Source organism: Burkholderia sp. MSMB1072, assembly GCF_001524725.1.
Taxonomy (GTDB): Bacteria; Pseudomonadota; Gammaproteobacteria; order Burkholderiales; family Burkholderiaceae; genus Burkholderia.
Map to the genome: position 1 here is coordinate 1 of NZ_LOYC01000044.1, position 57671 is coordinate 57671.

The window sequence follows — 57671 nt, forward strand, 5'->3', positions numbered from 1 at the left end:
GCACCGGTTACCGTACCGACCACACCACCAAGCCCGCCGGTCGGATCGCCCACTCCACCCAAGGCACCCGTCACCGTACCGACAGCGCCGCTTGCCGCATTGCCCACCGTGCCGACAACGCCACCGAGACCACCGGTCCCACCGCCGACACCACCCAGCGCGCCAGTCAACGTTCCGACCGCACCCGTCGCCGTGTTCGCTACCGTGCCGACAACACCGCCGAGACCACCGGTCCCGCCGCCACCGATGCCACCCAGGGCACCGGTTACCGTACCGACCACACCACCAAGCCCGCCAGTCGGATCGCCGACACCACCCAACGCACCCGTCACCGTACCGACTGCGCCGCTTGCCGCGTTGCCCACCGTTCCAACGACGCCACCGAGACCACCAGTTCCGCCACCACCGATGCCGCCCAGCGCACCCGTCACCGTTCCAACCACACCACCGAGACCACCGGTCCCGCCGCCACCACCGCCGCCGACGCCACCCAAAGCCCCCGTCACCGTACCGGCCACGCCTGCGACCGGCTCGAGCAATCCGCTACCGATATCGATGGTCGCGCTTCCCGTCCCCGTCCCTGCCAGCCCGATCGAGATACCGCCTGCATTCGGGCTGCCGACTGTCACCACCCCGTTCCCCCATCCCGTCACGGTGCCGACGAGTTCCCCGGGCGCGGGGGATCCGCCTGCGACGATGAGGCCGTCGGATTTGCTGACACTTCCCTGCGGGGAAGCCAGTACCCCCGCCTGGGACGCCGTGGCGGCCAGGCTGAACAAAGCCGCGACCGACAAGGCGATGCCTGTCAATTTCACGTTCGCTTTCGTTTTCGTTTTCATGAATACCTCATTTCAGTTGGACAACCGCGGAACGGCTCGAGCGATAACGCGTGGACCCCGCCGCCGCGAAGGCGGCGCGAATCGTTCGCGGACTGCCCGATACGGCAAAGCGTTGAAACAGGTTCAAACAGGCCGATGCAACGAGACACCAGACATCAAGCGACGCACTTCATGAAAATTGATTCGCATCACGAAACTCATGCAATGCGAATCCGATAACCGACCATCATCCAACCCTCGATCGACGATTGACCGCTCACGACGATACCCTCCGTCGCGAGCGGCCCCCGCCTCCCTTTAGAACTTCCACAACAGATTGCCGTACAGCGCGTGGTCGCTGATGCTGCCGCCGATCTGGCCGCTGTAGGACAACCCGAGCGACAGGTTCTTTGTGACGGCCGCGTCGACACCGACCTCGAGCACCGCGGCGTCACGCGCGACCGGCACACCGACCACGCTGAACGGCGAACCGCCGCTCGCGAACGACAGCTTCGACGCCGGCTGCGTATTGCCGAACGCGTGCCGCCAGCCGACCGTGCCGAACGCCGTGACCTTGCCCTTCGTCGTGACCGCGACGTCGGTCGAGGCCCGCACGCCGAGGGTCGAGAAGCCGAGGCCCGTCGTGTCGGAATCGCCCTGCAAGGCAGCCGCGCCGCCGTTCTCCTTGAAGCCGCCGGTGTGCAGGCTCGCGAACGCGAGCCCGACGAACGGCTCGAGCGCGACGTTGCGAATGGCCGTCGAGTAGCCGATCTCCGTGAACACCTGCGTCGCGTTCGCGTCGTAGCTCGCGGTGTCGTGATCGGAGAAGCTGCCGAACGACGGATTGCGCTCGCTATGCACGCGGTACCACGACTGCGACACGCCACCGCGCACGTTCCACGCGTTGTATCGGCCGCTGGCGTACAGCGCGATCGTCTCGCCGTTGACCTTCGCCGACTCGTTCTGGTCGGTATTGAGCTGGCTGCGCGACGCGCCGCCCGCGATACCGACGCGCCAGTGGCTGCTGACTTCCGCATCCGTACCGACGACGAAGCCGTACAGGTTGCGATCGATCGAAGCGACGCCGTCGCCGTCGAACCGGCTATGCGAACCGTACAGCCGGCCCCACACCGCGGGCTTGAACGACTTGGCCGGCGTGCAGCCGTTCTCCGCGGCCATGCGCCGGTCGAGCGCCGCCGAGTGATCGTCCGCCGACACCGGCGCCTCGCATCCGCAGAGCGCCCCGCCCGGCTGCGAACCGAGCCGCGCACGATCGAGCACCGCGTCGCGCACGTAGCGGCTATCCGACAGCAGCACGCTGCGCGTGCTCGGATACAGGTCGCCGGCCAGTTGCGTGAACGCACGGTTGGCGGTCGGCGCATCCGTCGTCAGCACCGTATCGAACAGCGGGTTGCCGGCGCCGAGCGTGCCGACCGCACCCGCCACCGCTTGCCCGTCGGGCGTCGTCGCAACCGACGAGAACGGCGTGCCGTTCGGCGCCAGCGACATCAGCACCTGCGCCGGGTTGTACGTGAGCGTCGGCGTGAGGAACGCATACGTCGAGTTCACCGCGCTGAACTGCCCTTGCACGCCCGCGCCGGCATTCACGATCGTGTAGAGCTTGCCCGGCTGGTATTGCCCGGTCGCCGCGACGACCTGCACCGACCCGCCGTTGAGCGTGGCGGAGCCGGTCACGTCGAGGCCGCCGCTCTGTTGCGGCGTGGCGCCGACCTGCAGCGTCGAGCCCGGCTGGAAGGTCGCGTTGCCCGCGACCTTCAGCGGCTGCCCGAGCTGGAGGACCGATGCGGTACCGCCGCCCGACACGACCAGGCCGCCGATCGTGCCCGTCCCGGTGACGGTCGCGCCGTTGCCGACGGTCACCGGCGAGTTGGCCAGCGAACCGGTGACCGCGAGCGTGCCGCCCGCCACGGTGGTCGGCCCGGACAGCGTGTTGGTCCCGCTCAGCACCTGCGCACCCGTGCCGGCCAGCGTCAGCGGGCCGGTACCCGACAGCGTGCCCGCGAACGAGCTGGTGCCGGCGGTATTGACCGTCAGCGGCGTCGCGCCGAGGTTCACGTTCGAACCCGTCGTGCCGGACAGCGTGCCGATCGACTGCGGTGCGGCCGAACCCGTGAGGTCCAGCGTCGCGCCGCTGCCGGCGAGAGTCACCGGGCTCGTCGGCGCAAGGCTGCCTGCGCCGGCAAGCGCGAGCATGCTGCCGCTGCCGATCGTCGTGCCGCCGGTGTACGTGTTGGCGCCGGTCAGCGTCTGCGTGCCGCCGCCCTGCACCGCGAAGCCGCCGGTACCCGCGATCGTGCCGCCGAACGAACCGCCCGTCGGGCCGGCCACGGTCAGCGTGTTGCCGCCGAGATTCACGGTCGAACCCGCCGCGCCCGACAGCGCGCTCGCCGTCTGCGGCGTCGTCGTGCCGCTGACGTCGAGCGTCGCGCCGTTGCCGGCCAGCGTCAGTGCGCTGCCGGCCGACAGGCCGCCGTTGCCGCCGACCGCCAGCGTGCTGCCGCTGCCGATCGTCGTGCCGCCCGTGTACGAGTTCGCGCCGCTCAGCGTCGTCGTCGACGGGCCGCTCACCGCCAGATTGCCGCCGCCCGAGATCGGGCCGCTCAGGCCGAGGTTGTTGGCGCCGCCCACCGTCAGCGTCGAACCCGTGCCGAGATTCACGGCGTTGCCGAGCGTCGTGCCGGGCACGCTGGTCCCGAGCGTGCCGCCGTTGCCGCCGACACTCAGCGTGCCGCTGCCGAGTGCGGTCGGCGTGCCGGCGACCAGCGTGCCGCCGCCCGTGACGCTGGTGCCGCCGGTGTACGTGTTGGCGCCGGAAAGCGTCGTCGTCGCCGGGCCGCTGAGCGCGAGCGTGCCGCTGCCGGAGATCGGGCCGCTCAGACCGAGGCTGTTCGCACCGCCCACCGTCAGCGTCGAGCCCGTACCGAGGTTCACCGCGTTGGTCAGCGTCGTACCCGGCGTGCCCGCGGCCAGCGTGCCGCCTGCGCCGCCGGTGTTCAGCGCGCCGGTGCCGAGCGCCGTGTTGCTGCCCGCGACCAGCGTGCCGCCGCCCGTCAGGCTCGTACCGCCCGTGTACGTGTTGTTGCCGGTCAGCGTTTCGGTGCCCAGGCCCGACAGCGTCAGGCTGCCGCCCGCGCCGGCGATCGTGCCGCCGTACGTGCTGCTGCCTGTACCGCCGAGCGTCAGGTTGTTGCCGCCGAGGTTCACCGTCGAACCCGCGACGCCCGACAGCGCGTTCGTCGTTTGCGGCGTCGTCGCCGCGCTCACGTCGAACGTTGCGCCCGCACCGGCCAGATTGATCGGGCTGCTGCCGGACAGGCTGCCGCCCGCGCCGATCGCCAGCGTGCCGCTGTTGATCGTCGTCGCGCCGGTGTACGTGTTGGTGCCCGTCAGCGTTTCCGTACCGGTACCCGACAGCGTCAACCCGCCCGTGCCGCCAACCGTACCGCCGAACGTGCCGCTGCCCGACCCGCCGAGCGTCAGCGTATTGCCACCGAGGTTCACCGCCGAACCCGCTGCGCCGGACAGCGCGCCCGTGGTCTGCGGCGTCGTCGCGGCACTCAGGTCGAGCGTGGCCCCTGTACCCGACAGATCGACCGCGCTGCCCGCCGAGAGGCTGCCGCCCGCACCGACTGCGAGCGTGCTGCCGCCGCCGATCGTCGTGTTGCCGGTGTACGTGCCGATGCCGCTGAGGGTCGTCGTCGACGGGCCGCTCACCGCGAGGTTGCCGCTGCCCGAGATCGCACCGCCGAGGCCCAGGTTGTTCGCGCCGCCGACCGTCAGCGTCGAGCCCGAACCCAGGTTGATCGCGTTGGTCAGCGTCGTGCCGGCCGTGCTCGTGCCGAGCGTACCGCCTGCGCCGCTGGTGTTCAGCGCGCCCGTGCCGAGCGCCGAGCCGTTGCCGGCGAGCAGCGTGCCGCCGCCGCTCAACGTCGTGCCGCCCGTGTACGTGTTGTTGCCGGTGAGCGTTTCGGTACCGGTGCCCGCCAGCGTCAGGCTGCCGCCGGCCCCCGCGATCGTGCCGTCATACGTGCCGCTGCCCGACCCGCCGAGCGTCAGGTTGTTGCCGCCGAGGTTCACCGTCGAACCCGATACGCCCGACAACGCGCCCGTCGACTGCGGCGAGGTGGCCGCGCTCAGATCGAGCGTGGCCCCGGCGCCTGCCAGATCGACCGCACTGCCCGACGACAGGCTGCCGCCCGCGCCGACTGCGAGCGTGCTGCCGTTGCCGATCGTCGTGCCGCCGGTGTACGAGCTGGCGCCGGTGAGCGTCGTCGTCGACGGGCCGCTCACCGCGAGGTTGCCGCTGCCCGAGATCGCACCGCCGAGGCCCAGGTTGTTTGCGCCGCCGACCGTCAGCGTCGAGCCTGCACCGAGGTTCACCGCGTTGCCGAGCGTCGTGCCGGCCACGCTCGTGCCGAGCGTGCCGCCTGCGCCGCTGGTGTTCAGCGCGCCCGTGCCCAGCGCCGAACCGTTGCCCGCGATCAACGTGCCGCCACCGGTCAGGCTCGTGCCGCCCGTGTACGTGTTCGTGCCGTTCAACGTTTCGGTGCCCGTGCCGCCCAGCGTCAGGCTACCGCCTGCACCGGCAATCGTGCCGTCATACGTGCCGCTGCCCGTGCCGCCGAGCGTCAGGTTGTTGCCGCCGAGATTCACCGTCGAACCGGCGACGCCTGACAGCGTACCCGTCGTCTGCGGCGTGGTCGCGCCGCTCAGGTCGAAGGTTGCGCCCGCACCCGTCAGGCTCACCGGCGTCGTCCCCGACAGGCTGCCGCCCGCGCCGATCGCCAGCGTGCCGCTGTTGATCGTCGTCGCGCCGGTGTACGTATTGCTGCCGGTCAGCGTTTCGGTGCCGGTGCCCGACATCGTCACGCCGCCCGTGCCGGCGATGTTGCCCGCGTAGGTGCCGCTGGCCGAGCCGCCGAGCGTCAGGTTGTTGTTGCCCAGGTTCACGGTCGAGCCCGCCACGCCCGAAATCGCGCCCGTCGATTGCGGCGACGACGCGCCGCTCAGGTCGAGCGTCGCGCCGGACGCCGTCAGGCTGACCGGGCTGCTCGACGAGAGGCTGCCGTTGCCGCTGATCGCGAGCGTGCCGCTGTTGATCGTCGTCGCACCGGTGTACGTGTTGGTGCCCGTCAGCGTTTCGGTGCCGGTGCCCGACAGCGTCAACCCGCCCGTGCCTCCGATCACACCCGCGTACGTGCCGCTGCCCGCGCCGCCGAGCGTGAGCGTATTGCCGCCCAGGTTGACGTTCGTGCCCGTGCCGCCGGACAGCGCGCCGCTCGTCTGCGGCGACGTGGCCGCGCTCAGGTCGAGCGTGGCGCCGGTGCCGGACAGGTCGATCGCGCTGCCCGACGACAGGCTGCCGCCCGCGCCTACCGCGAGCGTGCTGCCGCCACCGATCGTCGTGCTGCCGGTGTAGGTGTTCGCGCCCGACAGCGTCGTCGTCGACGGGCCGGTCACCGCCAGGTTGCCGCTGCCCGAGATCGCGCCGCCAAGGCCGAGATCGTTCGTACCCCCGACCGTCAGCGTCGAGCCGCTGCCGAGATTCACCGCGTTGCCGAGCGTCGTGCCCGGCGTGCTCGCGGCCAGCGTGCCGCCTGCGCCGCTCGTGTTCAGCGCGCCCGTGCCGAGCGCCGAGCCGCTGCCCGCGATCAACGTGCCGCCGCCGCTCAGGGTCGTGCCGCCCGTGTACGTGTTGTTGCCGGTCAGCGTTTCGGTACCCGTGCCCGACAGCGTCAGGCTGCCGCCCGCGCCGGCGATCGTGCCGCCGTACGTGCCGTTGCCCGTGCCGCCGAGCGTCAGGTTGTTGCCGCCGAGGTTCACCGTCGAACCGGCCACGCCCGACAGCGTGCCCGTCGTCTGCGGCGTGGTCGCGCCGCTGACGTCGAACGTTGCGCTCGCGCCGGCGAGGTTCACCGGGCTGCTCGCCGACAGGCTGCCGCCCGCGCCGATCGCCAGCGTGCCGCTGTTGATCGTCGTCGCGCCCGTGTACGTGTTCGCGCCGGTCAGCGTTTCCGTGCCCGTGCCCGACAGCGTCAACCCGCCCGTGCCGCCGACCGTGCCGCCGAACGTGCCGCTGCCCGACCCGCCGAGCGTCAGCGTGTTGCCGCCGAGGTTCACTGCCGAACCCGCTGCGCCCGACAACACGCCAGTCGTCTGCGGCGACGTGGCCGCGCTCACGTCCAGCGTCGAGCCCGCACCGGCCAGATCGATCGCACTGCCCGACGACAGGCTGCCGCCCGCGCCGACTGCGAGCGTGCTGCCGCCGCCGATCGTCGTGTTGCCGGTGTACGTGCCGGCGCCGGTAAGCGTCGTCGTCGACGGGCCGGTCACCGCCAGGTTCCCGCTGCCCGAGATCGCGCCGCCGAGGCCGAGATTGTTCGCACCGCCAACCGTCAGCGTCGAGCCCGAACCGAGGTTGATCGCATTGGTCAGCGTCGTGCCCGCGACGCTCGTGCCGAGCGTGCCGCCTGCGCCGCTCGTGTTCAGCGCGCCCGTGCCGAGCGCCGAGCCGCTACCCGCGATCAACGTGCCGCCGCCCGTCAGGTTCGTGCCGCCCGTGTACGTGTTGTTGCCGGTGAGCGTTTCGGTGCCCGTGCCCGACAGCGTGAGACTGCCGCCGGCCCCCGCGATCGTGCCGTCGTACGTGCCGCTGCCCGACCCGCCGAGCGTCAGGTTGTTGCCGCCGAGGTTCACCGTCGAACCTGCCACGCCCGAGAGCGTGCCCGTCGTCTGCGGCGTGGTCGCGCCGCTGACGTCGAAGGTCGCGCCCGCGCCGGCGAGATTCACCGGGCTGCTCGCGGACAGGCTGCCGCCCGCGCCGATCGCCAGCGTGCCGCTGTTGATCGTCGTCGCCCCCGTGTACGTGTTGGTGCCGGTCAGCGTTTCCGTCCCCGTGCCGGCCATCGTCAGCCCGCCGGTGCCGCCGATCGTCCCCGCATAGCTGCCGTTGCCGGTACCGGCCAGCGTCAACGTGTTGCCGCCGAGGTTCACGTTCGTGCCCGCGACGCCGGACAGCATCCCGCTCGTCTGCGGCGTGGTTGCCGCGCTGATGTCGAGCGTCGCGCCCGTGCCGGCGAGATCGAGCGCGCTGCCCGACGACAGGCTGCCGCCCGCGCCGACCGCCAGCGTGCTGCCGCCGCCGATCGTCGTGTTGCCGGTATAGGTGTTCACGCCCGTGAGCGTGGTCGTCGACGGGCCGCTGACCGACAGACCGCCGCTGCCCGAGATCCCGCCGCCCAGCCCGAGATCGTTCGCACCGCCAACCGTCAGCGTCGACCCTGCGCCGAGATTGACCGCATTGCCGAGCGTGGTGCCGCCAACGCTCGTGCCGAGCGAGCCGCCCGCACCCGCCACGTTCAGCGCGCCGGAACCCAGTGCGCTGCCGTTGCCGGCAATGAGCCCGCCGCCGGCGAGCGTGGTGCCGCCCGTGTACGTGTTCGTGCCGGTGAGCGTCGTGGTGCCCGCGCCGGTCTGCGCAAGGCCGCCGCTGCCGGAAATCGTGCCGCTCAGGCCGAGATCGTTCGCGCCGTTCAGGCCGAGCGTCGCGCCCGAGCCGAGCGTGACCGCGTTGCCGAGCGTCGTGCCGCTCACGCTCGCGTTCAGCGTGCCGTTGCCGGTCACGTTCAATGCGCCGGAACCGAGCGCCGTGTTGCTGCCAACGCTCAGTCCGCCGCTGCTCAACGTCGTCCCGCCGCTGTAGGTGTTCGCGCCGCCGAGCGTGGTCGTGCCCGAGCCGGACTGCACCACGCCGCCCGCGCCGGAAATCATGCCGTTCAGGCCGAAGTCGAACGCACCGCCGAGATTCAGCGTCGAACCGGCGCCCAGATCGACGGCGTTCGCCAGCAGCAGGTTCGCCGTGCTCGCGCTGAGCGTGCCGCCGCTGCCGGTGACGCCGAGTGCGCCCGTGCCGAGCGCCGTGTTGCTGCCGACCGACAGGCCGCCGGCGCTCAGCGTCGTGCCGCCCGTGTAGGTGTTCGCGCCGGACAGCGTCGTCGTGCCGCTGCCGGTTTGCGCGAGACTGCCGCCGCCCGACACGATCCCGGCCAGGCCGAGGTCGTTCGTGCCGCCGAGCGTCAGCGCCGAACCCGTGCCGAGGTTCACCGCGTTGGCGAGCGTCGTCCCCGCGACGCTCGCGGCCAGCGTGCCGCCCGCGCCGCTCGTGTTCAATGCGCCGGTGCCGAGCGCCGAGCCGTTGCCCGCGATCAGCGTGCCGCCGCCGGTCAGGCTCGTGCCGCCCGTGTACGTGTTCGTGCCGTTCAACGTTTCGGTGCCCGTGCCGCCCAGTGTCAGGCTACCGCCCGTGCCGCCGATCGTGCCGTCATACGTGCCGCTGCCCGTCCCGCCCAACGTCAGGTTGTTGCCGCCCAGGTTCACCGTCGAACCGGCCACGCCCGACAGCGTGCCGGTCGTCTGCGGCGTCGTCGCGCCGCTGAGGTCGAACGTCGCGCCGGCCCCGCCCAGATTCACGGCGCCGCCCGCCGACAGGCTGCCGCCCGCGCCGATCGCCAGCGTGCCGCTGTTGATCGTCGTGCCGCCCGTGTACGTGTTCGCGCCGGTCAGCGTCTCGGTCCCGGTGCCGGACAGCGTCAGCCCGCCAGCGCCGCCGATCGTGCCGCCGAAGGTGTTGTTGCCGGCTCCGCCGAGCGTCAGCGTGTTGCCGCCGAGGTTCACCGTCGCGCCCGCGACGCCGGCCAACCCGCCCGTCGCCTGCGGCGACGTGGCCGCGCTCAGGTCGAGCGTCGCGCCCGCGCCGGCCAGGTCGAACAAACTGCCGCCGGACAGGCTGCCGCCCGCGCCCACCGCGAGCGTGCTGCCGTTGCCGATCGTCGTGTTGCCGGTGTAGCTGCCCGCCCCCGTGAGCGTCGTGATCGACGGGCCGTTCACCGCGAGGTTGCCGCCGCCCGAAATCGCGCCGCCCAGGCCCAGGTTGTTCGCGCCGCCGACCGTCAGCGTCGCGCCCGCACCCAGGTTCACCGCATTGCCGAGTACCGTGCCGCCGACGCTCGTGCCGAGCGAGCCGCCCGTGCCCGTCACGTTCAGCGCGCCGGTGCCGAGTGCGCTGCCGTTGCCCGCGATCAGGCCGCCGCCGCTCAGCGTCGTGCCGCCCGTGAACGTGTTCGCACCGAGCAGCGTCGTCGTGCCGGTGCCGGTTTGCGCAAGACTGCCGTCGCCGGCAATCACGCCGCCGAGGCTCAGATCGGCCGCGCCGTTCAGGCCGAGCGTCGCGCCCGCGCCCAGGTTCACTGCGTTGCCGAGCACGGTGCCGGCGACGTTCGTCGCGAGCGTGCCGCCCGCACCGCTGACATTCAGCGCACCGGTGCCGAGCGCCGCGCCGTTGCCGGCGATCAGTCCGCCGCCGCTCAACGTCGTGCCGCCCGAGAACGTGTTCGCGCCGAGCAGCGTCGTCGTGCCGGTACCGGTTTGCGCGAGGCTGCCGCTGCCGGCGATCGTGCCGCTCAGGCCGAGATCGTTCGCGCCGTTCAGCCCCAGCGTGACGCCGGTACCGAGATTGACCGCGTTGCCGAGCGTCACGCCCGGCACGCTTGCGCCGAGCGACGCCGAGCCGTTGACGTCGAGCGCGCCGACGCCGAGCGCCGCGCCGCTGCCGACGATCAGGCTGCCGCCCGTCAGCGCCGTGCCGCCCGCGTACGTGTTGTTGCCGGTCAGCGCCTGCGAGCCGGTGCCGGACAGCGTCAGCCCGCCCGCACCGCCGATGTTGCCGGCGAAGACGCCGCTGCCGCTGCCTGCCAGCGTCAGGTTGTTCGAACCGAGATCGATCGTCGAACCCGCGACACCCGACAGCGTGCCGATCGACTGCGGCGTGGTCGCACCGGCGATGTTGAACTGCGCGCCGGCGCCCGTCAGGTTGACGGGGCTCGATGCGGCGAGGCTGCCGCCCGCGCCGATCGCGAGCGTGCCGCTGCCGATCGTGGTGCCGCCGGTAAACGTCTCGGCCGCGGTGAGCGTCGTCGTGCCCGGGCCGCTCACGGTCAGGCCGCCCGCGCCGGAAATGATCCCGCCCAGCCCGAGATCGTTCGCACCGCCAACCGTCAGTGCCGCGCCCGCGCCGAGCTGGATCGCATTGCCGAGCACCGTGCCGCCGACGGTCGTGCCGAGCGAGCCGCCCGCGCCGGTCACGTTCAGCGCCCCCGTGCCCAGCGCGGCGGCGTTGCCGGCGAGGATTCCGCCGCCGGCGAGCGTCGTGCCGCCGGTGAACGTGTTCGCGCCGGTCAGCGTCGTGATGCCCGAACCGATTTGCGCGAGACCGCCGGTACCGGCGATCACGCCGTTCAGGCCGAGATCGTTCGCGCCGGTCAACGAGAGCGTCGCGCCCGCGCCGAGGTTCACCGCATTGCCCAGCGTCGTGCCGCTCACGCTCGCGCCGAGCGCGCCGCCCGTGCCGGCGACGTTCAGCGCGCCGCTGCCCAGCGCCGTATTGCTGCCGGCGAGCAGCGTGCCGGCGCTCAGCGTCGTGCCGCCGCCGAAGGTGTTCGCGCCGGACAGCGTCGTCGTCCCCGTGCCGCTCAGCACGAGACCGCCGGTACCGCCGATCGCGCCGCTCAGGCCGAGGTCGTTCGCGCCGTTCAGCGTCAGCGATGCGCCGTTCAGGTTGATGCCGTTCGCGAGCGCCGCGCCGGCGGCCAGATCGGCGCTCAGCGAACCGCCGAGACCGCTCACGTTCAACGCGCCGCCCACGCCGAGCGCCGAGTTGCCGCCGACGATCAGGCTGCCGCCGCCCGTCAGGCTCGCGCCGCCCGTGAACGTGTTCGCACCGGACAGCGTCGTGGCGCCGGTGCCGCCGAGCGCCAGGCCGCCCGCGCCCGAGATCGCGCCGCTCAGGCCGAGATCGGCCGCGCCGTTCAGGCCGAGCGTGGCGCCCGCGCCCAGGTTGACCGCATTGCCGAGCAGCGTGCCGCCGACGTTCGTCGCGAGCGTGCCGCCCGTGCCGGATACGTTCAGCGCCCCCGTGCCGAGCGCCGCGCCGTTGCCGGCGATCAGCCCGCCGCCGCTCAGCGTGGTGCCGCCCGAGAACGTGTTCGCGCCGAGCAGCGTCGTCGTGCCGGCACCGGATTGCGCGAGGCTGCCGCTCCCGCCGATCGCCCCGCCCAGGCTCAGGTCGGCCGCGCCGTTCAGGCCCAGCGTGGCGCCCGCGCCCAGGTTGACCGCATTGCCGAGCACGGTGCCGCCGACGTTCGTCGCGAGCGTGCCGCCCGTGCCGGATACGTTCAGCGCCCCCGTGCCGAGCGCCGCGCCGTTGCCGGCGATCAGCCCGCCGCCGCTCAACGCCGTGCCGCCCGAGAACGTGTTCGCGCCGAGCAGCGTCGTCGTGCCGGCACCGGATTGCGCCAGGCTGCCGCTTCCGCCGATCGCACCGCCCAGGCTCAGGTCGGCCGCGCCGTTCAGGCCCAGCGTGGCCCCTGCATCGAGATTCACCGCATTGCCGAGCAGCGTGCCGCCCACGTTCGTCGCCAGCGAGCCGCCCGTGCCGCTCACGTGCAGCGCCCCCGTCCCGAGTGCCGCGCCCGTGCCGGCGACGAGCCCGCCGCCGCTCAACGTCGTGCCGCCCGTAAACGTGTTCAGGCCGAGCAGCGTGGTCGTGCCCGAGCCGGTTTGCGCCAGCCCGCCGTTGCCGGCGATCACGCCGCCCAGCCCGAGATTGGCCGAGCCGTTCAGACCCAGGGTGACGCCGGTGTCGATGTTCACCGCGTTGCCGAGCACCGTGCCGCCGACGCTCGTGCCGAGCGTGCCGCCCGTGCCCGTCACGTTCAGCGCGCCGCCGCCGAGCGCCGTCGCGGTGCCGACGAGGAGCCCGCCGCCGCCCGTCAGATTCGTTCCGCCCGTGAATGAATTGGCGCCGTTCAGCGCCAGCGTGCCGGTGCCGCTCACGTTCAGCGCACCGGCGCCGCCGATCGCACCCGACAACCCGAGCCCGTTCGCGCCGTCCACCGTCAGGCCGCCCGTCAGCGTCACGTTGTTGAGCAGGTTCACGCCGGCCGCGCCGGCCTCGAGCGTGCCGCCACCGCCGATGATCGTGCCTGTGCCCAGCGCGCCGGCGCCGTGGACGATCGCGGTGCCGCCGGTCAGCGACGCGTTCGTCGCGGTCGATGCGCCGGTGATGTCCCACGTGCCGCCCTGCACGGCGAGGTTGTTGAAATTGCCGTACGTATCGACCGCGATGGCGCCGTTCGTCGCGCCGCCGGCGGCCGTGTTCAGCTGCAGGTTGAGCGTGTTGTTGCCGCCCAGCCCGGCGTCGACGCCGAGCCCGACCGACGATCCGGTCAGCGCGTTGAACGTGTTCGACGTGCCGAGGGCCGCACCCAGCGACACGTTGCCCGTGACGGTGCCGGCGTTCGTGAACGTGTTCCCTGCGCCCGGCGTGCCGCTGGGCGCGAGCGCCACCGACCCGTTGATCGTGCCGCCGCTCGCGTTGGTGAAGTTGGTCTGCGCGCCGCCCGACGTGGTCACGACCTGCGCGGTCGGCCCCGCGCCGAAGCCGAGCAGGCCGGTCGTACCGATCATGCCGGCGTTCGTGATGTTCGTCGTGCCGCCGATGCCGTTGTTGACCGTCAAAGCCGGCCCGTTGACCAGCGAGCTCGTCGATCCCATCATCACGCCCGTGCTGGTGTTCGTGACGTTGACGGTGCTCGCCGACCCGCTATTGCCGACCACCGTGCCGTTCGACACGACGCTCAGCCCGGACAACGCGGGGTCGATCCTGCCGTTGTTGGTCAGCGTGACGCCGCTGCCCGTCAGCGACAGCGCGGTGCCGCCGAACAACGGCACCACGGAAATGGTCGCGCCGGACTGGACGGTCAGGTTCAGATTGTTCGTGCCGTTCGAATAGGACGTGCTGGCTCCGGTACAACTGACGGTCGTCGTTCCGGTGCAGGCAGCCAGGGCGTCGGCGGGGACGATCCCGGCGCCGACCAGCGCGACCAGCATGCCGGTCGGGACGAGGAGTTTCGGACGTGCTTCCGCGCGCTTTTTGTTCGAGCCCATGCGCATACGCATAATCACACCTTCCCATAAGAGAATCGACGACACCGGGCATTCATTCGGCGCATTCAAAATGCCGGGGATAAATACCGGAATGCGTTATTCGATGTTTTTTGGAAAAACACCGCCCCTTCACCAATCCGAATTGGTTGAATGGATTAAAAACAAACAAGAACGAATCGACGAGAATTATTGAATCGGCATATTTTACTTTTAACCCCCTTCGTCACCCGGTAAATTTTCCGCTAATTAATAACAGTTGTTTTCACGACCCTGGAAATGTTGCTTCGACGAGCACAGCTCATCGAACGTCCGTCCATACAGGCCAACAACGCATCCATGCCGAACTCCTGCCCGTACGGGGCTTCCCGCCCCACAATCAAACGCTGCCCGCTCCCGTCGGATAACCGCGCGCCTGTTGCCCCGCATACCGGTTCGTCAGTGCCTGCCGCCCGATCCGCCTGTCTCCCGGCGTGATCGCGAGTCAAATATAGGCCCGAGCAGCAAACGTTTTCCATCAAACGGGTATTTTTTTGGCAAAACTCAATATTCTTTCATTTGCATTAATTCATCGGCGCGCGAGATGAAAACGATTCTCTTTAAATAAACCAGGGAAATCATTAAGAAAGGCAAAAAACTGGAATTCCCCGGTGCAGACTTTTTAGCAAATCTGCTTTAATTGGTTCAGATCCGCCGCATTGCTTTCCTGTTTCGCGGACGACAACGAGGTGTCCAAGGGAGAACTTCACGATGGTGACGTTGAACATCAACAACCGGCCGGCCGAGATCGACGCCGATCCGTCGACACCGGTGCTCTGGGTGCTGCGCGACAACCTCGGGCTGACCGGCACCAAGTTCGGATGCGGCACCGGCGACTGCGGCGCCTGCACCGTTCACGTCGACGGCCGGCCGGCCCGAAGCTGCACGCTGGCGCTGTCGGCGGTCGGCAGCGCGCGCATCACGACGTCCGAACATCTCGCCGACGATGCGGTCGGCAAGGCCGTCCTCGACGCATGGATCCGGCACGACGTCGCGCAATGCGGCTACTGCCAGAGCGGCCAGATGATGAGTGCGGCCGGCCTGCTGCGCAGCAGCAAGGCGCCGACCGATGCCGACATCGATCGCGCGATGGCCGGCAACCTGTGCCGTTGCGCGACCTACCAGCGCATCCGCGCCGCGATTCACGATGCGGCTCACGCGCTTGCCTGAGCCTGCCCGGAGACTGTGACCATGCGTATCCGCACTTTCGGGCGCCCGGCAAGCGCCGACGCCTCCCGCCGCGACGCGCCGCCCGCCACCGGAGCCGATGCTCCGATGCTCGGCCGGCGCGGCTTCCTGAAGCTGACGATGGCGGCGAGCGGCTGCCTCGCGCTCGGCATCGCGCCGACGCGCGCCGCGGCGCAAGCGGGCAAGACCGCGCCGGCTTCGCCTCCGCAAGCATTCCTGATCATCGCGCCGGACAACACCGTGACCGTCGCCGTCAACCGGACGGAATCCGGCCAGGGCGTCAGCACCGCGCTGCCGATGGCGCTGGCCGACGAGCTCGACGCCGACTGGCGCAACGTGCGCACCGTGCTCGCGCCGGCCGGCGAGCCGTACAAGGATCCGGTGACGGGCATCCAGATGACGGCCGGCTCGACGTCGGTCAATCACTCGTTCGCGCAATACCGCGAACTCGGCGCGTCTGCCCGCGCGATGCTCGTCGCCGCGGCCGCGCAGCGCTGGAACGTCGATCCCTCCACATGCCGGACCGCGAATGGCGTCGTGACGTCGGGCAATTACCGCGCGACCTATGGCGAGCTCGCACCGGCCGCGATGGCGATGCCGGTCCCGCAGCGGGTGCCGTTGAAGTCGCCGGATCAGTTCCGCCTGATCGGCAAGCCGACACCGCGCGTCGACGCGCGCGCGATGCTCGACGGCACGCTCAAGTATGGAATGGACTGGAGCCTGCCGGACACGATGGTGGCCGTGGTCGCGCGCCCGCCGCGCTTCGGCGGCAAGGTCGCGAGCTACGACGCGGCGGCGGCCCGGGCCGTCAAGGGCGTGATCGAGGTCGTCGAGATCCCGACCGATCGCGGCGGCACCGGCGTGGCCGTGATCGCGAACGGCTACTGGCCGGCCAAGCTCGGCCGCGATGCGCTGAAGATCACGTGGAAGGATGCCGGCTCGACCGTCACGTCCGCCGAACAGATGCAGGCGTACAAGCAGCTCGCCGGCACGCCGGGGACCGTGGTGCGCACGGCCGACGCCGGCAGCGCGCCGCCGGCGGCGACGCGGATCCAGAAGGACTACGAATTTCCGTATCTCGCGCACGCGGCGATGGAGCCGCTCAGCTGCACGGTCGACGTCGGGCCGGCGAGCTGCGCGTGCGGGATCAAGATCTGGGGCGGCTCGTCGCTGCAGACCGCCGACCGCGCGGCCGTTGCGAAAGCGCTCGGCGTCGCGCCGGAGAAAGTCCAGATATTCACGCTGACGACGGGCGGCGACTACGGCCGCCGCTCGACGCCCACGTCGGACTACGTGGTCGAAGCCGCCCGCGTGTCGTCCGCGTACCTCGCCGCCGGCCATCTCGGCCCGGTCAAGACGATCTGGTCGCGCGAGGACGATCTGCGCGGCGGCTATTACCGCCCGATGGTGCTGCATCGCGTCGACATCGGCGTCGACGGCAGCGGCGCCGTGCGCGACTGGCAGCACGTCGTCGTCGGCCAGTCGGTGCTGAAGGGCTCGCCGCTCGAGCGCACGGCGATGCTCAGGCGCGGCACCGATCCCAGCCTGACCGACGGCGTCGCGAACAGCCCGTACGGCTTCCCGATGCAGGTGTCGGTCCATCAGACCGACGCCGACGTGCCGGTCCAGTCGTGGCGTTCGGGCGGCCATACGCATACGGCGTTCGTGATGGAAACGCTGGTCGACGAGCTCGCGCACTCGGCGCGCCAGGACCCGGTCGCGTACCGGATGGCGCGGCTGACCGGCCCCGAGCACGCGCCGCATCGCCAGGCGCTCGCGCTGGCCGTCGACAAGTCCGGCTACGGCACGCGCACGCTGCCGGCCGGGCACGCATGGGGCGTCGCGATGCACGAAACCGCCGGCTCGGTCGTCGCGTACGTGACGGAGGTGTCGATCCAGGCGCAGCAGCCGCGCGTGCATCGCGTGACGGCAGGCGTGTATGCGGGCCGCATCGTCAACCCGACCGGTGCGGAAGCGCAGATCCAGGGCGGCGCGCTGTTCGGCCTCTCGACGACGAAGCCGGGCTTCGCGATCGACGTCGACCATGGCGCGGTACGCAACGCCGGTTTCGCCGACTATCCGCCCGTGCGCATGCAGGAAGCGCCGCCGGTGGACGTCTTCTTCGTGCCGTCGGACGCCCAGCCGACCGGGTTGAGCGACGCCGGCGTGCCGCCGATCGCGCCGGCGGTGGCCAACGGTGCGTTCGTGCTGACCGGCGAACGGATGCGTGCGTTGCCGTTCGCGCCGATGCTGGTCGCATCGGCCGCCCCCGCGATGCCGGAGGCCCCTGCTGCGGCCGTCGAAGAGGATCCGTACGGCGACCTGCCGGCCGGCGGCTGCCGGATGCCGCACAAGGCCAAGCGGGCCGCGTTGAAGCCCAAGGCCGACCAAAGCCATGCAGGCGTCGGCCAGGCACCCGCCGTGCCGAAATTCCTGCGGCCGAAACGGCGCGCCGGGATTCCGTGCATCGAGGATCTGAAGAAAGGCACGGTGTGACGTAGACGATCCGGCGCGCGGTCGATCCCGGCAGTCGTTTTCAGTGATGCACCGTGCGCCGGCCGCCCCGATACGGGGCGCCGCCGCTTCAACCGGTTAGCAGTAGGGGGCAGCCGCGAAGGCGGTGGACTACGGCTTGTTCCATGGCCGACCATGGGTCCGGGATGCATCGACGCCGCTATGGTCGACCTGTCTCGCGGCACCGCCCGGGGAGGAAGCCTCCATGAAGCCTGTTGCCGTGCCGGCCGCCGGATCGCCCGGGGCCGGCACGCACGATCGCGATCGATGCAGGTGAAGCCGTCGCGCCCCGCCGCTCACTGCGCGATGCCGACGAACGTCGGCAGCAGCACGCGATAGACGTGAATCATCGCCGGGCCGAGCAGCACCACCATCAGCGCGGGGAAAATGCAGAAGATCAGCGGGAACAGCAGCTTCAGCGCGATCTTCGCCGCGCGTTCCTCCGCGCGCATCCGGCGCCGCGTGCGCAGCATGTCCGACAGCACGCGCAGCGATTCGCCGATGCTCGTGCCGAACCGATCGGCCTGGATCAGCATCGCGCAGAACGATTCGATATCCTCCACGCCGGTGCGCAGCGCGAGATTGCGCAGCGCCGTCTCCTTCGTGAAGCCGGAGCGCATCTCGAGCAGCAGCAGGTCGAGCTCGCTCGCGACCGCCTCGCTGCGAAACCGCAGCTCCCCGCTCACCTTCATCAGCGCCGCGTCGAGCCCGAGCCCCGCCTCGACGCACACCGTCAGCAGGTCGAGCGCGTCCGGGAAATCCTCGAAGATCTTCTGCTGACGCACCTTGACCCGTTGCGACAGCACGACGTTCGGGATGTAGTAGCCGATGCCGGCGAGCGCCACGAGGATCACCGACAGCAGCGCACGCTCGTCGCCGAGCGGCGTCGTGATCAGCACCAGCAGCGCCGCGCACGGCAGGCCGAGCGCGAGCATCGTCTTCGCGGTGAAATACAGCGCGGCCGCGCTCTGGTTGCGCCAGCCGGCGTTCATCAGCCGGATGCGCAGCGGCGAATTCTCCCAGCCCTCCTTCGGCACCGACAGTTTCGAGATCGGGGTGGACAGCTCGACCAGCTTCGCGACCCAGCGCGACGCCATGTCGTCGCCGTCGCCCGGGCCGGCGACGGCGCCCGCCCCGGCCCCGCCGGCCTGCTGGATCCGGCGCTGGATGCCGCGCGGCGCGAACAGCAGCATCGCGACGAGCACGCCGCCGGCCACGAAGATGAACAAGCCGCCCAGCATCACGGCCTGGACCACGCTCAGGTTTTGCATGACAGCCTCGCAACGGTTCGTTATTCGGCTCGCGCGTCAGACGCGAATGCGCACGATTCGGCGGATCCAGAACAGGCCGAACAGCATCGACACCAGCATCGTGCCGACCATCCGGATCCCGGCCGGATCCTCCCAGAGCACCGACAGGAACTCGCGGTTCAGCAGTGCCATCACCGCCGCGGTGCCGAACGGCAAGAGCCCGAGAATCCACGCCGACAGCCGCCCTTCCGCCGACAGCACGCGCACCTTGTCGAACAGCTTGAAGCGCTCGCGGATCAGCCCGGCGATGCTGTCCAGCAGCTCGGCCAGGTTGCCGCCCGTCTCGCGCTGGATCAGCACCGCGATCACGAAGTAGCGCAGGTCCTGCACCGGTACGCGCGTCGCGAGATTCATCAGCGCGTCGTGCAGCGACACGCCGTAGTTGACCTCGTCGAACGTGACGCGGAATTCGCCGCCCATCGGCTCGGAAAACTCGTCGCCGACCATCCCGAGCGTGCTCGTGAAGGAATGACCGGAACGCAGCGCGCGCGCGATCATGTCGCAGATGTCCGGCAACTGCCGCTCGAGCTTGCGCATCCGACGGGCGCGACAGCGCAGCACGTACATCATCGGCACCCACCCGGCGAACAGCGCGATCGGCACTGCGGCGAGTTGCGGCAACCTTGCGAAGCTCGCCGCGAACCACGTGAGCGCCGCGAACGTTGCGCCGAGCGCGATCAGCTTCGGCAGCGTCCAGTCGAGGCCCGACTGCTGGATCACGAGATCGAGCGCGTGCACGCGCGGCAGGCGCAGCAGCAGCCGGTCGAACGGTTTCGACTCGTCGAGCATCCGCTTCTTCAGGATCGACAGCCGCTCCTGCTGGACGTTGCCGCCGGCCGACATCGCGCGGATGCGCGATTCGATCCGGCGGGCGGCGGCGCCGTGCCGCGCGTTCCACCATTGATAGATGCCTTCGATCGACAGCACGACCGCGACGAAGGTGAGAATCACGAAACCGTAAAAGATCGCATTCATGAGGCCTCCCCGGCAGCACACGGCGCCCTGGCGTCAGTCCGTCTCGTAACGCACGGACGGGTCGTACAGCGAATCCGGCAGGTCGATGCCGAACGCCAGCAGCCGCTCGACGAACTTCGGCCGCACGCCGGTCGCGCAGAAGTGGCCGCGCACCGCCCCGTCGCGGTCCACGCCCGTGCGCTTGAACGTGAAGATCTCCTGCATGTTGATGATGTCGCCTTCCATCCCGGTCAGTTCCTGGATGCTGACGATCTTGCGCTTGCCGTCCGTGAGCCGCGCCGCCTGCACGACCACCGAGATCGCCGACGCGATCTGCTGGCGCATCGTCTTCGGCGGCAGCGTCAGGCCGGATACGCTGACCATGTTCTCGAGCCGCGTCAGCGCATCGCGCGGCGTGTTCGCGTGGATCGTCGCGAGCGAGCCTTCGTGGCCGGTGTTCATCGCGTTGAGCATGTCGAGCGCTTCGGCGCCGCGCACTTCGCCGAGGATGATCCGGTCCGGGCGCATCCGCAGCGCATTGCGCACCAGCGTGCGCTGCGTGATCTCGCCCTTGCCTTCGATGTTCGGCGGCCGTGTTTCGAGCCGCAGCACGTGCGGCTGCTGCAGTTGCAGCTCGGCGGCGTCCTCGATCGTCACGATCCGCTCGTTGCGCGGAATGAAGCCGGACAGGATGTTGAGCAGCGTCGTCTTGCCGCTGCCGGTGCCGCCCGACACCAGCACGTTCACCTTCGCACGCGCCAGCGCGTCGAGCAGTTCGGCCATCGGCGGCGTCAGGCTGTGGAAGCGCACCAGGTCGTCCATCTTCAGCGGGTTGACCGCGAAGCGCCGGATCGACATCAGCGGCCCGTCGATCGCGGACGGCGGGATGATCGCGTTCACGCGCGAACCGTCCGGCAGCCGCGCGTCGACCATCGGGCTCGATTCGTCGATACGGCGGCCGACGCGCGACACGATCTTCTCGATCACCTTCATCAGGTGCGCGTCGTCGTAGAACGTCACGTCGGTCAGTTCGAGCTGCCCGCAGCGCTCGACGTAGACCTGCCGGCAGGTGTTCACGAGGATGTCGGAAATGCCGGGGTCGCGCAGCAGCGCTTCGAGCGGGCCGAAGCCGAACATCTCGTCGTACACGTCGATCGCGAGCTGCCGCCGCTCGATGTCGTTCGCGGGCAGCCGTTCCTCGTCGAGGATGCGCGCGATCAGCGCGCCGATTTCCATGCGGACCTGGTCCTGATGCAGCCGCGACAGGCGCTCGAGCTCCACGCGCTCGAGCACGGCCAGGTGAATTTGGCGGCGCAGCTTCTGGTATGCGTCGCGCACCGACGAATGGGCCGGGCCGGCCGGTTCGCTGCCCGCCGCCATCGGCTGGGCCCGGTGCAAGGACATCTGTTCGCGCAATGACATGGCGGTTCCCCGAAAGAATTACATCGACTTGAGCTTCGGCGTGGCCTTGCGGCCGAACAACCGGGACATCAACGGTTCGGTGTGCGTCGCGCTGCGTCCCGCGCGCACTTCTCCGTCGACGAGTTGCTTCGCGCACCCCTGCAATGCACGCGTGATCGCCGAGCCGCGCGCGAGCCGCGACACCGGATGGCCCTGGTTGATCGCTTCGAGCACGGTGTCGGCGTCGTCGGGAATCGTGCAGGCCGCCTGCAGGCCGAGCACTTCCTCGAGCGCGGTGCGGGTCCGCTCGCTCGCGCGCGTCGCGCGGTTCACGATCAGCCGCAACCGGTCGGTCGAATAGCCGAGCGACACGAGCATCTCCAGCAGCCGGCGGCCGGCGCGCACGTGCGGCATCGCAGGCTGCAGCACGATCTGGATCTGGTCGCTGCGATCGAGCGCGACCATCGACAGCGGGTTGATGCCGACGCCGACGTCGAAGATCACGAAGTCGTAGCGCGGCGCGGCGACGCCGAGTATCCATTCGAGCGCGTCCTCGCGCACCTCGGCGGCCTTGAACGGGTCGCCGGCGCCGGCCAGCACGTGGAAATTCTCCGTCACGTGCGCGACGCTCGCGTCGAGAAACGCGCTGTCGAGCCGCTCGATCTGCGCGCACAGCTGCGGCAGCGTCGATGGCGGGGTTTCGTCGCTGACGAGGAATGCCGCGTCGGCGAACTGCTGGTTCACGTCGATCAGCAGCACGCGGCGCTTGAAGCCCTCGGCGATCTCGAACGCGACGTTGCCGGCCGCGAAGCTCGTACCGGCCCCACCCTTGCACGACATGAACGACACGATCCGCGTGTCGTCGGTATCGCGCCGCGTGCTTTGCGCGGCCGCCCGTTCGAGCGCGTTGCCGAGCGCCTGCAAATCGAGCGGCCACTGCAGCACGTCGCGCGCGCCGGCGCGCATCGCGTCGAGCAGCACGTGCGGCGATGCGTCGGCCGTCACGAGGATGCAGGTCAGGCTCGCGTGCGCGCGGCAGATGCGCTCGATCGCCGACAGCTCGAACGGATCGAGCGACGTGCCGTCGATCAGCAGAACGTCGAACGCGTCGAGCCCGTCGGTGCGATGTTCGATCTGCGACGGGCGGCCGGTGGCGCGCGTCGTGCGATAGCGTCCGCTGTCGGCCACGAGACGCGCGAGCTGCGAAAGCCGCACGGTATCGTCGGAAGCTACGAGGATATTGATCATGTCGTGTGCCTCGTGTGTTCGATCAGTTGCAGGCGGAGCCGCCCGTCGCGGAGCTCAGGCTTTCGCGCGGCAGCGTCGTCGTGAACGGCGGCATCCTGACCGTGACGTTCACGAACGGAATCATGGTCTTGACGGTGACGTTCGTGACGCTCACCGTGACGAACGAGCACGTGTTGATGTCGCAACTCGAAGGCGTGTAGTTGACCGACACGTTCGCGTCCGACAGCAGCGGCAGCAGCGATCGCACGCGCTTCACGATGCCCGCGGCGTTCACGTCGCAGACCACCGCCGTGCGTGCGCCGAGGCGCACGGCTTCGCTCGCGGTGTTCCAGTAGAACAGCACGCGGCCGAATTCGAAGATGCCGATCAGCAGCATGATCAGCACCATCGCGATGAGGGCGAATTCGACGATCGCCGCGCCGCGCTGCGCGCGCCGGCGTGACCGCGGAAACCGGCGCGCGTTCATGACACTTGCCTCATCACGGTGACGATGTTGCCGAAGGTGATCGACGGCAGCGCCGGATACGCGGGAATCGGCTGATACTTGTAGCCGCTGATCTTCACTTCGACGACGTTGATCGCGCCCGCCGCCGCGCCGCTCGACGAATTGTTGTTGTCCGCGTCGTAGGTCGGCAGGTTCGCGAACTGCGACGGGTCGGACCCGTCGCTGCAGCCGGTCGTGCGCTGGGCGTCGCAGATCGTGACCATCGACGTCGTGAGTCCCGGCACCAGCTCGGTGCCCGACGAGCCGCACGTCGTGCTGCCGTACACGACCAGGCACTGCGCCTGCGACACCGGATACGCGCTGTCTGTCGGCAACCAGACCGACAGGTAGCGCGCCGCGTCGCGGGTCGCCTTGGTCAGCGTCTCGTACTGGTAGATCGCCCGGCCGAACTCGGCCACGCCGGTCGCCAGCAGGATCATCGGCATCAGCACGAGCGCGAACTCGACGGCGACGGCGCCGCGGGTGCGCGAACGACGAATCGGCAGCTTCTTCATGATCGTCTCTCCGCTATTGAACGAGCATCGGCACCTGGGTGCCCGACGCGCTGCCGCTGCCCGGCAAGCCGTGCGTCGCGCACGGGTTGTTGCCGGAAACCGACGAGCCGAGGTATTCGAGGTGCGCGACGACCGGGCCGCTGCCGGCGCTGAACGGGAGCGGATCGAGCATCAGCACGCAATCCCATTGCGTGACGTGGACCTTGCCGCTGCTGCCCTTCAGCGTCGAACAGTCGCCTTCCGGTGCGAGCGCGAGGCGCCGGTCGCTGCCGTACGTCGTGTAGTTGCTCGCCGTCGCCGTGCCGTTGGTCGCGATGCCGCTGCCCGACGGCGGTGCACCGTCGCCCTGGTAAGGCTTGAAGCTCGCGCGGTCGGCCACGAACTGCGTGTACGCGTCACCCTTGATGCCTGCCGTTCCGGGCGGCCCATAGTTCGGCCCGACATACGCGTAGCCGGTGAAGTCGGGCTGGCCGCTCGAGCCGTTCGCGCCGTTCGTATAGATGCCGAAGCGCGTATTCCACGCACGCTGCGCCGCCGACTTCAGGCCGGTGGTGCTCAGGTCCGGCGGGCTTGTGATGTTGCAGGTATTGCCCGACAGCTCGCTCGCGAGCGTCGTCTCGTTCGTCGAACCGTCGAGCGCCGCCCAGCCGAAATTGCCGGGCCCGTAGGTCGACGACGACCCGGACGGCGACGAGATCCAGTCGCCGACCTTGTAGGCCGGATCGGACGGGCCACGGCAGACGAACACGGGAATCGCACAGGTCGTCTGCCCGCCGCCGACGGTCGCGATCGCGCTCGCCGACACTTCCGCCGCATTCGCGAGCTTCGTGCCCGGCAACACGTTCAGCACTTCGATGAACCAGTGCGCGATGTTGCTCAGCGTCGCGGTGCACTTCACATACTTGATGTTCGACGGCGTCGTGACCGCATTCTTGGCCAGGAACGGGTTGCTCAGCGTATCGCTGAACGTGACGTTCGCGTTCGTCGACATCTGCACCGGCTTCTTCTGGAAAAACACGAAATTCAGGTGGCCGGCTGCGATGCCGTCGGCTTCGGCCACCGACAGGCTGATCGCCGAAGTCAGGTCGCGCGCAGCCGACAGCGCGCACGCATCGGCGCTGTTCTGCAGTTCGCTGCGCGTGACGTACAGCTTGCCGAGATCCAGCGCGAGCCCGACGAATCCGATCATCACCGCCAGCGAAAGGCCGACGATGATCGCGACGGCACCGCGCTGGCGGTGCAGGCTGCGACGCGTGACTTTCGGATGGCGGGCTGCGCTGTTCATGGCGTTCTCCCTGAGCGTGCCGTCGTTACTGGGTGGCCTTGCCGATGCCGATCACGAACGCATTGGCGGGCGGCACGGTCTGCTTGAACGACTTGTCGTAGTTGTCGAGCGCGGCCGCGGCGGCGCGGCCGTCGACCCCCGACGCCGATGCCGGATGTTCGCCGGCATGCGGATCGATGATCTGGGCCTGCATCACGGTGCGGACCGAGTCGCCGAAGCGGCTGTCCCACACCGGGGTCGACGACATGCAGCCGGCAAGCGCGAACGCGAGCGGGACGGCAAGCGCCGCACGGCGCGCGAATACGAGGTAGGCGGATTTCATGAGCTTCCCCTTGGATGGCTTCAACGATCGGTGGACTGGGGTTCCGTGGCCGCACGCGCAATCTGCGCGTTGGGCGCCGCCGCGATCCGACGTTTCGGTCGCGCCGCCGGCTGAGCCGACGGCTCGGGGCCGGCGGCCGCGAGGCGCGCGGCGGCGGCTTCGATGCGCGCGACACGCGCCGCGGTGGCCGGGTCGGACTGCGGGGCGGCGGCCGCGACCGGCGCCGGCGCCTTCGGCGGCTCGGCCGGTACCGGCGGCTGCACGTCGGCGTCTTGCGGCACGCGCGGCGCGGGCAGCGCGGCCGGTGCGACCGGCGCTTCCGATTGCGGTGCCGGAGTGGGCGCGGGCGCCTGGGCCGGCGTCTGCGGGGCGGCGGCCGCGCCGTTCGCGGGTTGCTTCGGCTGCGCGCCTGCCTTGCGCACGCCGCCGCGGCCTTCCATGTTGCCGGTCGCATACACGTCGGCTTCGTTCGGCTTCGAGAAGCTGTCGGTCGGCAGCGCGACATCCGCCGTCTGCAGCGGCTTCACCAGGTGCGGCGTGATCAGGAAGATCAGCTCGGTGCGATCCTGCTGGAACGACGTGCTGCGGAACAGCGCGCCGAGCACCGGCACTTCGCCGACGCCCGGGATCGCCTTCAGCGCGCCGGTCGCGTTGTCCTTGATCAGCCCGCCGATCGCGAACGATTCGCCGTCGCTCATCTGCACCGTCGTCGACGCGCGCCGCGTCGTGATCAGCGGCAGGATCGACGTGCCGCCGATGTTGGTCGCGCTCAGCGTGACGCCCGTCTGCGACAGCTCCGACACTTCCGGCGCGACCTTCAGGCTGATCCGGCCGTTGGCCAGCACCGTCGGCGTGAACTTCAGCGCGACGCCGAATTCCTCTTCCTGCAGCGTGATCGACGACGTGCCGTTGCCGCTGCTCTGCGGGATCGGGATGAAGATCTTGCCGCCCGCGAGGAACGTCGCTTCCTGGCCGCTGATCGTCACGAGGTTCGGCTCCGCGAGGATCTTGACGAGGTTGTCGGTATTCTGCGCGTCGGCCGCGATGCTGAACGGCCTGTTGTTCGCCTTGTTGAACACGGCGCCGCTCGCGACGCCCGCGAGCAGGTTGCTGACCAGCGCGCCGCTCCACGAACCGAACCCGCCCTGGATGTTGAACGCGCTGCCCATCTGGTTGATCAGCGTCTTCGACACCTCGGCCACCTTCACCTCCAGCATCACCTGCTGCGGCGACGTGACGTTCAGCATGTTGAGCACGCCGCCGCCCTGCTTGCCGCCACCCGCGGCATCGCCCGCGCTGTCGCCGTACGCATGGGCGATCTGCACGGCCTGCTGCGCGGCCTGCGAGCTCGACACCGTGCCGGCCAGCACGATCGTGCCGGCCGCGGTCGACACGTGGATGTCTCGCTCGTTCGGCATCAGTTGCAGCAGCGACGCCTGCAGGCCGCCGGCGTCCGCGCCGACCGCGACGTCGATCACGCGACATGCGCCGCTCCTGCCCTGCACGATCATGTTGGTCGTGCCGACCGCGAGCCCGAGGATGTACAGCGTCTGCGGCGACACCATCGTCGCCTGCGCGACGGCCGGATTGCCGATCGTCCGGTTGCGGACCGGCTCGGGCATCGGCACCAGCAGCGACTTGCCGAGCGGCACGGCGACGCTGGTCGATTCGCGCACCGCGCCGACGCAGTTCGGCCCGCGCAGCGGCCCTGCCGACGCGGCTGGCGCGGCGGCCGGCATCGGCGCCATGCTGATCGTCATCTGCATCGGCCCCTTGCCGGCCGCGGCCGGCGCGCTGGCGCCGCCCTTCGTCAGCACCGCCGATTCGACGCCTTCCTGCGCGAGTGCGCCATACACGGTCAGCCATCCCGAACAAAGGATCGCGGCCATCGTCGTGCCCCGTGCGACGCGTGTGCGTAGCGGGCCGGTACCTGTGCGTTGCGGTTTGATCTTCATTTCGTCTGATCCCCCGAGAGACCGGCGCCGTGCCGGTTATCGACTTCCAGGGCCGCCGCGCGTTGCCGGTGGCCGGTTTGTTGGTGTGGCTGATTCGATCTGCTTCAGAAACACTCGACGCTGCCCTTCACGCCGGTCAGCACGCCGACGCAATCGCGCCGCGCTTCCGGCGCCGCATGCGACGCGACGTGCACGCGAACCGGCCGCGCGCGGACGGGCGCGGGCTGCGCTTCGGGTGCGGGCGCCTTGCCGAGCAGCGTCAGCTTGGTCGCGCCGTCCGTGTTCAGCGTCTTCTGGTCGACCTGATTGCGCAGCACGAGCGACAGCGTGCCGACGCTGCGTGCGACGTCGAGCCGTTCGGCCTGCTCGGGCGTGACTTCCAGCGTCACCGCGTTGACCACCTTCGGCGCCGTGTCGTCGCGGCTCACCTGCTGCGCGACGGCGAGCACGAGGATGTGCTCGAGCACGATCTTGGAGATGCTCTGCCCGTCGGTCTTGCCCTGCTGTTCCTGCGTGTTGACGATCACGTCGACGTAGTTGCCCGGCAGCGCGAAGCCGGCGACGCCGACCACGTCGTTCACGCGCACCGTGATCGCGCGGCTGCCATCGGCGATCACCGCGGACAGCCCGCCCTTCGTGCCGACCGGTGCGAGCTTCGATTCGATCACCGGCTCGCCGCGTGCGAGGCTGGTGCGCACGACGCGCCCTTCGAGCGCCTTCGTATCGGTGAACGCGCCGGTCGGCACGCTGCCCGACGGCCAGCTCACCATGTGGATCTGGTTCGGCCCGAGCGGCTCGCCCAGGTTCAGGTCGGTGCTGGCGACCGCAACGGACGTGACCGAGCTCGTGGACGTCTGTACCAGCCAGTGGGACGCGAACACGACCGCGGCAAGACCCGCGATCATCGCGACGACCAGCATCATGAGCGCTCGACTGTTTTTCATGGCAATGCTCCTCGACGAATCGTGAAAGAAACCGCTCAACCGGTGACGAACGTACGGCCTGCGCGCTCGACGGGCGGCGGATGGCTGCCGTCCCGCTCGGGCGCCGCACCGAAGTAACTCGCCCACGCGTCGTACAGCGCGTCGTGCGTCACCTCGGGCGGATCGCCGCGATAACGCGCGCCGGCGGCCACGAGGCGCAGCAGGTCCGCCGGGAAGCACGCGAGAAACGCCTTGCCGGTCGGCAGGTGCAGCCGATGCAGCAGGAAGTCGAACGCATCGCTCGCCGACACGAGCCCGAGCGATGCGCAAGCCGCGTCGTACACCGCGCGGTAGTCGTCGATCGACATCGCGCCGACGTGCAGCTTCGAGCCGAGGCGGCGCATGAATGCGTCGTCGCAGAACTGCTCCGGCGCGAGGTTGCTCGAAAACACCGGCCATACGTCGAACGGCAGCACGAAGCGGTTGCCGGATTCGAGCGTCATGAAATCGTCGCCGCGATCGAGCGGACGCAGCCAGCGATTGAGCAGGTCGCGCGGCTCGACACGCTGGCGGCCGAGATCGTCGACGACGTACATGCCCATGTTCGCCTTCATGTGCGGCGGTGCCTGGTAGAAGCCGGCCGCTTCGTCGCGACGCAGATCGAGCTCGTCGAGCGTCAGCTCGCCGCCGGACATCACGACCGGCCGCCGGCACAGGCGCCAGCGGCGATCGACCGACTGGCCGCCGCTCGCGGTTTCCGCGTCGACATGCACGAGCGGGTCGTAGACCTGGATCACTTCGCCGGCCGCACAGATCGCGTGCGGCACCGGCACGCGGCCGTGCATCAACGCGCCGAGCCGCTCGGCGAGAAAGGTCTTGCCGCTGCCGGCCGGGCCGTAGATCAGCAGCGGCCGGCCCGCGTTCAGCGCGGCGGCGGCCGCATCGAGCACCGCCGTGTCGATCACGACGCCTTCGAACGCCGCCCACACGTCGCTCTGGCCGATGTGCAGCTTGCGCACCGAATGCGCGGCCACGCTCGCGAGATACGCGTCGAGCGTCACCGGCGCGGGCCCGCTGTAGCCGCTGCGCTCCCGTTCCTCGAGCGCGAGCACGCGGCCCGCATCGGTCAGCCGAAACGTCACGTCGAGATCGGTCGCGCCGCGATGGGTCAGCTCGACGAGATGCTCGCGCACCAGGAATGCAAACACCTCGTCGAGCACCGCGAGCGGCAGGCAGTGCCGCTCGACCAGGTCGCCGTACGACGGACGGCCGAGCACCAGCGTCGACTTCAGCACGAGGCCGGCGACGAACGCCATGCTGAGCCCCGTTTCAGCGAGCGAGCGCGGCGCCGACGGCAGCTGCGCGCCCAGCTTCGTATGGACCTCGCGCGACGGCGGCGGATCGGGCAGGCGTGCCACCTGCGCGTCGCGTCTCGGCTCGGTGTGGTTCGTGTTCATGATCGTTGCGTCCTCGTTGCGGATTCGCCGCGCTATGCGCACGACGCGAACAGCATGCCCAGCGTGCCGGCCGCGATCGCCACGCCGTACGGCAGCGTGCCGACCGATGCGATCTCGACGGGGCCGCCGTCGGCCTCGGCACGCGCCGCTTGCGAACGCCGCACGATCAGCGTGCGCACGTTCGCCCACATCCGGCGCGTCCGCCCGCGCAGCAGCGCGTAGGCGACGGCGCCGATCCCGCCGGCCAGGAACGTGGCCAGCACGATGTAAAACGTCATTTCCGCGCCGACCCATGCGCCGATCGCGAGCATCAGCTTCACGTCGCCCGCCGCCATCCCGCGCAACAGGTAGAACGGCAGCAGCAGGCCGAAGCCCGTTGCGGCTCCCCCGAGCCAGCCGAGCACGCCCGCCGGCGCGCCGTGCAACAGGCACTGCGCAATCAGCGCGCCGGCCAGGCCGAGCAACACGAGACGGTTCGGGATGCGACGGGTCGCGATGTCGGTGCCGGCCGCGGCGACCGCGAGCAGCGTCACGCACAACGGAACCGGATAAGGCGGCGCAACGGGAAGCATGGCGAACCTCGCGGGTCGAATCGGTGGATCAGGAAACCATGGACAACGCTGTGGTCACGGCGGTGGCCACGGCAGCCGTCACGGCCGCTGCGATCGCCTCGTACGCGTCGCCGAGCGAGCCCTTCAGCGTGACGACGCTGCCCAGTACCGCGATGGCGAACATCGATGCGAGCAACGCATATTCGATCGACGTCACACCCCGTTCGTCGGCGATCCAGCGACGTGCGACACGCGCGATGGCTTGCATGATGGTCTCCGGTTTCCGGTTGATCGGATGGCCAGGGACGGCTCGAGCGCTGCACCGGCCGAGCCGTCCGCGGCATCGTGCATCAGATGCCTGCCACCGCCGAATCGAGGTCGGCCGCGATCGTGCTGAACACGGTCTTGAGGTCCTTCCCGATGGTCGACAGCGCGAGGATGATGCCGACCGCGATCAGTGCGGCGATCAGGCCGTATTCGATGGCGGTCACGCCGTCTTCGTCGCGAATGAAACGGCCGGCTTGTTGAATGAGCTTGGACATGGTGATCTCCTTGCGTGGTGACTTTCAAAACCCTCGCGCACCGGCTGATCGGACGACCGTGCATCGATACGTCGAGGAATGTCGTTGATGCCGTATGGCGCCGACGAACGATTTGGACGATTCGCGCGAACCGTTCGTCGTACCGCCCGTCAGATGCCTGCTACCGCCGAGTCCAGATCCGCGGCGATCGTGCTGAACACGGTCTTCAGATCCGTACCGATCGTCGTCAATGCGACGACGATGCCGATCGCGATCAGCGCGGCGATCAGGCCGTATTCGATGGCCGTCACGCCGTCCTGATCCCGGACGAACCACGCGATCTTTTCGATGATTCTTGACATGAGCACTCTCCTTTCGGACTGCTATGAAATACCCTTCGTCGGTCATGACTTCGGGGGTGGGCACCACCGGCACTACTCGAAAAATCGGAACCCGACGCTCAGTCGCGGAAACGGGGAGGCACACCCCTGTCCGTGCGAACGGGTATTGGCGAGGCGGAGCATGAGAGACGCGCATCCGGGTCGGCCGGCCGGATGAACCGGGCAGGTCGATCGACCGGAACGGCACGGCGGCCGTTCGACGCATGGAATCCAGTTGAACGGGAGATGAACTCCCGGCAAAGCTGCAATGTGTCTTTGACGCGGCTTGCGATCCGCGCCGTGCTGTGGTCTTTCATTTTTATTCCCCATGTACTGCCATGCCGATTTCTTATTGCCCGGAAGCAATCGGGTCTCGTTGGTCGTTCGACGGCGGTTCCCGCGGTCGATCGATCTGAAGTTGCGTATTCCCCGACGCGCTCCGGATCACTTTTCCGCAGGCGATTCGCGGGCCGGTTCCTCTGCTTGTTGCCTGACCTGCCCGGTCGCCGCATCGTCGACTGCCGTGCCAACGCTTACGCAAAGAGCGGACCATCCCGGGCGAAATCGAGGCGCGGCAAGGGTTCCGGCGATCCGCGCGCCCCCTCGCCGAACGTCCGGCTGCCGAAATGTTTCAACTTTGATATATGCGGTTCGCGCGCATGCGGGCGGCATGAAACCCCGTCGTCGCGCTGCACAAGGATCCAAAAAATTTTCTCGGGATTTTCCCGAACGCGGCGAGTCGCTCGTGCGTCGCGGGTTCGGCGGCATGGCCAGCCGGCAAAAATCGTCGAATGTTTCAGGCCAGAAACACGAATGCCGGCGGCGACGTTTTCTCATACCAGAAATAACCGTTTTCGCCCGAATCGCTGAACACATTCAATGTCGGCCGGCCGTGCGCGGTTTGCATCGAGCGATTTTTTCTTCAACAATGAATTCACCGGACAACGCCGTTTCAGAGCGATCGATCCGCAGAGCACGACAACATCAAACGGCCGCGACAGACCACGCGGCCACACGACAGACGGGGCATCATGTACACAGCCAATCGTGGAACGCGCGATCGCGCAATACGCTGTGCTCAATGGCTGACGGCCGACCGGATCATTCCGTACAGCTGCATCATGCTGATGCTCTTCGCTGCGCTGCTGATCGTCTGGGGCGTCGTGACCGACGGCTTCACGTCGACGGCCACCGCCCGCCCCGGCACCGACTTCTCCGTCTTCTGGACTGCATCGCATCTCGTGTTGCAAGGCCATGCCGCGGCGGCCTACGACACGTCGTCATTTCTGCAGGCCGAGTTCGCGCACTTCGGTGCGTATCTGCAAAACCGGCCGCTTCCCTGGCTCTATCCGCCGACGATGTTGCTGTTCGTCGCGCCGGTTGCCCTCGTGCCTTTCCTGCCCGCTTACTTCCTCTTTTTCGCGGGCAGTCTTTTATGCTACGCGCTCGCCGTCTCGCGTTTGTCGGGGCTGCGCGCGCATCTTCCCGTGCCGCGCGCAGCGACGCTCGTCGTCGTCGCGTATTCGGCGGTGTGCATGTCCGCGCTGTTCGGCCAGAACAGCATCCTGACCGCCGGCCTCGCCGCACTCGCGCTGCATCTGCTCGGCAAGCGCCCGATCGTGGCGGGCGTGCTGATCGGGCTGCTCGCGATCAAGCCGCAACTCGCCGTCGCGTTCCCGTTCGTGCTGATCGCGACGCGTGCGTGGCGCACCTTCGCGGCGGCGGCGCTCAGCGCGGCGCTGTTCGCGGCGGCCGGCGTTGCGCTGGCCGGCCCCGCCGCGCTGCACGGGTTGAGTCACGCATTGTCGACGGTACGCGCGCAGCACTTCATGCTCGCGTCGTACTGGCTCGCGTCGCCGACGCCGTTCGCCGCGTTGCGGCTCGCGGGCGCGCCGGTGGCGGCCGCGCTGGCCGGCCAGGCGGCGGTCGCGCTCGTCGCGCTCGCCGCGGCCGTCGACGTCTGGCGCCGCACGCGCGACATGCGGCTGCGCGGCGCGGTGCTGGCGGTCGCCACGCTGCTGACGACGCCGTACCTGTGGAACTACGAGCTGACGTGGCTCGGCATCGCGCTCTTCTGCCTGATCGCGCACGGCCTCGACGATGGCTGGCTACCCGGCGACCAGGGCATCGTCGTGCTGGCGTGGCTGCTGCCGATCTTCGAAATGCTGAACCGGCTGATGAAGCTGCCGCAAATCGGGCCGGTCGTGCTGCTCGCGGTGCTGTTCGTCGTCGTGCGCCGCACGGCGCTCGCATCCCGGAGCGCATGATGAAAACGCCGTCGTTCGCCCGCCACGCGCACCCGGCAGCCGACGTGCATCCGGAACTCCCGATCGCCGGCCCGCGACGCTATCCGCACTGGCTCAATCGCGATCGCGTGCGCCTCTACGCGGCCGCCGTGCTGCTGACGGAGCTGCTGTTCGTCGTCATTTACCTGGTCCGTTTGCACTTGTCGCACGACGGCGCGCTGCAGCCGCTGTCGCAGGACTTCTCGCCGGTCTGGAGCGCCGCATGGCTCGCCGCGCACGGGCACGGCGCCGACGCGTGGCATTACTCCACGTTGTTCGCGGTCCAGAAGCTCGCGCTCCCGACGATGACGCTCGCGGACGGCACGCTGCCGTGGCTCTATCCGCCGACGATGCTGCTGCTCGTGCTGCCGCTCGGCTGGCTGCCGTACACGCTGGCGCTCGTACTGTGGCTCGGCGTCACGATCGCGCTGTTCGCGGCGGCGATGCACGCGACCGTGCAGCGCGATGCCGCGTGGCTGTGCGCACTGGCGTTCCCCGGCGCGTTCCTCACGGTGATCGTCGGACAGACGAGCCTCTTCACCGCGACGCTCGCCGCCCTCGGCCTGCTCGCGCTGAACCGTCGCCCCATCTGCGCCGGAATCTGCTTCGGGCTGCTGACGATGAAGCCGCAGCTCGCGGTGCTGTTCCCGCTCGCGCTGCTGTGTGCCGGCCAATGGCGCGCACTGGCCGCGTGGGCCGCGACGATCGCCGTCGGCGCCCTGCTCGCGACGATTGCGTTCGGCATCGGCCCGTGGCTCGCGTTCATGCACGTGATCACCCACGTCTACACGCTCGTCGGCACCGGTCATGCGAAGCTCGCGCGCATGCCGACCGCATTCGCGCTCGCGACGCTGGCCGGCTGGCCCGCGCCCGTCGCGCGCGGCCTGCAGTTGCTGTCGGCCGCGGCTGCCGCGATCGCCGTCGTCTACGCGTGGCGCGGCGCCTGTTCGTACGCGCTGCGCGCCGCGACCCTCGCGTGCGCATGCCTGCTCGTCAGCCCCTATCTGTACGACTACGACCTGACGTGGTACGGCATCGTGATCGCGTGGTACGCGCGCTATGCGTGGACGCACGGCTGGCGGCACTTCGATCGCGAATGGCTGATGCTGCTGTGGCCGATGCCGCTCGCGGGCCTCGCGATCGTGCCGCACCTGTCGTTCCAGTTCATGCCGCTCGTGACGCTCGCGTCGCTCGCGCTGCTCGTCGGCCGGATCGCCCGGGAAAGACGCGACGTGCCGTCGATGCCCGATGCGCGCGACACCTCGACCGAGACCGCATTCGCGCACCCGATCCGACCGCACCACCGCTCGGCGCACGGCATGCGCCGCACCGGCCGCCCGATGTTCGGCGCCCACCGGTAAAGCGACATCACAAGGGGAATCATCATGCGGGAATCCATCTACACGCCGCTCGTCTCGCTGGTCGTGCCGTTCTACAACGAAGGCGAAGCCGTCGAGCGTTTCTTCGACGTCGTGATTCCGTTGTTGAGCGCGATCGACGCGATCCGCTTCGAGATCGTCTGCGTGAACGACGGCAGTCGCGACGACACGCTGGAGCGCCTGGTGCGGATCGGCGCCGCCGAGCGGCGCGTGCGCGTCATCGATCTCACCCGCAATTTCGGCAAGGAGGCCGCGCTGACGGCCGGCCTCGACGAAGCCGCCGGCGATGCGGTGATCCCGCTCGACGCCGACCTGCAGGACCCGCCGAGCCTGATTCCGGTGCTGATCGACCACTGGCGCGACGGCGCGGAGGTCGTCGCGGCCAAGCGCAGCAATCGCGCGTGCGATTCGTTCGCGAAGCGCACCGCCGCCGCGATCTACTACCGCGTTCACAACCTGCTGTCTGACGTGAAGCTGCCGGAGAACGTCGGCGATTTCCGGTTGATGGATCGCAAGGTCGTGAACGCGCTGCGCAACCTTCCCGAGCGGCACCGCTTCATGAAAGGGCTGTTCGCGTGGGTCGGCTACAAGACCGTGATCGTCGAGTACCAGCGCGATCCGCGCAGCGCCGGGCACTCGAAATTCTCCGGCTGGAAGCTGTGGAATTTCGCGCTGGAAGGCATCACCAGCTTCAGCACCGTGCCGCTGCGAAGCTGGACCTACATCGGCGTCGGCATCGCGGCGCTCGCGTTCCTGTACGGCACGTTCATCATCCTGCGCACGCTGCTGTTCGGCAATCCGGTGCTTGGCTACGCATCGCTGATCTCGGTCACGCTGTTCATCGGCGGCATCGAACTGATCGGGATCGGCGTCGTCGGCGAATACGTCGGACGGATCTACGACGAATCGAAGCAACGGCCCGTCTACCTGATCCGCCGCCGCTATCAGGCGCACGGCAAGGTGATCGAACTGCCGGTCGCGCGCGACGCCCGCCGCCAGCCGCCCCGCCGGCGCACGCAGCCGGCCAGGGCGCGCATCGGCGCACGCTGACGTGCAAGCGTCATGATCGGCCTGCTCCAGGCCGAGCGCACGCGGCTCGTGCGCTTCGGCGTGTCCGGTCTCTGCTCGACCGCGATCCACACGCTGGTCGCGACGGCGCTGTTCGCGCTGCTCGACGCGACGCCGGTGACCGCGAATGCGGTCGCGTTCCTCTGCGCGACCGCGTTCTCGTATCTGGCGAATACGCTGTGGAGCTTCTCGTCGACGGTGCGCGCCCGCAACGCGCTACGCTTTCTCGCGGTCACGCTCGCCGGCTTCGTCGAAACGATGCTGCTCGCGCGCGCCGCCGAGGCGCTGGGTGCGTCGCGCGCGATGGGCGTCGTCGCGATCGCGCTGCTGATCCCGCCGACGACGTTCGTGCTGCACCGGCTGTGGACGTACCGGTAAGCGGCGCCCGCCGAATACCGACTTCGACGTGATCGAGCGGTGGGCGGCGCCGACAACGGCCATGACGACGGGATGGCGAACCTGCCGTGGCCGATCGCCCGAGCGGCGCCGCATGCCGGATTCAGGTGCGCGGCAACCCCGGCGGATTGGTCTGCGACCGGTCGATCGCCTCGGCGTCCAACCGCCATCGGTCGAGCGCCTTCCGGTAGCTGCCGTTGGCGATCAGCGCATTGATCGCGAGCGTCAGCGGCTCCGCGAGGCCGCTGCCCTTGCGGGTCGTGATCGCGATGTCCGCGGTGCGCGGCCAGCCGCCGCTGACGGTGCCGATCAGCTTCGCATCGCCACGCAGCGACGCCTGGTACGCGAGCATCGAGTTCACGCTGAAGATCGTGTCGACGCGGCCCGACTGCAGCGCGACCCAGCGCTCGGCCGCATCCGCGTAATACTGGATCTCGACCGGCGCGAGACCGCGCGCGACGTTCTGCCGGTTCCATTCGAGCAGGATCTTTTCCTGGTTCGTGCCCGAATCGGTCACGACACGCAGCCCGGCGACATCCTTCGGCTCGCGGATCGCCGCCAGCTTGCTGCCTATCTTCACGTAGAAGCCGAGCTGGTCCTTCCGGTAGGTCGAGAAATCGAATTTCTCCTTGCGCTGCTCGGTGACCGTCACGTTCGAGATCACCGCGTCGACCTTGCCGGACTGCAACGCGAGCGGCCAATCGGCCCACGCGAGCGGCACGATCTTCAGCTTGCGGCCGATACTGTCCGCGATCAGTTGCGCGAGATCGGGATCGAAGCCGACCACCGTGCGCGCGTCGGTCGCATAGGTGCTGAGCGGCGGCAGATTCGGCGCGATGCCGATCGTCAGCGTGTTCGCTTCGGCAAACCGGAAGCCGGCCGGCAGCGCCTGCTCGACCGCCGGGTTCACGGCGCCGCGCTGCCGGGCCGGCTGCTCGGGACTCAGGTCGAACGACGTCGCCTGCGCGGCGACGGCGCTCCCGGCAATCAGCGCGACGGCCAGCACGCGGGCGATGCGCGCAACGGGAAAAGCGGTTCTTCTCATGTCTTGTGGAATCCTGTTTTTATTCGGCGATGCCGGAAACGAGTCGCGCGGGCAGCGAGCCGGCAACGTTCGGCGCCGGTCGCCGCCACACCGGGCCGCTCACGCAGGCGTCGCGTCGAGTTCGACCGCAGCCGCGCGCGGCGGCACCGGTTGCACGACGGGCGACGGCTGCCTCGCCTGCACCGATTCGCCCGCATAGAGCGCCTTCGGGTCGAACACGCGCGCCTGCAGCGGCGTGAACGCGCGGAAATTCCACAGGCTGCGCGCGACGAACACGCGCTGCACCCAGCGGAACGCGCGATCGTTCTCGTCGTACTGCGGATCGAAGCGGTCGCGCGAGTGCAGCGTGAAGTGGTTGTTGATCAGCACCAGCTTGCCAGGCGACACCTGCACGCCGAACGACACTTCGCGCACCGCGCGATACAGGTTGGCCAGCGCTTCCTGCGCGCGCGCATTGACCGCCAGCACCATGTCCGGATAGAACGCGACCGTCACGCGCGGCGCATCGAGCGGCCCCGACAGCACGGCACTCAGGTCGGTGTTGTCGCGCGGCGTCGGCGCCGCGCCGCGCCACCGGTACGGCACGCGAATGATGTAGTGCTCGCCGTAGAGTTGCGTAATATCGTCCGGCGACAGCAGTCGCAGCGCGCGGCGCGCATCGGCGAGCCGCGTGTACGGTCCGCCGCCGGCCTCGCTGCGCACGCCGAGCAGCAGCAGCGCGAATGGCGACGTGTCGCCTTCCGGCATGTGCGCCTGCGCGGCGTTCTCGATATGGAAATCGAGTTCGACCTCGGAGCCGAGGCCCGTATAGTCGCGCGCGGTCGCCTTGTGCGGCGTCAGGTTGTTCACCAGCTCGCGGCCTTCGTGCGCGATCGAGTACGGCTCGCCGGCCAGCGTGCTCAATGCGACCAGCACGTTCTCGCTCAACACGCCGGCCTTGAACGAGCGGCCGGTTTCCTCGAATCGCGGGCTGCCGTTCACGCCGTCGTCGATCGGAAGGTTGTCGATCTCGATCGAGCCGTGTGCGTCCGCAGTCGGCGCCTTCGCCCGATCGAATGCGTCGACGATCCGGTCGGGAAACGCGTTGTAGGCCAGCTTGCGGACCGCGCTGATATAGCCTGCGCCGCCGGCCGGGTCGTAATCCAGCGCGCCGAGCGTCGTGCGGATGTGAGCGGATTCCGCTGCCGTCAGAGCGATGCGTTCATCTGCGAGATAGGTCATAAGTCTCTCGTATAAAGATCTGGTTCGAAGAGCGGCGTGGCATCGCCGCCGCGCTCCGCCGTCCTCGGGGCGAAGCGCTCGACAAGACTAGGAGACCGGCATTGCATTGCGAAATGATATTAATTCGATTGCAAACGAACATTATCGATATAAGTTCAGCAATCCGGCCGGAACCGGTTCACCTCGCTCAAGCCGTCCCTTAACACGAATACTTGTTAAAAAATCGCTGCTTATTATTTGTATTCGCTAACGGGTCGATGCTATTTTTCCGTCGAATTCGACGCCGCGGCCGGCGCCCGACGGGCAGCCGGCTTTCCTCGTCCGCCTTACGGAAACCCGCCCGATGAATCGATACCGCCAGCCGTCCCACACGCCCTATACGCCCTACACACCCCATACGCGTCGGGAGTCGCGATGAGCGATCGTGCCCCGGCGCTCGACCGCGTCGAGCGCGCGCCGATCGCCGCCGCGGATGCGCCCCGCGCGTCGCTGCGCGCCATCTTCCCGACCGTCGCCGCCGCGAGCCTCGGCTTCGCGATCGTCCAGCTCGACGTGACCGTCGTCAACGTCGCGATCCCGAGCCTCGGCCACGCGTTCGGATCGAGCGTCCACGGGCTGCAGTGGATCGTCGATGCCTATACGCTGTCGTTCGCCGCGCTGCTGCTGACGTCCGGCACACTGGCCGACCGCTTCGGCAGCCGCCGATTGTTCGCGTACGGCCTTGCGCTGTTCCTGCTCGCGTCGCTCGGCTGCGCGCTCGCGCCGTCGCTGGCGACGCTGGTTGCCGCGCGGATCGCGCAAGGCATCGGCGCCGCGATGATCCTGCCCACGTCGCTCGCGCTCATCACGCACGCCTGCGCCAGCGATGCCGCCGCACGCGTGAAAGCCGTCGCGTGGTGGAGCGCGACGGGCGGCGCGATCAGCGCGGCCGGGCCGACGCTCGGCGGCCTGCTGATCGATTCGCTCGGCTGGCGCGCGATCTTCTTCATCAACCTGCCGATCTGCGCGCTCGGGCTGTGGCTCACGCTGCGCCACGTGCAGGATTCGGCCGCCGCTCGCACGCGGCTGTTCGATCCGGCCGGCCAGATCGTCGCGGTGCTCGTGCTCGGACTGCTGACAGGCGGCATCATCCAGGCCGGGGCGCACGGGATGGGCGACCCGTATGCGGCCGGCGCGCTGATCGCGTCGGTCGCGCTCGGTGCGTTGTTCGTCGCGATCGAGCGGCGGGCGAGCGCGCCGATGCTGCCGCTCGCGTTCTTCCGGATCGCGCGCGTGCCGGGCGTGCTCGCGATCGGCGCGGTCACGAATGCGGCGTTCTACGGGTTGATCTTCTCGCTCAGCCTCTATTTCCAGAACGCGCGCGGCTTCACGGCAACCGAATCGGGGCTCGCGCTCGCGCCGCTCACGATCATCATGCTCGCCAACATCGCGAGCGCGCGGCTCGCGGTCCGCTACGGATTTCGCGCGACCGTCATCGTCGGCCTCGCCGTATCGCTCGCCGGCTACGTGTGGCTGTGGCGGACGCTCGCCGCGCACGCGCCGTACGCGTTGCTGGCGCCGGGACTTGCGGCGATGGCGATCGGCGGCGGCATCGCGATTCCCGCGCTGACGTCGACGATGCTCGGCAGTGTCGAGGCCGGCCGCTCGGCCACTGCGTCCGCGATCCTCAATACCGCGCGCCAGGTGGGTGCCGCGATCGGCGTCGCGACGCTCGGCGCGCTGGTCGCCGGCCAGGGCGCAGCCATCGCGACCGGCGCGGCGCGCGCGTTCGCCGTGGCGGCCGTGCTCGTCGCGGCCTGTGTCGTGCTGGCGGTGCGCTGGCCCGGCGACCCGGCCGATACCGGTACGCGGGCCTGAGCACGCCGACGCCCCGCATCCTTCACCCGATCCCCCATCCGAGCGAGGAATCCATGCAGCATCGCTTCATCGATACCGTCCTGATCGTCGACGGCGCGTCGACCGCCGCTTACCTGGCCCCCGCGTTTCGCGCATACGGCATCCGTTGCGTGCATGTGATCAGCGACCCCGATCTGCCGGCAATCTACCGAAACCAGTTCGTGCCGTCCGACTACATCCGGCAGGTCCAGCATCGCGGCGACATCGACGCGACGCTCGCGCAACTGAGCGACCTGCGCATCGGCGCGGTACTGCACGGCCTCGACGCGGCGCTCGAGCTGGCCGATACGCTGGCCGAACGGCTCGACGTGCCGTTTCGCAACCCGCTCGCGACCTCCGCCGCGCGACGCGACAAGTTCGCGATGAACGAACGCATTCGTCAGGCCGGACTGCGCGCGCCCGCGCACTTTCACAGCACGTCGGTCGACGAAGCGCTCGACTGGGCGCGCGCCCACGGCACGTTGCCGCTCGTGGTGAAGCCGGCGCGCAGCGCGGGCGTGGCCGGCGTGAAGATCTGCCGGACGCTCGCGCAGGTCGAGGCCGCCGCGCGCGACGTGCTGGCCACCCGTTCGCTGTACAACCAGCCGAACGACGACATCGTGATCCAGAGCTATTCCGAGGGGCAGGAATACATCGTCGACTCGGTGTCGTTCGAGGGCCGCCATCGCGTGGTCAGCCTGTGGGAGGTGCATCGCGACCGCACGCACGCGCCGCGGCTCGACAAGATGCTGGTGCTGAACCACACCGACCCGCGCTACGCCCCGCTGCTCGACTATGCGGCCGATGTGCTCGACGCACTGGACGTGCGCTTCGGGCCGACCCATCTGGAGCTGTTCGATACGGCCGACGGCCCGACGATCGTCGAGCTGAACGCCCGGCTGCACGGCAGCCTCGATCCGCGGCTGACGAGCGCGGTCAGCGGCGAAAATCACGTGTCGGCCGCCGTCGAAGCCGTGCTGCATCCGGAGCGGCTGTTCGGCGACGTCGCCGCGCCGACGGATTTTCGCGGGTACTGCGGGCACGTGCTGTTGCTGTCGTCGCGCAACGGCGTGCTGCGGCAGGATTTCACGTGGCAGGCGATCCAGGCGCTGCCGTCGTTCGTCGGGCTCAAGCAATGGATCAAGGTTGGCGACACGCTGCGCGTGACCACCGATCTGCAGACGGCGCTCGGCACGGTCGGCCTCTACAGCCCGACCTTCGAGCGGCTGCTCGAGGATTGCCGGCGGATTCGCGAAATCGAGGCCGACTTCTTCGCGGACGAAGGCGCGGTCGCGCCGGCCTAGTGCGTGTTCACGCCAGGGCCGCGCAGTCTCGTATCAGCGCGCGAGCAGCGCACCGGCCTGCCGGCCGAGCACCGCGCGCAATGCGTCGAGTTCGGGCAGCGCAGGCGCTTCGTCTGGCGTGACGAGGTAGGTCGTCACGCTGCCGAGATCGTCGAACGCATGCGTGCGCAGCTCCTTGCGCGCCACGTGCTCGGCCGTGATCCGCTTCGGCAGGATCGCGACGCCCATTCCGGCCGCGACGCAGCCGAGGATCGCGCCGAACGTGCCGAACGACGACACCGATTCGATCGCGACGCCGCGCGCCTTCAGCCAGTGCTCCGCGACCGCGCGATACGGGCAGCCGTCGTGAAACGCGAGCAAGCGCACCGTGTTGCCGGCCAACAGTTGCCGGCGCGTGACGGTCGCCGCGCTCGCCAGCACCATGTCTTCCGCGAACGCGGGTTCGTAACGCAGCCCGGGCCGCACGACCGCGCGCGCGGTGAGCGCCGCGTCGATCCGGCCGCGCAACAGCGCGTCGGCCAGGTCCGGCTCGCTGCCGATCTGCACCGCGAGGCCGAGCGCCGGATCGCGTTCCTTCAGCGCGGCGGCCAGCGCCGGCAGCCGCGTGGCGGCCGTGCTTTCCATCGACCCCAGCCGCAAGCCGCGGGCCACCGGCGTTTCGCGCACCACCTGCGTCGCTTCGTCGACGAGACGCAGGATGCGGTCGCAATACGGAATCAGGCGGCGCCCGGCATCGTTCAGCACCAGCCGCTTGCCGTGTCGATCGAACAGCGGCGCGTCGAGCGACTCTTCGAGCTGGCGCAGCCGCGCCGTGACGTTCGATTGCGTGCAGCCGAGCCGTTCGGCCGCGCGCAACGCGCTGCCTTCCTGCACGACGGCCCGGAAAGTTTCGAGGAGCGGGATGTTCATATCACTTTCTCTTGTTACAGATTCAGTTTATATCATTTTACTTCGCTCATCATCCGGATTAGCCTAGGCTGTCCGCTTCCAGGGAATCCGCATGCCATCCGCCGCCCGATTCGGCTTCACTCCGGCTCGCCGCCGCCCCGAGGTTCGCCCGTGCGCGCACTGATCGCCGCGCTGGTGCGGCGCGGCCCGACCGTGCTCGCGTGCGGCGTCGGCCTCGGGCTGCTGGCGCCGCCGCTGGCCGACCTCGCGCGGCCGCTGATGCCCGCGACCGTGTTCCTGTTCGTGCTCGGCACGCTGCTGCGCGTCGAGCCGAGCGCCGTGCGCGCGGTGGCGCGGCGTCCCGCCGTGTCGCTGCTGCTGCCCGCCATGACGATGATCGCGTGCCCGGTCGCGCTCGGCATCGCCGCACGGCTCGCCGGCCTGCCGTACGACTGGGTCGTGGCGCTGGTGATCGCGTACTGCGCGCCGCCGTCGAGCGGCACGTCGACGATCGCGCGCATGCTGTCGCTCGACGCCAGCGTCGCGCTCGTCGCGACCCTCGCGTCGATGGTGTTCGTGCCGCTGACCGCCCCGTTGCTGACGGCCTGGTTCAGCCACGACGCGGCGGTGTCGATCTCGCCGTCGAGCCTCGCGCTGCGGCTCGCGCTGCTGATCGGCAGCGCCGAAGGCGTCGCGTTGCTCGTGCGGCGCTTTGCCGGCGCTCGGCTCGCGCGCCACGCAGCGCCGATCGACGCGATCGTCGTCGCCGCGCTGCTGATATTCGCGCTCGGCACGATGGCCGGCATGCAGCAGTCGATCATCGACGCACCGCACCGCGCACTGACCGCGATCGCCCTCGCATTCGCCGTCAACGCGGGTTTCCAGATCGTCGCGTACGGGCTCACGCCCGGCGACGTCCGCACGCGCCTGAACGTCGCGCTGATCGTCGCCAATCGCAACGTCGGGCTGATGTGGGCTGCGCTCGGGCTGGCCGCGACGCCGACCATGGCGCTCGTGTTCGCGTGCGCGCAGTTGCCGATCTATACGCTGCCGCGCGTCGTCCAGCATCTGCTGCCGCGCCTCGAAGCGCAGCGGCTGCGCAGGCGCGCACGCTAACCGGCTTCCCTCTTCCGCCCTCGATCAAGGATTCGTCATGAAGCGACTCATCGTGATCGGCGCACGCGCCACCGGCAGCAGCGTCGCGCTGGTGCGCGCCGCCCTCGCACGCCAGGCGGCCGTGACCGTCATCACCGCGCCCGGCCATCGTCTCGACGGCGTGTTTCCCGACGGCGTCGAGACGGTCAATCTCGCGCCCGACGCCAGCCAGCTCGCCGGCTGGCTGCGCGCGCGCTTTGCGGGCGAGCTCGACACGCTGCGCGTGACGACCGCGCACGACACCTATGCACGCACCGCCGCATGGGTCGCCGATGCGCTCGGGCTGCCCGGCCCCGATGCACGGCACATCGCGCACGCAGTGTCGAAGTCGAACCAGAAGACATTGCTCGCCACGCACGGGATCCCGGCCGCGCAGTTCGTCGCGGGCACGCTGGCCGCGCCAGCGGCGCTCGTGGCCGCGGCTGCCGCGTTGCGCTTTCCGGTCGTCGTCAAGCCGTCGGAAGGCTCCGCGAGCGACGGCGTGCGCCGCTGCGAGGCCATCGCCGCCGTGCGCGCGCAACTGGACGCGCTCGCCGCCATGCAAGCCGATGCGGCTTCGCTTGCGACCGAACGCGTCGTCATCGAGGAATTCCTGGAGGGCAGCGAATACTGCGTCGAGTATTTCGACGGCCGATACGTCGGCGCGCTGCGCAAGCTGAAGCGGCATGGCGCCGGTTTTCTCGAGCGCGGGTATACGTCCGAACTCGATCTCGACGCCGACACGCTGCATGCGCTGATCGACGTCGGCACGCGCGCGACGGCCGCCGCCGGGCTCACGTGGGGGCCCGTGCATCTCGACTGCATCGTGCACGACGGCGTGCCGCACGTGATCGAACTGAATCCGCGCATCGCGGGCAGCTTCATCTGCGACATCGTGCGCGACGGCTACGGCTTCAACGTGGTCGAAGCGTTGCTCGACAAGCTCGATGGACGGACGGTGACGATTCCCGAGCTGTTCGAGCCGCACGCGTATGCGCGCGCCGAATTCCTGCTCGACAGCGATCCCCGTGCGTGGCGGTTCGCGCAGGCCGGCGAGATCGACGACGGGGCGGTCAGGATCAGCTACGGGCCGCAAGTGCTGCCCGATCGCGAACGGCGTGCATTTCTTTACGTGCGCGTTGCGTTGCCGGCTGCGCATGGTTCGTCGGACGACGCGGGCATTCAATGCAACGGCGACCACGCCTCCGGCAAGCCGATCGTCGACGTCGCCCTTTCGATCTGCTCCGGACCGCCCGTCGGAGGCCAAAGCCCCTCCGCATAGTGTTGCTTTCTCAACGCCATGCGTTCTTCCAGGCTCGAGAATCCCCAAATGTGCGTGATGCGTGGCGGTCCGTCGAGCGCGTACAGGTTGCAAACGAGATGCGACGTATAGGCTTGGGCCGGACCTATCGCACGCTCCCACGCGGCAATGGTCGGCGCAATACCGCCGGCTTTCAGCCAGTAGCGGCGAATCTCGTAGAAGCCGCCCAATACCGCCGGTTCGACGTCGGGTAGAAAAGGAAAAAGCGCATAGCTTTCCATGGCCAACCGAACGGACGTGCTTTCAATTCCGAAAGGTCGCGCGGCGCACAATGCCCGATTGCGTTCATGCTGCAATTCATCCATCGTCTCGAAGCCACGCAGCACGACCACCCGCGACAGCTCGCCAATTTCCGTGCGCCATGCGCCCAGCAGCCGCCCTCGCGCGTCGGCATCCGACACCCAGCGACGCGCACGGCGGGACACCCTGTCCTGGTCCGGAAGCGGACACGACAACGTCGTGAGTTCATACGGCATTTCAGCTCTCCTTTCGTTCGGATATCGCAATCTATTTCCAAACCGGTGGCTGATAAACGCGCGTCACCTTGAAACAGAATCCAGTACCATTGCGCAATGGATCTCCTCAAGGCGATGGCCGTATTCGTCCGTATCGTGGAAACGGGTAGCCTGACGGCAGCGGCGCAAGCGTCCAATCTGTCGCCGACCATGGTCGGCAACTACCTTCAGGCTTTGGAAAGTCGGCTAGGTGCTGTTCTCGTTCACCGCACGACTCGTAAGCAGAAAGTCAGCGCGTTCGGCCACGCTTATTACGAGCGATGCGTCGAAGTCCTCGGCCTGGTCGACGATACGAAACAGCTTGCGCTCGCTCATCTCAAGCAGCCGCGAGGGCGTTTGCGCGTGACCGCGCCTGTCGTGTTTACGAACGAGTGCCTGATTCCCGTGCTCGCCGACTATTACCAACGCTACCCCGAGATCCAGCTCGATATCGTCGCAACCGACTCGCTCGCCGATCTGTTCGACGACGGTTTCGAGGCAGCCATTCGCATCGGCGCGCTCGCCAACCCGGATGTGGTGGCGCGTCCGCTGACGCCATATCGGCTGGTGCTGTGTGCGTCGCCCGCTTACGTTCGCGAACATGGTGCGCCCACCACGCCGCACGCGCTTGCCGAGCATCAATGCCTGACGTATGCGTATCCGCCCCGATCGGAATGGCACGCGGCGCAACCTCGATGGATGCTGGGAGGTCCGGATGGGCCGATGCGCATCGCCGTGGACGGCAGGCTGAAAATCGACAGTGCGGACGCGTTGCGCCGGGCGGCATTGAGAGGACTGGGTATCGCGATGCTTCCGTCCATGTTGATACACGAGGACATTCGCGACGCGCGCCTCGTCGAGATCATGCCGGACTTTGCCGCGCCGGAACGGTCGATGAATCTGCTTTATCTGCAGGAGAGGCGGAAATCGCCGAAGCTTCGTAGCTTTGCTGAATTCGTGGTCGAACGGTTCGGCGCCGAATAGTTGCCCCAATCGCTGTTGCCGCCAAAGAAGAACGAACGGACGTCGATCGTCTTGCCCCAAAACGGGCGCAACTCGGCGTTCGGATCGGGAGTCCGGCCGCTACGGAAAAGAGCCGGCAATCAGCTAACAAAAACCTGTCGACGCAAACACGACTCACAAATCAATGCCGAATTCGAGCCGCGGACCGTAGCGACATCCTCCTCGTCGTGGTAGTTTCTTGCGTGCTCCTCGCCGGAGGAAAACAAGAATTCGAGAGGGCTATCCACATGCTGATTACGCGAGACCGTCCATCCATTTCAATCGGCCGCATGATTCGGGCATACGTCACCGTGGCGGCAATCGTCATGCATGCAACAGTCGCGTATTCCGCCGATTTCTCTCCTGCCGTCACCGTCCTGTCCGACGACAGTGTCTACACCGTGAATCGCGACGGCTCGTCGACCCACGATCAAGCAAGGTCGATCCGCATGGAGACGGAACAGGGCGTCAGATCATATGGTCAGGTTTCCTATCGATATAGCCGCGAGTTGCAGAAATTCGAAGTGATCGAGGCCTACACCACTACGCGCGACGGCGTGCGGATCGACGTTCCGGCCAATGCAATCTTCACGCGTCAAAGTGCGTCGAGCGTCCACGCCCCCAGCTTCGACGACAATCTCGTCAAGACGATCGTCTTTCCCGGCGTCGAGCCAGGCGCCACCGTGACCATGCGCACGCGCGAGACGCAGGTCACGCCGCTGTTCCCCGGGCATTTCTCCGCCGACGTCACGTTTCCGAACAATAAGCCGATCCAGAGTGCCAGCGTCACGATCAACGCGCCCGCCTCGATGGCGCTGCACGCGGATGTCGTCGACATGCAGGGCGGACGGGTTGCCGCCGACGTCGATGGCCGGCAAACCTGGCACTGGACGATCAAGGATGCGCGTGCGCAGCCACTCGAAGCGAATGCGCCGAGTATCGACGATCGCAGCCCGCGGCTCTCGGTCACGACGTTTCCGGACTACGCAGCGCTCGGACAGGTATACGCCGCCCGTGCGCAGGCACAGGCGACCGTTACGCCCGACGTACAAGCGCTGGCCGATCTCGTCACGAACGGAATCGTCGACCGCCGCGATCAAGCAGATGCCCTCTATCGATGGGTGAGCCGAAACATCCGTTATGTCGCCGTGTTCCTCGGTTTCGGCGGAGTCGTTCCGCACACCGCACAAGACGTCTTGCAGGCGCGCTACGGCGACTGCAAGGACCATACGACGCTGCTGCAGGCGCTGCTGGCAGCAAAAGGTATCCCGAGCGGCACGGTACTCGTGAATGCGGACAGTCGCTATTGGCTGCCTTCGGTGGCGAGCCCGCTGGCCGTATTCAATCACGCGATCACCTACATTCCCGAATTCGACGTCTACCTTGACTCGACGGCGGGTACGGCCCGATTCGGCACGCTACCTTTCAACGAGGAAGGAAAGCAGGCGTTGCTGACGGGCATCGGCAACGCACCGTCTCGCTTGATCGTCCTTCCCGTTGCACGCGCCGACGCCGACACGGTGACGGTCACCACGCGCACCACGCTCGACCAATTCGGCACCGTTCGTGGCAACAGCAAAATCGAGAACCGAGGCGAATACGACTGGATCGCCCGCTCCCTGTTCGCCCGGTTGCCGGCAGGTTCCGAACCGGTGTTTGCGCAGGCATTCCTTACCGCGAACGGATCGGAAGGTACCGGCCGCTACCATCATGGCGACATCGGCGATCTCCGAACCGCGTTTTCGTTTTCCAGCGTATTCGAACTGACGGACTACACCCCTCTCCCCGGCCCCGGCGCGATGCGTGTCCCAAGAGGACTGGGCGGCTTCGACACGATCGCCAGTGCCTTTGACTGGGCGGGATCGATCAAACGCAACACCCCATTCCTGTTCAAAGCCGGGCGCTTCAGCGAAATCACAAAACTAGAGTTGCCGACCTCGATGAAGGTGTTGAGCCTTCCGAAGCCCGTCACGGTAACTTCGCCTTTCGGCACTTATACGTCGTCCTATGCAATGGAAGGCAACACCATCAGCGTGATCCGGACGCTCGAGCTGAATTCGCCGCGGCCGTATCTGCAGCCGGACGAGTACCCCGAATTCCGAAGCATGGCCAGGTCGATCAAGCACGACCTCGCCGCGCAGATCGTCTATCGATGATCGGCTTTCGGGCGCGGCCGAATCGGAAACGCCCGAAAGCCGCGGCCCCCCGGCCGCCATCGCGAACGCCGAAGCCTCACGTCAATGCGAAGCACCGAACAATCGAATCACGACCCCGCGCAGCCACCGGTTGCCGGCCTCGTGGTGATAGCGCGCGTGCCAATGCTGCCGCACCGCAAACCCGTCGACCGGGATCGGGCATGCATGAACCGCCAGATCGCTGGCCTGAGCCAGCGTCTCGCCGATATGACGCGGTAGCGTCGTGATCAGGTCGGTCGTCTGCACGATCGCCCCCAAGCCCAGAAAACCCGGCAATTCCAGCACCACGTCTCGCTCGATGCGCGCCTGCCGCAGCGCCTGTTCGAGGAGTTGCGCGCCGGTTCCGGCCGTAATCGCGACATGCCCTTCCGAACGATACTGCTTCGCCCCGAGCCGGCCGCGAATCCTCGGGTGATGTCGATTCACCAGACAAATCCAGTCCTGGTCATACAGCTTCTGCTGATAAATGCCACCGCCGAGCCACGGCACGTAGCCGATCGCGAGATCGGCTTCGCCCGATTCGAGCGCCCGCTCCGTATTGCCGTCGATCCGTGCGGCTTCCAGCCGGACGCCGGGCGCCTGCGCGCGAACATGGGCCAGCAGCCGCGGCAGCAGCGTGACGTGGCTCGCATCGGTCATGCAGATACGAAAGCGTCGCTGGGCGGTCGCGGGATCGATCGGCTGGCCGTGCCGTTCGACTGAACGTCGGGATCGTTGCGCGGCCAGCCGGCGATCGACGCGGCGGCGTGTTCCGCGCCGCAGTGGCCAGGCATTGTTTCCGCTGGCCACTGCGGTGCGCGCCCACCGAATTCGATCAGACCGTACGCGACACGAGTTCGCCCAGCACCGTGTCCAGCGTGACGTGGCCGCGCAAGATTTCGTCAGGATCGCTTGCGAAATTGATCCAGCCTTCGTTGAAGCCGTCCAGCATGCGCATGCGCGGCAGCGGATGCTTCATGCCCTGCGCGCGAAACAGCGCGTCCCACGTTCGCCTGTCGACAGCTTCCGCGCGCACATCCCGGCCCAAAACGCGAGCGAAGGCCAGCGCGAGATCGTCGGGGCTCACCCGGCGCGGGCCTTCGAGCTCGACGACACGCACACCGCGCCACGTCTGCTGCAGCAGTTCCGCCGCAACACGGCCCACGTCCGCGGTGGCGACCATCGGCACGGGCTTGTCGAGCGGCTGCAGGTAACTGGCGACGACGCCATCGTCGCGCGCGGACGCGACATCCCATGCGGCGTTCTCCATGAACCAGCTGGGCCGCAGGAACGTCACCGGCATCGGCATCTCGCGCAGCGCCTGCTCCATCAGCGTGAGTTGCGTGAGCAGATTGGTTTCGTGGGCCTGCGCGCCGATCGTCGACAGGCAAACGACCTTTTCCGGACGCGCCGTCAGAAGCGCGGCGAATACGGCTTCGATCACCTTCCGCGCCTCGGGAAACCCGGGCGCCGGATCGAACACCGGCGGCAGCAGGATGAAAACGCCCGACGCGCCGGCGAACGCGGCGGCAAGCGACGAAGGGTCTTCCATGACCGCGGTCGCCATCTCGCACCCGCGCTCCGCCCATGCCCTTGCCCGCGTCGTGTCGCGTACGACCGCGCGCACCGGCCGCCCCGCGGCCAGCAGCTCGCGAGCCAGTGCGCCGCCGACCTGGCCGGTGATTCCCGTGATTGCATACATTGCTCATTCTCCATGTGTGAATACGTGGGTCGCATTCTGGACAAACGCCGAGCGAAACAAAACGACATGGATGGCATCAGATAAGTGACAACGCGTCATCAATTCGGCATGATCGACACGGACGCCCGGCGGCACCGCACCGCGCAGCGTTCGCGCGTCGGCCTTCCGTGGGCCGCTCGCCATCCGCTCCCCGTATTCACTCGAACGACGATGAGATCCAGTAGCGAAAAACTGTCCGGCAGCATCAGCGTGTTCGCCGCCGTGGTCGACGCCGGGACATTCGCGGCTGCCGCCGACGTGATCGGCATGACGCCGCCGGGCGTCAGTCGAGCGATTGCCCGGCTGGAAAGAAGGCTGAACATCCGGCTGTTCAACCGAACGACGCGATCCGTGTCGCTCACCGAAGAGGGTCGCCGCTTTTACGAGCAGGTCATGCCCCATCTCGCCGGGCTGGAGGAAGCCGCCGCGGCGGCCGCCGGCGGCGCCTCCACCGTGCGCGGAAAGCTGCGAATCAATCTGGATCCCGTCGTCTACCGGGCCATTCTCGGGCCACGGCTCGATGCATTCATGGACGCACATCCCGAGCTCGAAATCGAGCTCATCGCGCGAGACAGCCTGGGCGACCTCGTCACGGACGGCTTCGACCTCGCCGTGCGATTCGGCGAACCGCGGGCCTCCAGCCTGATCGCGAGAAAGCTGCTCGATACCGGCGTCGTGACGGTCGCGGCGCCCTCGTACATCGCGCGCCGGGGACGGCCGGCAAAACCCCAGGACCTCGAGGACGGGAGCCACCGCTGCCTGGAGTTTCGCAACCCCGAGACAGGCAAGCCTTTCGCGTGGGAATTCCATCGCAAGCGCAAACGCATCGTGGTCGACACCCGCGGACGCCTCACGGTCAACGATCCGGGCGCGCTGCTCAACGCGTGCCTCGCCGGTTCCGGAATCGCGCAGATGCTGCTGCTCGGCGCCGAGCCGCTGATCGCCGACGGCCGATTGATCAATCTCTTTCCCGAATGGGCCGACGAGCGGTATCCGTTGTACGCGTACTACCCATCCCGGCATCACGTGCCGGCAAAGACTCGCGCGTTCCTGGATTTCATGATCGAACTGACGGGCGTTCACGCGGGCGTCGCCACGCGCTAGTGCGATTCCGGTGGAGCGCACGGAACCTCGCCTCGGCATTCCCTGCGTACGACAGCGCCGCCGCCGACGCAGCGACGGTGTTCGAGCCCGGTCGCTCGCGTCGGCGAAGCAATGCCGGCCGTGCCGAGGACGCTACCGATTGTCGGCACACATTCCCGCACCTCACGGCCGCGAAGTGCATGTCGGCGCGGCACAGACGCACGTCACGTCGCCCTCGCTCTTCCCACCCTTTGCGAGGGACACTTGCCAAGGAGTTCGACCAGCCGTGTCTCGCATCCGGAAAACGCGTACCCGCGCCGCTGCGAGATCATGAACGTCAGCGGGCGCATGTGCCATGCGCGCCGGCGGAGCTCCACCAGTGCTCCCTTCGCGAGGTCTTCCTCGACCATATGGCGCGGCATGTGCCCCCAGCACAAACTTCCTCTGAGCAGGTCGTGCTTCGCGCCGAGATCATTCACCCACCACTGGCGCTCACTGGCGACCCCTTGCTGGGTCTTTTCCGCATCGGGCTGATTGTCGGTAACGACGAGCTGGATGTGCCGGCCGAACTCCTCTCGCGGGATCGGCTTCGCCATTGCGGCCAGCGGATGCGATGGCCCACATACGGTCACCATTTGCGTATCGCATAGATGATGCCGTTCGACGGTGTCCGGGCTCAGTTCGGGCACGTCCGTGATCGTCACCGCCAACGCGCACGTGCCCTGGAGAACCAGACGCTCGCCGCCCTGCATGGTCGTCATGCGCAGATTGATTGCAACCGTCGGGAATTCCGCCTGCAGCGTGCGCAGGCATTCGATCAGATGCGCACGCGAAAAATAGGTGTCCACGGCGATCGACACCTGCGGGACGCCGGCTTCGGCAATCGCAACCGCACGCATCTTCATTTCCTCGGTGCGCGAGATCACGCCGCGCGCGTCGGGCAGGAGGCTGCGGCCAGCGGCCGTGAGCGTCGCCTTGCGCGTGTTGCGCTCGAACAGCATCACGTCGAAGGCACTCTCGAGCGCGCCGATCGCGTGGCTGATCGCCGACTGTGCACGCCTCAGTTCCCTTGCCGCGCCGGAAAAGCTTCCCTGGTCGCACACGGCGACGAACGCGCGAAGTTGATTGATGGTGACGTTGTCCAGCATAGGTATCTAAAAAGTAGATGGTACTTATAGATATTCAGTCAATTGGCTTCATGAATCAAGCACGCCAGAATCGAGCTTGTCGCTTTTGCTTCCAAGGATGCATGACATGAACAGACTGAATGGAAAGACCGCCGTGATCACCGGCGGCGCAACCGGCATCGGCCGCGCTGCGGCAAAGCGCTTCATCGACGAAGGCGCTTTCGTCTTCCTCTTCGGCCGCCGGCAGGCGGCGCTCGACGCGGCGGTGGCCGACCTGGGGCCCAATGCCCGCGCGGTGAAGGGCTCGGTCTCCGATCCGACCGACCTCGACCGGCTCTACGCGGCGGTCAAGGCGGAGCGCGGAACCCTCGACATCGTCTTCGCCAATGCGGGAACCGGCAGCCCGCTTCCGCTCGGCCAGATCACCGCCGAGCACCTCGACGCCACCTTCGACACCAATGTGAAGGGGACGATCTTCACGGTCCAGAAGGCGCTGCCGCTGATGGGCCCGGGCGGGTCGATCATCCTCACCGGCTCGAGCGCCGGCACCACGGGCGCCCCGGGGTTCACGGCCTACAGCGCGAGCAAGGCCGCGGTGCGCAATCTCGCCCGGACTTGGGCGGAGGACCTGAAAGGCACCGGCATCCGGGTCAACGTGCTGTCGCCCGGAGCGACGGCGACCGAACTGGCCAAGGAGGCGCTGGGCGAAGAAGGCCAGAAGACCTACGGCGCGATGACGCCGCTCCAGCGCATGGCCGAACCGTCGGAGATCGGGGCGGTGGCCGCCTTTCTTGCGTCGCCGGACAGCAGCTTCATGACCGCCAGCGAGGTCGCCGTCGACGGCGGCCTGGCACAACTCTGAGGAGAAGCACCGCATGACCCAATCGCTAAAGGGCAAGACGGCGCTCGTTACCGGCGCATCGCGGGGCATTGGCCGCGCCATCGCCGAACGTCTTGCCGGGGACGGCGCGACAGTCGCACTGACTTACAACGCCAGCAAATCCGGCGCGGACGAAACGATCGCTGCCATCGAAAAAGCGGGAGGCACCGCGTTTGCGGTCCATGCGGACCTCGTCGATCCGGCGAGCGTCCCGGCCTTGTTCGAAAGACTCGACGACGCGCTCATCAAGCGCAACGGCAGCAGAGCCCTCGACATTCTGGTCAACAACGCCGGCAATTCCGGCTGGCTCGGCTTCAAGGACGCGACGCCGGAGAGTTGGGACACGCTGATGGCGGTCTACGCCCGCGCGCCCTTCTTCATCACTCAGGCCGCGCTGGATCGCCTCGCCGATGGCGGATGCATCGTCAACATTTCTTCCGCTGCCGCGACGAAGCCCGTCACGGCAGCGCCCGTCTACTCGATGGCGAAAGCGGCCATCAACACGCTGACCCATACGCTCGCCATCGAGCTTGGGCCGCGCGGCATCACCGCGAATGCCGTCGCACCCGGCTTCACGCGAACGGATGCGAACGCCGCTTTTCGCGAGAATCCCGAACTCGTCAAGGCAACCGAGGCGCAAATCGCGCTGGGCCGCTTTGGCGAGCCTTCGGAAATCGCCGCCGTCGTCGCGTTTCTGGCTTCCGATGACGGCCATTGGGTGACCGGCCAGACGATCGAGGCGAGCGGCGGTTACAAGCTCTGACCGCACCGGAAAACGAAGGAGAAACATATGCGTTACGCAATCATCGGCTTCGGCAAGATCGGCCACGCGCTTGCCAGGGCGTTCGCCCGCAACGGCATCGAAGTGGCCGTTGCAACCACGCGCGACCCGGCAAGCTTTGCGGCCGACGCGGCCGCGATCGGGCCGACGATCACGCCCACGACCCTGGCCGAAGCCGTCAAGGCGGACGTCATCTTTTTGGCTGTTCGTTTCGAGTCGCACCCGGCGGTCGCGAACACACTGGCCGACTGGAACGGGAAGACCGTCGTCGACGCGATGAACACGCAGGCCCCGCTGGACGAACTGGACGGTCTCCCGTCCTCGGCCTTCGTCGCGAAAGCGTTCGCCGGCGCGAGGCTGGTGAAAGGCTTCAACCATCTGGTCGCCGCCGTCCTTGGCCAGGACCCGGCCGTCCACGGTGGCAGGAGAGTCGTGTTTCTGGCGAGCGACGATGACGAGGCCGCGGCGGAGATCGGTGCGCTAGCGGAAAAACTCGGCTTCGCGCCGATCCGGCTCGGCGGACTGTCGGAAGGCGGATGGCTGGTGCACGCGCGCGGAAAAAGCTGGGGACACCTTATCTTCAAGGATCTGATCAGCTTTGACTGACGAGGCTCGGTTCACGCGCGTTTCGCCGAATCGAATGGATCGTTGCCGAGCGGCGCCGACGCCCGAACGGCGACGTGCGGGAATGACCGCTCGCGGCCGCGTGCCAACCTATCCTGTGTGCAACACGGCCGGATCGATTTCGCGCGCGGTCAGCCCGAATTTCGCCATGCGAGCGCGATGGTCCGGCGAGCCGAGATATGAACGAAGTCGTCGATTAACCGCCGTCAGAAGATCGCGGTTTTCCCGGTTGAACGAAAACGCGCCCAGCGGAGGCGTCCACTGGCCGCCGTTTACCTCCGGCTCGTGCGCGACGTCCTGGATCATCGAGCCGCCTATCCGGCTCGCAACGATTCGATTTCCCAAAGCCGTGCTCGCATAGGCATCGATCGCACCGGAAAGCACGGCCGCGATCGCGTCGGCCTGCTGTTCGAAGACGACGATCTGCCGCCGACTCACGCCCGACGCGATCGCGGAATCATGCTGCACCTGTCCTGCAATGATGCCGAGACGCACATCGGGACGTTCGGCGATCGACGCATAGCTGCGGAGCGCTCTCGGGTTTCCGGGCCGAACCAGAAAGCCGTCCCCGATTCCCCACACCGGCACGCTGAACGCGACGGTATCGGCACGCTTCGGCGTCACGAAGAGCGGCACGTTCATGTCCCAGCGACCTGCTTCGACGCCGGGCAGCAATTCGCTGAACGTCGTCGGGCAATACTCGATTCGGGTGGCGCCTATCTGCCGGAGAATCGTCCCGGCGAGCTCGAGATCGGCGCCGGTAGCGGTGCCGTCCGCCTCGGTCCAGCCGAACGGCGGTTCTTCGATGTACGCAACGGTCAACTTCATCGCTTTCTCTCGCAAGCCGAAGAATCGATCGGGAATTCATCAGCTTACCGTGGGAAGTCGAAGTCCATAAGCGTCGACAAAATTATTCCGGGTGTAAGCAAGTTGGCGACATTTTCTTGACGCAACCGCCGAGGGTACGCGATGTAACGGCAAAGCAGCCATTGGAGTGACCCACTGCGACCACCCAAGCGAGTGGCGGGAAATGGCCGGAAGTCGCCGGTCGGGCCGCACCGGGCGTTGACCGGCGACTTCCGGCCGAAGCGGTCAGTCGGCCTTGATATGAAAATCGTCGATAATGTTTCGTAGCAACGGTAGTGCACTCAGGAAGAATTTCACGACATGGACTCCGCCGATATCATGCACGTTTTCGAGTTGCTTATCGCGCTAGCCGCGATCGGCCTGCTGGTCAGCGGCCTTATGCAGAGCAGAATCGCCGCCAAATTGCAGAGCCGCTATCCGGGAGAAAGCGCGTTCCTTGGAAAGGACAGTAAATTCAACTACGCGCCGATTATCTGGCTGGTGAGCGGTGACTATAGATCGCTGAACGACCCACAAATTGATAGCTGGGCGCGCGTAGCAAGGGTGGCACTGCTTGTTGGTGCTTTAGCCTTATTGCTGTTTTTCGCGCTGCTCGCGTACGGACGATATCGCGCGCACTTAATGTAGATGATCGCTTGTCGTCAAATTTACCGGCCGCTTCAGGTCGGAAGTCGCCGGTCGGGCCGCACCGGGCGCCGACCGGCGATTTCCGGCCAATATCCGTCATTCGTCGGCGTGTGCCGGCAAACGCTCGACCGGTCGCTTCCCGGTGCACTGCAGACGTTCAGTCGCAGATCGCGCTTGTCGCGCACGTCGCGCTATCGCGCCGATGCCGCTTGTACTAGTCAATTCCGTGACTAGACTGGATCAATAGCGCCCGGGCGTGCTTCAGCGGCAGCCGTCCGTCGCGAGTCAGTGGACCGTTGGCGCTCGCGTAAATAGCACCATGCAGGAGGACATGTGAAACGCTTCAATCTGGCGCCAGGAAAGAGCATGGCATCGAGGCGGGCAGGGAGCGCGATGGCGCGCGCGGTTCTGCTGGCGTCCTCTGTCTTCTTCACGTCAGGGCATGCCGAGCCGGTCGTCACGGGGCCGCTCAGCGTCGACGGATCGCTCGTCGTTCTCGGGCCGGTTACTGTCGACGGCTCGCTGACGGTGGCTGGTGATATATCCGCTCGCGGCCCGATCACCGCAGCCACGATTGAACGGATTCCTCCCGACGGGCATGTCATACGCAGACGTCAGGGCGAAAATACGTTTCACGGCCCGCTCACCGTGCATGGCCCGCTGGCCGTGCACGGTGATCTGGAAGCACATGGACCGATTTCCGTTGGCGGCGCCATCGGCGCCGTTGGGACGGTTGACGCTGAGGGTCCGATTACGGAGCGTCGTTGAATACGCGTCAGCGGAGATAGCACTCATTCTGTTGACTCGGTCGGTCGACGCATCTCGCAGCATCCACATTCGAAGCGTTCCGGGCACCCGGCGATGCGCTCGATTTCGGCCAGAAGTGGTCGGTCGCCCCCGCACGAAACAGTCATTCAGTTTACCTGCGCGGGCAATGCACACGAGACTTCTGAACTACGCTGGCGCGTCGTGTGCTAAAAAGATTTCACTATCGCAAATGGCTTCCGTCAGGATTGACTGCTTCATCGTCTTTCCTGGAAGGGTAGTATTTCTTCTTCTGCCCAAGCTCATAGAAGAGTGTGCCGTGAATACCGCTCACCTCCTTCTTCTTCACCGGACGAGCCCATATCTCGGCGAAAGCAGCATTCAACGACGCCTCATCGGATCGGCCATAAACCTCGTCGATGAATGCAATGTCAGTCTCGTTCGGAAATATCAAATCAAACTGCTCGTCTGTCGCTGCAAAAATGTCATAAACACAATTTTCTGCGCCGTCAATGATCTGAATATTTTTCATTTCTGAAGCTGACCTCCAAGCAGCATCTGGCCCGCCAGATGCTGCACCATTCTGCGCGATCACGGTAGGGTATGGACTTGAACGACCGTCTCCGGCAGTCTGCAGCCAGACGCGTTCGGCTGTAGTCGACCCTGAACAGTCGCCGACGTCATCCAGTTCGTACGTTCTCTTGC

General features: G+C 68.0%; 43 protein-coding genes and 2 pseudogenes (2 of these 45 only partly in view). 18 read left to right on the forward strand and 27 right to left on the reverse strand.

The genetic code is table 11. The annotated features are described in order from the left end of the window. Both WS89_RS33950 and WS89_RS22605 read right to left on the reverse strand, forming a co-directional pair. Positions 1-839: pseudogene (locus WS89_RS33950) on the reverse strand (beta strand repeat-containing protein); the annotation flags it as partial. A 297-nt stretch (positions 840-1136) separates the two neighbouring features. Then, positions 1137-13853, reverse strand: coding sequence for an autotransporter-associated beta strand repeat-containing protein (locus WS89_RS22605; RefSeq protein WP_059793626.1), 12717 nt, complete (start codon positions 13851-13853; stop codon positions 1137-1139). A 735-nt stretch (positions 13854-14588) separates the two neighbouring features. Between WS89_RS22605 and WS89_RS22610 the strand changes: the two genes are divergently transcribed. Together WS89_RS22610 and WS89_RS22615 are read left to right on the forward strand one after the other, a co-directional pair. Further along, the gene (locus WS89_RS22610) at positions 14589-15047 is read left to right on the forward strand and encodes a (2Fe-2S)-binding protein (protein ID WP_059793628.1); all 459 of its coding nucleotides are present in this window, start codon (positions 14589-14591) and stop codon (positions 15045-15047) included. A 21-nt stretch (positions 15048-15068) separates the two neighbouring features. Beyond that, positions 15069-17561 carry a xanthine dehydrogenase family protein molybdopterin-binding subunit gene (locus WS89_RS22615; protein ID WP_059793630.1) on the forward strand — a complete coding sequence of 831 codons (2493 nt, stop codon included), beginning with the start codon at positions 15069-15071 and terminating at the stop codon, positions 17559-17561. Between the two features lie 314 nt (positions 17562-17875). Here WS89_RS22615 and WS89_RS22620 read toward each other — a convergent pair whose 3' ends face one another. The 15 genes from WS89_RS22620 to WS89_RS22690 all read right to left on the reverse strand — a co-directional run bounded on the left by WS89_RS22620 (position 17876) and on the right by WS89_RS22690 (position 30867). Continuing rightward, positions 17876-18850 carry a type II secretion system F family protein gene (locus WS89_RS22620; protein ID WP_059500017.1) on the reverse strand — a complete coding sequence of 325 codons (975 nt, stop codon included), beginning with the start codon at positions 18848-18850 and terminating at the stop codon, positions 17876-17878. A 36-nt stretch (positions 18851-18886) separates the two neighbouring features. After that, positions 18887-19864, reverse strand: coding sequence for a type II secretion system F family protein (locus WS89_RS22625; protein ID WP_059793632.1), 978 nt, complete (start codon positions 19862-19864; stop codon positions 18887-18889). A 33-nt stretch (positions 19865-19897) separates the two neighbouring features. After that, positions 19898-21265 (reverse strand): CpaF family protein, encoded by a 1368-nt coding sequence (locus WS89_RS22630; protein ID WP_059793634.1) that lies wholly within the window; start codon positions 21263-21265, stop codon positions 19898-19900. Between the two features lie 18 nt (positions 21266-21283). Next, a complete protein-coding gene (locus tag WS89_RS22635; RefSeq protein WP_059793636.1) occupies positions 21284-22492 on the reverse strand; it encodes an AAA family ATPase in 1209 nt (402 codons plus the stop codon). Positions 22493-22514: 22 nt separating this feature from the next. After that, a complete protein-coding gene (locus WS89_RS22640) occupies positions 22515-22958 on the reverse strand; it encodes a TadE/TadG family type IV pilus assembly protein (RefSeq protein WP_059500021.1) in 444 nt (147 codons plus the stop codon). Further along, positions 22955-23491, reverse strand: a complete 537-nt coding sequence (locus WS89_RS22645) for a TadE/TadG family type IV pilus assembly protein (RefSeq protein WP_059500022.1) — start codon at positions 23489-23491, stop codon at positions 22955-22957. Before WS89_RS22645 ends, WS89_RS22640 begins: the two co-directional genes overlap by 4 nt. Before the next feature lie 13 nt (positions 23492-23504). Further along, positions 23505-24776, reverse strand: a complete 1272-nt coding sequence (locus tag WS89_RS22650; RefSeq protein WP_059500023.1) for a pilus assembly protein TadG-related protein — start codon at positions 24774-24776, stop codon at positions 23505-23507. Positions 24777-24801: 25 nt separating this feature from the next. Next, positions 24802-25098, reverse strand: a complete 297-nt coding sequence (locus tag WS89_RS22655; RefSeq protein ID WP_059500024.1) for a hypothetical protein — start codon at positions 25096-25098, stop codon at positions 24802-24804. 20 nt (positions 25099-25118) lie between these two features. Further along, the gene (locus tag WS89_RS22660; protein WP_059793637.1) at positions 25119-27053 is read right to left on the reverse strand and encodes a type II and III secretion system protein family protein; all 1935 of its coding nucleotides are present in this window, start codon (positions 27051-27053) and stop codon (positions 25119-25121) included. Positions 27054-27157: 104 nt separating this feature from the next. Then, positions 27158-27997: a Flp pilus assembly protein CpaB gene (cpaB, locus tag WS89_RS22665; protein WP_034209045.1), complete on the reverse strand. Its 840-nt coding sequence runs from the start codon at positions 27995-27997 to the stop codon at positions 27158-27160. Between the two features lie 35 nt (positions 27998-28032). Further along, positions 28033-29433: an ATP-binding protein gene (locus WS89_RS22670; protein WP_059500027.1), complete on the reverse strand. Its 1401-nt coding sequence runs from the start codon at positions 29431-29433 to the stop codon at positions 28033-28035. A gap of 32 nt (positions 29434-29465) precedes the next feature. After that, positions 29466-30005, reverse strand: a complete 540-nt coding sequence (locus tag WS89_RS22675; RefSeq protein WP_059793639.1) for an A24 family peptidase — start codon at positions 30003-30005, stop codon at positions 29466-29468. 28 nt (positions 30006-30033) lie between these two features. Then, positions 30034-30252, reverse strand: coding sequence for a Flp family type IVb pilin (locus WS89_RS22680; protein WP_059500029.1), 219 nt, complete (start codon positions 30250-30252; stop codon positions 30034-30036). Between the two features lie 82 nt (positions 30253-30334). After that, complete coding sequence (locus WS89_RS22685; protein ID WP_059500030.1) at positions 30335-30526, reverse strand: Flp family type IVb pilin; 192 nt, start codon at positions 30524-30526, stop codon at positions 30335-30337. Between the two features lie 149 nt (positions 30527-30675). After that, complete coding sequence (locus WS89_RS22690; protein WP_059500031.1) at positions 30676-30867, reverse strand: Flp family type IVb pilin; 192 nt, start codon at positions 30865-30867, stop codon at positions 30676-30678. 1049 nt (positions 30868-31916) lie between these two features. Between WS89_RS22690 and WS89_RS22695 the strand changes: the two genes are divergently transcribed. The 4 genes from WS89_RS22695 to WS89_RS22710 are packed head-to-tail and all read left to right on the forward strand — an operon-like array spanning position 31917 to position 35995. Next, on the forward strand, positions 31917-33152 hold the full coding sequence (locus WS89_RS22695) for a glycosyltransferase family 87 protein (RefSeq protein WP_059793641.1): 1236 nt from the start codon (positions 31917-31919) through the stop codon (positions 33150-33152). After that, positions 33152-34531: a glycosyltransferase family 87 protein gene (locus tag WS89_RS22700; protein WP_059793695.1), complete on the forward strand. Its 1380-nt coding sequence runs from the start codon at positions 33152-33154 to the stop codon at positions 34529-34531. Before WS89_RS22695 ends, WS89_RS22700 begins: the two co-directional genes overlap by 1 nt. A 24-nt stretch (positions 34532-34555) precedes the next feature. Then, a complete protein-coding gene (locus tag WS89_RS22705; RefSeq protein ID WP_059500033.1) occupies positions 34556-35599 on the forward strand; it encodes a glycosyltransferase family 2 protein in 1044 nt (347 codons plus the stop codon). A 12-nt stretch (positions 35600-35611) separates the two neighbouring features. Further along, positions 35612-35995 (forward strand): GtrA family protein, encoded by a 384-nt coding sequence (locus tag WS89_RS22710; protein WP_059793642.1) that lies wholly within the window; start codon positions 35612-35614, stop codon positions 35993-35995. A gap of 121 nt (positions 35996-36116) precedes the next feature. Here the strand turns inward: WS89_RS22710 and WS89_RS22715 are convergent, their stop codons facing one another. Next, complete coding sequence (locus tag WS89_RS22715) at positions 36117-37058, reverse strand: ABC transporter substrate-binding protein (RefSeq protein WP_059500035.1); 942 nt, start codon at positions 37056-37058, stop codon at positions 36117-36119. 99 nt (positions 37059-37157) lie between these two features. Then, on the reverse strand, positions 37158-38279 hold the full coding sequence (locus tag WS89_RS22720; protein ID WP_059793644.1) for a TauD/TfdA family dioxygenase: 1122 nt from the start codon (positions 38277-38279) through the stop codon (positions 37158-37160). 414 nt (positions 38280-38693) lie between these two features. On the opposite strand from WS89_RS22720, the gene WS89_RS22725 reads away from it, so the two are divergent. Both WS89_RS22725 and WS89_RS22730 read left to right on the forward strand, forming a co-directional pair. Next, the gene (locus WS89_RS22725) at positions 38694-40136 is read left to right on the forward strand and encodes an MFS transporter (protein WP_059793646.1); all 1443 of its coding nucleotides are present in this window, start codon (positions 38694-38696) and stop codon (positions 40134-40136) included. Positions 40137-40189: 53 nt separating this feature from the next. Continuing rightward, positions 40190-41458 (forward strand): ATP-grasp domain-containing protein, encoded by a 1269-nt coding sequence (locus WS89_RS22730; protein WP_059793648.1) that lies wholly within the window; start codon positions 40190-40192, stop codon positions 41456-41458. Between the two features lie 33 nt (positions 41459-41491). Here the strand turns inward: WS89_RS22730 and WS89_RS22735 are convergent, their stop codons facing one another. Further along, positions 41492-42367: a LysR family transcriptional regulator gene (locus WS89_RS22735; RefSeq protein WP_059793650.1), complete on the reverse strand. Its 876-nt coding sequence runs from the start codon at positions 42365-42367 to the stop codon at positions 41492-41494. A 150-nt stretch (positions 42368-42517) separates the two neighbouring features. Here WS89_RS22735 and WS89_RS22740 point away from each other — a divergent pair, with 150 nt between their 5' ends. Next, positions 42518-43462: a hypothetical protein gene (locus tag WS89_RS22740; protein ID WP_059793652.1), complete on the forward strand. Its 945-nt coding sequence runs from the start codon at positions 42518-42520 to the stop codon at positions 43460-43462. Between the two features lie 37 nt (positions 43463-43499). Next, a complete protein-coding gene (locus tag WS89_RS22745; protein ID WP_257128203.1) occupies positions 43500-44762 on the forward strand; it encodes an ATP-grasp domain-containing protein in 1263 nt (420 codons plus the stop codon). Here the strand turns inward: WS89_RS22745 and WS89_RS32990 are convergent. Continuing rightward, positions 44663-45277: an NIPSNAP family protein gene (locus WS89_RS32990; RefSeq protein ID WP_082741941.1), complete on the reverse strand. Its 615-nt coding sequence runs from the start codon at positions 45275-45277 to the stop codon at positions 44663-44665. The genes WS89_RS22745 and WS89_RS32990 overlap by 100 nt on opposite strands. A 96-nt stretch (positions 45278-45373) precedes the next feature. Between WS89_RS32990 and WS89_RS22750 the strand changes: the two genes are divergently transcribed. Together WS89_RS22750 and WS89_RS22755 are read left to right on the forward strand one after the other, a co-directional pair. Continuing rightward, positions 45374-46279, forward strand: a complete 906-nt coding sequence (locus WS89_RS22750; RefSeq protein ID WP_059793654.1) for a LysR family transcriptional regulator — start codon at positions 45374-45376, stop codon at positions 46277-46279. A gap of 266 nt (positions 46280-46545) precedes the next feature. Then, on the forward strand, positions 46546-48453 hold the full coding sequence (locus tag WS89_RS22755; protein WP_082741943.1) for a DUF3857 domain-containing protein: 1908 nt from the start codon (positions 46546-46548) through the stop codon (positions 48451-48453). Positions 48454-48534: 81 nt separating this feature from the next. On the opposite strand, the pseudogene WS89_RS22760 reads toward WS89_RS22755, so the two are convergent. Continuing rightward, positions 48535-49167, reverse strand: a pseudogene (locus WS89_RS22760) (LysR substrate-binding domain-containing protein); the annotation flags it as partial. Positions 49168-49306: 139 nt separating this feature from the next. Beyond that, positions 49307-50173 (reverse strand): NmrA family NAD(P)-binding protein, encoded by an 867-nt coding sequence (locus WS89_RS22765; RefSeq protein ID WP_059793658.1) that lies wholly within the window; start codon positions 50171-50173, stop codon positions 49307-49309. A 210-nt stretch (positions 50174-50383) separates the two neighbouring features. On the opposite strand from WS89_RS22765, the gene WS89_RS22770 reads away from it, so the two are divergent. Further along, complete coding sequence (locus WS89_RS22770) at positions 50384-51316, forward strand: LysR family transcriptional regulator (protein ID WP_059793696.1); 933 nt, start codon at positions 50384-50386, stop codon at positions 51314-51316. 203 nt (positions 51317-51519) lie between these two features. Here the strand turns inward: WS89_RS22770 and WS89_RS22775 are convergent, their stop codons facing one another. Next, positions 51520-52443: a LysR family transcriptional regulator gene (locus WS89_RS22775; protein WP_059793660.1), complete on the reverse strand. Its 924-nt coding sequence runs from the start codon at positions 52441-52443 to the stop codon at positions 51520-51522. A gap of 106 nt (positions 52444-52549) precedes the next feature. Here WS89_RS22775 and WS89_RS22780 point away from each other — a divergent pair, with 106 nt between their 5' ends. Genes WS89_RS22780 through WS89_RS22790 form a run of 3 tightly spaced genes read left to right on the forward strand, consistent with a single transcriptional unit; the run spans position 52550 to position 54689 of the window. Continuing rightward, complete coding sequence (locus tag WS89_RS22780) at positions 52550-53284, forward strand: SDR family NAD(P)-dependent oxidoreductase (RefSeq protein WP_059793662.1); 735 nt, start codon at positions 52550-52552, stop codon at positions 53282-53284. Positions 53285-53297: 13 nt separating this feature from the next. Next, the gene (locus tag WS89_RS22785) at positions 53298-54065 is read left to right on the forward strand and encodes an SDR family NAD(P)-dependent oxidoreductase (protein WP_059793664.1); all 768 of its coding nucleotides are present in this window, start codon (positions 53298-53300) and stop codon (positions 54063-54065) included. Positions 54066-54092: 27 nt separating this feature from the next. Further along, a complete protein-coding gene (locus WS89_RS22790; protein WP_059793666.1) occupies positions 54093-54689 on the forward strand; it encodes an NADPH-dependent F420 reductase in 597 nt (198 codons plus the stop codon). A 108-nt stretch (positions 54690-54797) separates the two neighbouring features. Here the strand turns inward: WS89_RS22790 and WS89_RS22795 are convergent, their stop codons facing one another. After that, on the reverse strand, positions 54798-55535 hold the full coding sequence (locus tag WS89_RS22795; RefSeq protein WP_059793667.1) for a transporter substrate-binding domain-containing protein: 738 nt from the start codon (positions 55533-55535) through the stop codon (positions 54798-54800). 339 nt (positions 55536-55874) lie between these two features. Between WS89_RS22795 and WS89_RS22800 the strand changes: the two genes are divergently transcribed. Both WS89_RS22800 and WS89_RS33000 read left to right on the forward strand, forming a co-directional pair. Next, positions 55875-56201, forward strand: coding sequence for a hypothetical protein (locus WS89_RS22800; protein ID WP_059793669.1), 327 nt, complete (start codon positions 55875-55877; stop codon positions 56199-56201). A 333-nt stretch (positions 56202-56534) separates the two neighbouring features. Then, positions 56535-56969, forward strand: coding sequence for a hypothetical protein (locus WS89_RS33000; RefSeq protein ID WP_257128204.1), 435 nt, complete (start codon positions 56535-56537; stop codon positions 56967-56969). Between the two features lie 220 nt (positions 56970-57189). Here the strand turns inward: WS89_RS33000 and WS89_RS34705 are convergent, their stop codons facing one another. Then, positions 57190-57671, reverse strand: the 3' portion of a protein-coding gene (locus tag WS89_RS34705) for a hypothetical protein (RefSeq protein WP_257128208.1). It continues 43 nt past the right edge of the window; the window shows 482 of its 525 coding nt (coding positions 44-525); the start codon falls outside the window, past its right edge — the gene reads right to left on this strand; its stop codon occupies positions 57190-57192. Further along, positions 57647-57671: the 3' portion of a helix-turn-helix transcriptional regulator gene (locus tag WS89_RS33005; RefSeq protein ID WP_082741945.1), read on the reverse strand. 854 nt of this gene lie beyond the right edge of the window; the window shows 25 of its 879 coding nt (coding positions 855-879); the start codon falls outside the window, past its right edge; its stop codon occupies positions 57647-57649. Before WS89_RS33005 ends, WS89_RS34705 begins: the two co-directional genes overlap by 68 nt.

Coding starts and splice junctions, on each gene's coding strand:
- cpaB (WP_034209045.1), bottom strand. CDS start 27,997: ATGAAAAACAGTCGAGCGCTCATGATGCTGGTCGTCGCGATGATCGCG.
- WS89_RS22710 (WP_059793642.1), top strand. CDS start 35,612: ATGATCGGCCTGCTCCAGGCCGAGCGCACGCGGCTCGTGCGCTTCGGC.
- WS89_RS22605 (WP_059793626.1), bottom strand. CDS start 13,853: ATGCGTATGCGCATGGGCTCGAACAAAAAGCGCGCGGAAGCACGTCCG.
- WS89_RS22675 (WP_059793639.1), bottom strand. CDS start 30,005: ATGCTTCCCGTTGCGCCGCCTTATCCGGTTCCGTTGTGCGTGACGCTG.
- WS89_RS22745 (WP_257128203.1), top strand. CDS start 43,500: ATGAAGCGACTCATCGTGATCGGCGCACGCGCCACCGGCAGCAGCGTC.
- WS89_RS32990 (WP_082741941.1), bottom strand. CDS start 45,277: ATGCCGTATGAACTCACGACGTTGTCGTGTCCGCTTCCGGACCAGGAC.
- WS89_RS22765 (WP_059793658.1), bottom strand. CDS start 50,173: ATGTATGCAATCACGGGAATCACCGGCCAGGTCGGCGGCGCACTGGCT.
- WS89_RS22635 (WP_059793636.1), bottom strand. CDS start 22,492: ATGATCAATATCCTCGTAGCTTCCGACGATACCGTGCGGCTTTCGCAG.
- WS89_RS22655 (WP_059500024.1), bottom strand. CDS start 25,098: ATGAAATCCGCCTACCTCGTATTCGCGCGCCGTGCGGCGCTTGCCGTC.
- WS89_RS22730 (WP_059793648.1), top strand. CDS start 40,190: ATGCAGCATCGCTTCATCGATACCGTCCTGATCGTCGACGGCGCGTCG.
- WS89_RS22735 (WP_059793650.1), bottom strand. CDS start 42,367: ATGAACATCCCGCTCCTCGAAACTTTCCGGGCCGTCGTGCAGGAAGGC.
- WS89_RS22780 (WP_059793662.1), top strand. CDS start 52,550: ATGAACAGACTGAATGGAAAGACCGCCGTGATCACCGGCGGCGCAACC.
- WS89_RS22785 (WP_059793664.1), top strand. CDS start 53,298: ATGACCCAATCGCTAAAGGGCAAGACGGCGCTCGTTACCGGCGCATCG.
- WS89_RS22790 (WP_059793666.1), top strand. CDS start 54,093: ATGCGTTACGCAATCATCGGCTTCGGCAAGATCGGCCACGCGCTTGCC.
- WS89_RS22610 (WP_059793628.1), top strand. CDS start 14,589: ATGGTGACGTTGAACATCAACAACCGGCCGGCCGAGATCGACGCCGAT.
- WS89_RS22725 (WP_059793646.1), top strand. CDS start 38,694: ATGAGCGATCGTGCCCCGGCGCTCGACCGCGTCGAGCGCGCGCCGATC.
- WS89_RS22750 (WP_059793654.1), top strand. CDS start 45,374: ATGGATCTCCTCAAGGCGATGGCCGTATTCGTCCGTATCGTGGAAACG.
- WS89_RS22640 (WP_059500021.1), bottom strand. CDS start 22,958: ATGAACGCGCGCCGGTTTCCGCGGTCACGCCGGCGCGCGCAGCGCGGC.
- WS89_RS22755 (WP_082741943.1), top strand. CDS start 46,546: ATGCTGATTACGCGAGACCGTCCATCCATTTCAATCGGCCGCATGATT.
- WS89_RS22670 (WP_059500027.1), bottom strand. CDS start 29,433: ATGAACACGAACCACACCGAGCCGAGACGCGACGCGCAGGTGGCACGC.
- WS89_RS22800 (WP_059793669.1), top strand. CDS start 55,875: ATGGACTCCGCCGATATCATGCACGTTTTCGAGTTGCTTATCGCGCTA.
- WS89_RS22775 (WP_059793660.1), bottom strand. CDS start 52,443: ATGCTGGACAACGTCACCATCAATCAACTTCGCGCGTTCGTCGCCGTG.
- WS89_RS22695 (WP_059793641.1), top strand. CDS start 31,917: ATGTACACAGCCAATCGTGGAACGCGCGATCGCGCAATACGCTGTGCT.
- WS89_RS22700 (WP_059793695.1), top strand. CDS start 33,152: ATGAAAACGCCGTCGTTCGCCCGCCACGCGCACCCGGCAGCCGACGTG.
- WS89_RS22680 (WP_059500029.1), bottom strand. CDS start 30,252: ATGCAAGCCATCGCGCGTGTCGCACGTCGCTGGATCGCCGACGAACGG.
- WS89_RS22630 (WP_059793634.1), bottom strand. CDS start 21,265: ATGTCATTGCGCGAACAGATGTCCTTGCACCGGGCCCAGCCGATGGCG.
- WS89_RS22720 (WP_059793644.1), bottom strand. CDS start 38,279: ATGACCTATCTCGCAGATGAACGCATCGCTCTGACGGCAGCGGAATCC.
- WS89_RS22645 (WP_059500022.1), bottom strand. CDS start 23,491: ATGAAGAAGCTGCCGATTCGTCGTTCGCGCACCCGCGGCGCCGTCGCC.
- WS89_RS22690 (WP_059500031.1), bottom strand. CDS start 30,867: ATGTCAAGAATCATCGAAAAGATCGCGTGGTTCGTCCGGGATCAGGAC.
- WS89_RS22715 (WP_059500035.1), bottom strand. CDS start 37,058: ATGAGAAGAACCGCTTTTCCCGTTGCGCGCATCGCCCGCGTGCTGGCC.
- WS89_RS22625 (WP_059793632.1), bottom strand. CDS start 19,864: ATGAATGCGATCTTTTACGGTTTCGTGATTCTCACCTTCGTCGCGGTC.
- WS89_RS22620 (WP_059500017.1), bottom strand. CDS start 18,850: ATGCAAAACCTGAGCGTGGTCCAGGCCGTGATGCTGGGCGGCTTGTTC.
- WS89_RS22685 (WP_059500030.1), bottom strand. CDS start 30,526: ATGTCCAAGCTCATTCAACAAGCCGGCCGTTTCATTCGCGACGAAGAC.
- WS89_RS22705 (WP_059500033.1), top strand. CDS start 34,556: ATGCGGGAATCCATCTACACGCCGCTCGTCTCGCTGGTCGTGCCGTTC.
- WS89_RS22770 (WP_059793696.1), top strand. CDS start 50,384: ATGAGATCCAGTAGCGAAAAACTGTCCGGCAGCATCAGCGTGTTCGCC.
- WS89_RS22660 (WP_059793637.1), bottom strand. CDS start 27,053: ATGAAGATCAAACCGCAACGCACAGGTACCGGCCCGCTACGCACACGC.
- WS89_RS22795 (WP_059793667.1), bottom strand. CDS start 55,535: ATGAAGTTGACCGTTGCGTACATCGAAGAACCGCCGTTCGGCTGGACC.
- WS89_RS22615 (WP_059793630.1), top strand. CDS start 15,069: ATGCGTATCCGCACTTTCGGGCGCCCGGCAAGCGCCGACGCCTCCCGC.
- WS89_RS22650 (WP_059500023.1), bottom strand. CDS start 24,776: ATGAACAGCGCAGCCCGCCATCCGAAAGTCACGCGTCGCAGCCTGCAC.